The organism is Bradyrhizobium sp. LB11.1 (assembly GCF_040549385.1).
Lineage (GTDB): Bacteria > Pseudomonadota > Alphaproteobacteria > Rhizobiales > Xanthobacteraceae > Bradyrhizobium.
Map to the genome: position 1 here is coordinate 1 of NZ_JBEPTH010000023.1, position 57215 is coordinate 57215.

A 57215-nucleotide genomic window follows, 5' to 3' on the forward strand; every position below is an offset into this window, starting at 1 on the left:
GTCAACCTCGACCCTCGCATGGCCAAGCTCGCCGGCGGCGTCCACCGTCTCGAAGGTCAGCTCATGGTCGTCCTCGACGTCGATCGCGTCCTCGACCTCGCGCCCGAGATGATGGCGGCCTGAACCTTCACGAAAGACATTTTAGCCGGAGAACCAAGATGAAGACCTGTTTGGTGGTTGACGATTCCAGCATCGTTCGCAAGGTCGCCCGTCGCATTGTCGAAGCGCTGGGCTTTCACGTCATTGAAGCCGAAGACGGCGTCGAGGCGCTGGTCCATTGCAAGAAGGCCATGCCGGAAGCCATCCTGCTTGACTGGAACATGCCCGTCATGGACGGCTTCCAGTTCCTGGGTACGCTGCGCCGCATGCCGGGCGGCGAAGAGCCCAAGGTCGTGTTCTGCACCACCGAGAACGGCATCGACCACATCACGAAGGCTATGGGCGGCGGTGCCAACGAGTACATCATGAAGCCGTTCGACAAGGAAATCGTGTTGGCGAAGTTCCAAGAGGTCGGGCTGGTCGCGCGTGAAGAAGAAACAGCGGTCTGAAAACACACCTGCTAGTAGCGTCAAGAGGTATCCTGTGAATCCGCCCGACTACGAGTATCTGCGTAAGTTGCTGAAAGAGCGCTCCGGTCTCGATCTGTCCGCCGACAAGCAATATCTGATCGAAAGCCGCCTGCTGCCGCTGGCGCGCAAGGCCGGGCTCTCCGGTATCACCGAGCTCGTGCAGAAGCTGCAAGGCGGCTCGATCGCGCTCATCACCAGCGTGGTCGAAGCCATGACCACGAACGAGACCTTCTTCTTCCGCGACAAGGTTCCGTTCGATCATTTCCGCGACACCATCATGCCGGAAATCCTCAAGGCCCGTGCCAGCCGCCGCAGCGTGCGGATCTGGTGCGCCGCAGGCTCGACCGGGCAGGAGCCCTATTCGCTTGCGATGACTCTGAAGGAGATGGGCGCGGCCCTGACTGGCTGGCGCGTCGAGATCATCGCGACCGACCTTTCGCAGGAAGTGCTGGAGAAGGCCAAGGCCGGCATCTACAGCCAGTTCGAGGTGCAGCGCGGTCTGCCGATCCAGATGTTGATGAAATATTTCAAGCAGACCGGCGAGACCTGGCAAGTCAATCCCGATCTGCGGGCGATGATCCAGCATCGGCAGCTCAATCTGCTGCAGGATTTCTCCAGCCTCGGCACGTTCGACGTCATCTTCTGCCGCAACGTGCTGATCTATTTCGATCAGGAAACCAAGATCAACATCTTCAATCGCCTTGCCCGCCAGATCGAGCCCGACGGCTTCCTGGTGCTCGGCGCGGCGGAGACCGTGGTCGGACTGACTGATACGTTCAGGCCGATTGCGGATCGCCGCGGCCTCTACAAGCCGAACGATCCGCGTGTCGCGGCCGCCAAGCCGGCGGCCGTCGGCGGTGCCGCGCCGCCGCGCATGGCGGCGGTAGCAGGACGATAAGCATGGCCGAGGATGCCAAGGGCGCAGAGCGCGTCACGTTCAGTCGGGGCTATGATGTCTGCATCATGGCCATCGACGGGACGTGGCGGCGCGACTGTACCCTCAATGCGATTTCCGACACCGACGCCATCCTCACGGTGGAGGGCTCGATCCAGGGGTTGAACCTGAAGGAGTTCTTCCTGCTGCTGTCGTCCACAGGCCTTGCCTATCGCCGCTGCGAGCTGGTGCGCGTCAACGGGGCCGAGATGGACATCCAGTTCCTGCGCGGCAAGAACCGCAAGAAGCGCGGCGCAGCCAGCGGCCATGATGCGGTGGCGTGACCGTCACGCGCACTATGCCGCCGTTTCCTGACGCGTTGCTTCACATTTTCTGGAAACATCCGAACGAATTCGCAGAGCCGGCTTTACGTGGCCTAAGCGTACGCCGTGTATCACCGACCGGTCGCAATTTTCAGGGTCCGACCATGCCAAGAAGCTCTCTCTCCCCCATCCCGTCAAACCTGCCCGACGTCGCCGAGCGGCGTGCGCTTCAGCTGCTCGTGGTCGATGACGACGCCACGCAGCGCAGCCTGATCACGGTTGCCGCCAAGCAGGCCGGTCACGAAGTCGCCGTTGCACCGTCGGTTGCGGAAGCCATCGAAAAGCTGCGCGCCGCGCGCTTCGACTGCGTGACGCTCGATCTCGTGCTGGAGGATGGCGACGGCATTGATGTGCTGCGCGAGATGGCAGCGGCGAAATTCTCAGGCTCGGTCATCGTGATCAGCGGCATGGACGGCAAGCGTCGCAGCGGCGCCCGCAGCTTCGCCCGTTCCGTCGGGATCGAGCTTCAGAGCCTGCCAAAGCCGTTGGATCTCGCGGCGCTGCGCATCAGCCTCGCCAATCTCGGCAAGACGGCGATGGGGCTGCCGACGATCCATACCTGGGGCGGCGTCGCCACCGATGCGATCGTGGAACGGCACCGCGCCTGAGGGCGCGGAACTGCCATGCAATCGGCTGCGGCAAATCGGCCGCGCTGATTGCGGCTTACGCTGGATTTCCAGATTCCGACAGCTTCTGAAGGGCCTGGCCGAGCTCCGCCCGGCAGGCGTTGAGGGCGGCGCTCACTGTGGCATAGCGGGGCGAGACGTCGTCGAGCACCACAATCTCGGTGGAACCCAAGATAGCGCTATCGTCGTCAGGCTCCATCGCCGCGTCGATCAGACGCATACTGATGTCGATGCGCGCGACCAGGGAGCGAAGTTCGGCTGCGATCAGCTGACGGCTGTCGGTTTCAGCCATCGCGGCGAGCGGGGGAGTGTCGGCGTAATTTAACATGGATATTCTCCGTCCCCCGCAATAAGGCACCTTACCGCTACTTGTGCGTTAAGTTCATGTCCCGTACAAATGCGGGTGGGCCGAATCTGCGCCGAAAGCCATAACCTTAGGGCGCGGACGCGAGTCCTTGAATGCCGAATGGTCTTGACGATCGACTTGGCGATCGGTGTGGCGAATGGACATGGCACATGGTCGAACAAACCTCCCGTGGTGAGATCTTCGTGGTCGATGACGACCCTGCCGTTCGCGACACCCTGTCGATGGTGTTGAAGGCGGCGGGCTATGAGGTGATCTGTTTTGCCGACGGCGCAGCACTGCTCTCGGTCGCGCGAAGCCGGACACCGGCTGCGGTCCTGCTCGACGTGCACATTCCCGGAAAGTCTGGCCTCGATATTCTCAACGAGCTGCACGGCGAGGACTATCCGGCCCCGATCTTCATGATTTCCGGGCAGGGCGACATCGCGATGGCGGTGGGCGCCATCAAGAGCGGCGCGCTCGATTTCATCGAAAAGCCATTCCGCGGCAGCGAGATCGTCGGCCGGCTGGACGAGGCGATCGGCGCCTATGCACGCAGGCAGTCGGAGAGCGCATCGCCGAAATTCGGCTCGCTGCATTTCCCCGGACGCGAGCCGCTGACCCGGCGGGAGCGCGAGGTGCTCGAGCAGTTCGCTGCCGGCGCCTCGAACAAGGAAGCCGGCCGTACCCTCGGCATCAGCCCGCGCACCATCGAGGATCACCGCGCCAACATCATGAAGAAGCTCGGCGCGCGCAACGCCGCCGATCTGATCCGCATCGTGATGACCGCCGCGCAGCGCGCGTCGTAGCGCTATACGCGAGATGCCGTAGGGTGGGCAAAGCGAAGCGTGCCCACGAATTTCACGGGATGTAGTGAGAGATCGTGGGCACGGCGCAACTGCGCCTTTGCCCACCCTACGCAAGCTCGCTACGCCGCTAAATCAGGGCTGGTGCAGACCCCAACACTGATCCCGGATTGCGCTACGCTCCATCTGGGCTACGGCGCGTCACACGCTCAGCGCCTTGCGAATGATCCGCGCCAGATCGGATTTGCGATAGGGCTTTGCCAGCAGCAGCACGCCCGAATCCAGCCGGCCGTGGTGGATGATCGCGTTCTCGGTATAGCCTGAGGTGTAGACCACCCTGAGATCCGGGCGCTTCTTCAGCACCTCGTCGGCGAGTTGCCGTCCGTTCATCTTGCCGGGCATGATCACGTCGGTGAACAGCAGGTCGAACGGCTTGCCGCTGGCGACGATCGCGAGCGCCTCCGCGGCATTGGCGGCCTGCAGGGTGACGTAGCCGAGCGAATGCAGCTGGGCCAGCACGTAGTCGCGCACGAGGCGGTCGTCCTCGACCACGAGGATGGTTTCGTGTCCGCCCTCGATCGAGGCCGGCAACACGCCATCGGCGACGGGCGTGGGGTTCTTGCCCGGAGGCAGGTACATCTTGATCGTGGTGCCGTGGCTTTCCTCGCTGTAGATCTTGATGTGTCCCGCGGACTGCTTGATGAAGCCGTAGACCATGGAGAGCCCGAGCCCGGTGCCCTTGCCCGGGCCCTTCGAGGTGAAGAAGGGGTCGAATACGCGCGGCAGCATGCCGGCAGGAATGCCGGTGCCCGTATCGCTTACCGCGATCAGCACGTAATGCCCGGGCCGGACGTCGTTGCCGCTTGCATAGACCTCGTCGAGATAGGCGGCGCCCGTCTCCACGATCAGCTTGCCGCCGCCGGGCATCGCGTCGCGCGCGTTGAGCGCGAGATTGAGGATGGCCGTCGTGAGCTGGTTCGGATCGACCACCGCGACGCAGATCTCGTCCTCGAACACGGACTCGATCTGGATCTGCTCGCCCAATGTCGGCCGCAACAGCTTCGCGGTGTCGATGATCAGCGAATTGATGTCGATCTCGCGCGGCTGGAGCGGTTGCTTGCGCGCGAAGGCGAGCAGATGCTGGGTCAGCTCGGCGCCGCGTCCGGCAGCCTCGTCGATCATCTTCGTGATCGCGGCAAGCCCCGGATCCTGGGCCACCGCATCGGCCAGGATCTCGATGGTTCCAGTGATGACGGTGAGGATGTTGTTGAAATCGTGCGCCACGCCGCCGGTGAGCTGGCCCACAGCCTCCATTTTCTCGGCGTGACGGACGCGCTCCTCGGACGCGACCTTATCAGTGAGGTCGCGGTAGAACACGTTGAACAGGATGCCTTCGCGGCGGCGCAGCGCCGTGACGCTCAGTTCGGCCTTGAACTCCTTGCCGTCGCGGCGGCGGACCATGAGCTCGCGGCGGCGGTTGAGGGCCTGTCCCTCCGCGGATTCGAGGAAACGGGCGAGGCCGTCCTTGACCCTGTCACGCTCGCTCTCCGCGACGATCATGTCGACCGCGTTCTTGCCGAGCGCCTCGTCGCGCTGCCAGCCGAACAGCTCCTCGGCCCGCGAGCTCCAGTTCAGGATGGTGCTGCGATCGTCGGTCTGGACGAAGGCGTCGAGCGCGGTCTCGACGATGTTGCGCGCAAGCTGCTCGCTGTCACGCAAGGACTCGGCGGCGTGCCTCGCCTCGGTCATGTCGCGCCCGACGAAGAAGAAGCGCCTGGCCTGATCCGACCAGTTGCCGAGCCAGGACAGCCAGACTTCGCGGCCGTCCTTGTGGAAGCAGCGGGTGTCGGCGAGTTTGGGATGGCCGCCGCTCCGGAGCGCGCGCATCTCCTCGCGCGATTGATCGAGGTGATCGGGGTGAATGAAATCGACGCCGCTCCTCCCGATCATCTCCTCGGGCTTGTAGCCGAGCACGGCTTCGCTGCTCGGGCTGATCTGAACGATATGGCCGCGCGAGTTCATGATCATGATAAGATCTTCGGAGGCGTCAAATAGCTGCCGCCTTTCTTCGAGCGTCTGCTGGAGCGCCCGCTCGATCCGTCGCGCATCGGTCAAGAGGCGCGCCGTGCCGGACGCACCGATGATCTCGCCCGCGGCGCCCCGGATCGGTGACAGGCTGACCGTAATATCGACCGGACTGCCGTCCCTCCGCACGCGCACGGTTTCGAAGTGATCGATCCGCTCGCCCCGGGCAATCCGCGCGAGATAATCGTTGCGCTCATCGTTACGATCGGGTGGAAGGATGATCGATGTCGATTGCCCGACGGCTTCCTCGGCCGAATAGCCGTAGAGGCGTTCGGCCGCCGCGTTCCAGCCGATGATGGTGCCGTCGAGCGTTTGCATCACGATCGAATCGTCGGAAGATTCGACCGCGGCGCTGAACAGGCGCTCGCGCACGGCGAGCTGGTCGCGGGCCGCTTCAGTGCGCCGCCGCTCCTCGACTTCGTGCTCCAGCGCTGATGTCTTGGCCTTGGTCTCCTCAACCATGAGGGCAAAGGCCCGCGCCAGCATGCCGGTCTCGCCTCCGGCCTCGACCGGAATCGCAGCGGACTTGCCGCGCCCGATCGCCTCGACTGCTTTGGTGAGCCGCCCGATCGGCCAGGTCAACGATCGCGCCAGCAGCAAGGCAAGCGCGGCCGCGACCAGCACCGCGATCGTGCCGATCGTCAGGCTCGTGCGCTCGATGATGACGGCGGGCGCCATGAACACGGCGTAGGGCACGACGCGGATGATGCCGACCCATTGTCCCTCGGCCAGGATCGCAGGCGCGATCGCGGTCCCGCTCGGCTTGCCGTCCTTGCCCGGCACGACTTGCGTCGCGCCTTGGGTCGATCCGGTGACATTGGCAAAGTAGGGGAAGTCGTCCTGCCAGCGTGTCGGTGTCCCCAGTTGCGAACCGAACTCGCGGGTGCGATCCGGGTGCACGATGTAGTCGCCGTTGCGACCGACGACATAGACGAACTCGCCGCGCCGGCTCGCGATCCTGATACGGTCGAACACCTGGCGCATGTCGACATTGACGACGACGATGCCGAACAGTCGGTGATCGGATCCGTATAGCGGCCCCGCGACGCGCAATGTCGGCACGTAAGGCATCTGAATCGTGCCGTTGTCGACGTTCAAATCGACCGGGGAGACATAGATCTTGCCTTCGGCGAGCTTGATCGCTTCCTGGAAGAAGAAGCGATCGTCCTTGGCTTGCAGGGTTTCGTCGGGAACGATGCGGACCGATCCGTTCGGTCCGGAGCGGTCGACGCGCAGATATTCGGTGCCATCGGCGCTGATGACGCGAAATTTCGCATAAGTCGGGTTGGCTTCGACATCGGCAACGAGACGCGTCAGCAGCCGCTCGCGCCAGGTCTTTTCGGCCAAACGATCGACCGGATCGATGCCGTTGTTGAAATGAGCGTCGATCACGCCGCGCACGGAGGCAAGGGAGCGGAATGTCGCGATGTCGGCACGCGCACCGCTGGTCTGGGCTTCGAGCTGGGAGGCGAGTAGTCCCGACTGGGTCTCGATGCGCGCGATCACGCGCGGCAGGAAGGCTCGTTCCAGACTGTAATGGCTCAGCCACCCGACCGCGGAGACCGCAATCGCGACCAGCAGAATCATCGCGATGGCCAGCCGGGTTGCGAGCGTCATGTCGCCCTTCGCGGCGCGTCGAGAATGGACCCGAATGTTTGATGCGACATCGATGGCCCCGTCATCGGCTGCCGGTGCCGGCATCGCGTTGCGGCGGGGATGATGATGGCGCCGATGTCAGGCAACGGTCGACCGCAGCCAGCAGCGCGTCGGCCCGAAACGGCTTCTGCAGGCTGGCGACGGCGCCGAGCTTGGTTGCCATCTTCAGGAAGTCCGGCTCGGAATAAGCGTCCGGCGTGATCGAGCGGCCGTCGCCGGCGACCGTTACGTGGTGACCGGTTCGCTCCAGGAGCAGCCGGATCGTCAACTGTACGGCCGGATCGTCATCCACAATCAGGATGTTGGCCACGTCAAAAACCTCCGGGCCGGGCACGGGTGTTCCCGGCTGCCCCCAAATCAAAGCATCAAATGCAAAATTGTTGCGCGGATTGCGCCCAGCCTGCAAGTACTTCGCGGTCGATGAGAGGCGTGGTCGCCAGGCCATTCGTCGGGTTGCGAGTTATGTGCACGTCTGCGTGCAGATGACTGCGAGGCTGGGCCGCGCGCCTAGTCGGTGAGGTATTCGGGGTAGTGATCCCGGATCTTGCTCAGCTCGCTCAGCGTACCCGATAGATGCTTGCGCAGATGCTGCTGCGCAGCATCTGCATCTTTCGCTTCGATCGCACGCGTAATCAGCTTGTGGTGGCGCACGATGTTCTGGGCCTTACCGGGGGAGGGCAGGTGCAAGCGGCGCAGCCGGTCGATATGTCCGCTGCGGCTCCGCACCAGCATCCAGAGGTCCTGCTTTCCGGCGGCTGTATAGAGCTGGGCATGGAAATCATTGTCGGCAGCCATGAAGGCCTCGAACACGCCGGCCTTCGTGAACTGCTGTTGCAGTGCGATGGCATGATCAAGACGAAGGATCAACGCTGGATCGGGATTCTCGGCAAGAAGCCGGACGATCTCCAGCTCCAGCGCCTGGCGCAGGAAATGCGCCTGTTGCGCGCGATCGACGTCGATCTGGCTGACCACGGTCGCGTGCTGCGGAAATACGTCGACCAGCCCCTCTTCCTCGAGCCGCATCAGCGCGTCGCGCACCGGCGTCGAGCTGACGCCGAATTGCTCGGCCAGCTCGGCCCGCGACAGCGGCGCGCCGGGCGGCAATTCCAGCGCGATGATCGCATTGCGCAGCCGTTCGAACACCTGCGGCGCGGCCTGCCGGGCTCGGTCGAGCCGGGCGACCGCGCGCGGCGCGGGATGGGCTGGTTCCATGGTGGGCTGCTCCGGCGGACTTGCCTTTGATGCACTAATGCATTAGTGCATCAGCCTCGTCGCGCGTCAATGCCGGCCGGAGGAAACGAACAACAATGATCAAGCAATTCCAGCGTGGCTGTGCGGCCCTCGCCCTGATCGCCGCGGCAGTCCTGTCGACTTCGTCCGCGCAGGCGCAGCAGAAATCCGAGATCTCCCTGTCGCGGCAGCCCGGCATTTTCTACATGCCGAGCCACATCATGGAGAAGCAGAAGCTGATCGAGAAGCACGCGGCCGCGCTCGGCGTGCCCGGTGTCACCACCAAATGGGTCACCTTCTCCGGCGGCGGCGCGCAGACCGATGCACTGCTCGCGGGCGGCGTCGATATTCTCAACACCGGCACGGGCAATCTGCTGTTGCTGTGGGATCGCACCCGCGGCGGCGTGAAGGGTATCGTCGCGACCTCGGCGCAGCCGATGACGCTGATCAGCCGCGACGCCAATATCAAGTCGATCAAGGATTTTGGCCCAACCGACAAAATTGCGGTACCGACCGTGAAAGTCTCGACGCAGGCGATCGTGCTTCAGATCGCCGCGGCGGAAGCCTTCGGCGCCGACCAATGGTCGAAGCTCGATGCCAACACCGTGCAGCTTGGTCATCCCGACGCCTATGTGGCGATGTCCAATCCCAAGCACGAGGTGCACACCCACTTCTCAATTCCGCCGTTCACTTTCCTTGAATTGAAGAACGTGCCGGGCGCGCATGTCGTGCTGAACTCGCCCGACGTGATGGGCGGCCCGTTGAGCCAGGCACAGTTCTTCACCACGACGAAATTCGCCGATGCCAATCCGAAAATTATCCAGGCCGTGCGCGATGCGACCAAGGAAGCGCAGGATCTGATCCGCAGCGATACGAAGCAGGCGGTCGAGATCTACAAGGAGATCACCGGCGACAAGACCTCGGCGGAAGAGCTGCTCGATCTTCTCAAGCAGCCCGGCATGATGGAGTGGAACCTCGAGCCGCAGGGGACGATGAAGTTCGCTGCCCATCTCTACAAGACCGGCACGCTGAAGACCCAGCCCAAGGCCTGGACGGATTATTATCTCCCGGTCGCGCACGATTTGAAGGGCAACTGATGGCGCTGCTCGACGTCAGTGGGGTGACGCTGCGCTACAAGACCACCAGCGCCGTCGTCACCGCCACCGAGAGGGTGAGCTTTACCGTCGACAAGTCCGACCGCTTCGTGCTGCTCGGACCGTCCGGCTGCGGCAAGTCGACCCTGCTCAAGGCCGTCGGCGGATACATGGCGCCGAGTGAAGGTCGCATGACAATCGCTGACCGCGAGATCCGCGGCCCCGGCGCCGACCGCATGATGATCTTCCAGGAGTTCGATCAACTGCTGCCCTGGAAGAGCGTGCTCGCCAACGTGATGTTCCCGCTGTTAACCGCGCGAAAGCTGTCGCGCAAGGACGCGGAAGCGCGGGCGCGGTCCTATATCGAGAAGGTCGGCCTTACTCGCGTGGTCGACGCCTATCCGCACACGCTGTCCGGCGGCATGAAGCAGCGTGTCGCGATCGCGCGTGGCATGGCGATGGAGCCTGATATCCTGCTGATGGACGAGCCGTTCGCCGCGCTCGATGCGCTGACGCGGCGGACCTGCCAGGACGAGTTGCTCCAGCTCTGGAGCGAGACCAAATTCACCGTGTTGTTCGTGACCCATTCGATTGCGGAGGCGATCCGCATCGGTAACCGCATCCTGTTGCTGTCGCCGCATCCTGGCCGCGTCAAGGCCGAGGTGGTCGACGTCGACAAAGTCAGCAATGACGACGGCAGCGCCGGCAGGCTGGAGAAGGAGATCCATGATCTCCTGTTCGCCGGCGAAGCCACGGCGCATTAGGGGAGCCGCTCATGGGCGAAGCAAGAATTTTGCTGCGCGACGCGCCGGTCGCTGCTGTCAGTGGTGCGGGTGAGGTCGAGCGCAAGCTGAGCGTGGTCGAGCTGCTGTGGAATGATGGCCTTGTTCGCAAGAGCGTCATCATCCTGTTCCTGGCGGCTATCTGGGAAGCCTACGGCCTCTATCTCGATAGTCCCCTGCTGTTCCCGACGCTGCACGACACGCTCCTCACGCTGTACGATCGCGTCAAGGACGGCACGATCCCGATGCGAGCCTGGACCTCGCTGAAGGTGCTGTTCATGGGCTATTCGGCCGGCATCGTGCTGGCCGCGATCTTCACGGTTCTCGCCATCTCCACCCGCATCGGCACCGACTTCCTCGAAACGGTGACGGCGATGTTCAATCCGCTGCCGGCGATCGCGCTGTTGCCGCTCGCGCTGATCTGGTTCGGCCTCGGCAATGGCAGTCTTGTTTTCGTGCTGATTCATTCGGTGCTGTGGCCGGTCGCGCTCAACACCCATTCCGGATTCAAGAGCGTGTCGAACACGCTGCGCATGGTCGGTCGCAATTACGGGCTGCGCGGATTGCCTTATGTGGCGAGGATCCTCATCCCCGCGGCCTTCGGCTCGATCCTCACCGGCCTCAAGATCGGCTGGGCCTTTGCGTGGCGCACACTGATCGCGGCCGAGCTGGTGTTCGGCGTATCCTCGGGGCAGGGCGGCCTCGGCTGGTTCATCTTCGAGAACCGTAACCTGCTCGACATACCCGCAGTGTTCGCGGGCCTCTTGACGGTGATTATCATCGGGCTCTTTGTCGAGAACCTGATCTTCCGCGCCATCGAGCGGAACACCGTGCAGAAATGGGGCACCCAGTCATGACCAAGAAGAAAACACCCGACCAGCTCCGCAGCGCGCGCTGGTTCGCACCCGACGATCTCCGCTCGTTCGGCCACCGCTCCCGCGCCATGCAGATGGGTTATGCCCCTGAGGAGTGGAAGGACCGTCCGATCATCGCGATCCTCAATACCTGGTCGGACGCGCAGCCCTGCCACATGCACTTCAAGTCGCGCGTCGACGACGTCAAGCGCGGTATCCTGATGGCCGGCGGCCTGCCGGTGGAATTGCCCGCGCTCTCGCTCTCGGAATCGCTGCTGAAGCCGACCACCATGCTCTATCGCAATCTGCTTGCGATGGAAGCCGAGGAGCTGCTGCGCAGCCATCCCGTCGATGGCGTGGTGTTGATGGGCGGCTGCGACAAGACCACGCCGGCGCTGCTCCTGGGTGCGACCTCGATGAATATTCCGGCGATCTATCTGCCGGCCGGCCCGATGCTGCGCGGCAACTGGAAGGGCAAGACGCTCGGCTCCGGCTCGGACGGCTGGAAATATTGGGACGAGCGGCGCGCCGGCAAGATATCCGACAAGGACTGGCTCGACATCGAAGCCGGCATCGCGCGCAGCTACGGCACTTGCATGACCATGGGCACAGCTTCGACCATGATCGCGATCGCGGAAGCGATCGGCATGACGCTGCCGGGCGCTTCCTCGATTCCGGCCGCGGATGCCAACCACATCCGCATGGCCTCTGAATGCGGCCGCCGCATCGTCGAGATGGTGTGGGAAGATTTGACGCCGAAGACGATCCAGACCCGCAAGGCTTTCGAGAACGCGATCGCGGTGGCGATGGCGATGGGCTGCTCGACCAATGCGATCATTCATCTGATCGCGCAGGCCCGCCGCGCCGGTCAGGACATCGGCCTCGACGATTTCGAGATCGCCAGCCGCAAGGTGCCCGTGATCGCCAATGTCCGTCCGAGCGGCGATGCCTACCTGATGGAGGACTTCTTCTATGCCGGCGGCCTGCCGGCGCTGATGGGCCAGATCAAGCCGCATCTGCATCTCGACTGCATCACGGTGACCGGGAAAACCCTCGGCGAGAACATCGACGGCGCCGAGGTGCACAATGCCGATGTCATCCGCGGCGTGGACAATCCCATCTACAAGGAAGGCGCGCTTGCCGTGCTCAAGGGCAATCTCGCGCCCGACGGCTGCGTCATCAAGCCCTCCGCCTGCGCGCCGCGCTTTCTCAAGCACACCGGGCCAGCGCTGGTGTTCGACGACTATCCGTCGATGAAGAAAGCGGTTGACGATCCCAATCTTGACGTCACCGAGGATCACATTCTCATCCTGCGCAATGCAGGCCCGCAGGGCGGACCGGGCATGCCGGAATGGGGCATGCTGCCGATCCCGACCAAGCTCGTGAAGCAGGGCGTGCGCGACATGGTGCGTATCTCGGATGCGCGCATGAGCGGCACCAGCTACGGCGCCTGCATCCTGCACGTTTCACCCGAGTCCTATATCGGCGGCCCGCTGGCGCTGGTGCAGAATGGTGACCGCATCACGCTCGACGTCGCCGCGCGCACCATCAATCTCGAGGTATCGGAGGCCGAGCTCGACAAGCGCCGCGCAGCCTGGAAACAGCCCGAGCGCCGCTTCGGACGCGGCTATGGCTGGATGTTCACCAAGCACATCAAGCAGGCCAATGACGGCTGCGACTTCGACTTCCTCGAGGCCGATTTCGGCGCGCCGATCGGCGAGCCGTCGATTTACTAACAGTGTCGTTCCGGGGCGATGCGCAGCATCGAACCCGGAACCCATTTCACCACAGCGCTTGCGGCCCAATGGATTCCGGGTTCGCGCTACGCGCGCCCCGGAATGACGAGAGAGAACACAATGTCAAAACTGTCCGAAGCCACCCGCACCAAGCTCAAATCCGTCTCCACCGCGACCGTCGCCACCGCACTGTTCAAGCGCGGCCTGCGCATCCAGATGATCCAGGATGTGCATCGGCTCGGCGCTGAGCAGCCGACCATGGTCGGCGAGGCCTTCACGCTGCGCTACATGCCCGCGCGTGAGGATCTCAACACCATCGACGTGTTCAAGGACCGTTCCCATCCGCAGCGCAGGGCGGTCGAGGATTGTCCGGCAGGCAGCGTGCTGGTGATGGACAGCCGCAAGGACGCGCGCGCGGCCTCGGCCGGCGCGATCCTGGTGACGCGGCTGATGAAGCGCGGCGTCGCAGGTGTCGTCACCGACGGCGGCTTTCGCGACTCCGCGGAGATCGCGAAGCTCGGCATCCCCGCCTATCACCATCGCCCGAGCGCGCCGACCAACCTGACGCTGCACCAGGCGATCGAGATCAATGTTCCCATCGGCTGCGGCGATGCGCCGGTGTTTCCCGGCGACGTCATTCTGGGTGATGCCGACGGCGTCATCGTGATCCCCGCGCATATCGCGGATGAGATCGCCAATGAAACTTTTGAGATGACGGCTTTCGAGGATTTCGTCACCGAGGAGGTAGGCCGAGGCCGCGGTATCTTCGGTCTCTATCCAGCGACCGATCCGCAGACGCTCACCGACTTCGCGGAATGGCGAAAGAGGAATGGCCGGTAAGGCCACGCATCACAACCACTTCAAGAAACAGGCCGGCGACATGAAGTGCCGGCCCTTTATAAGGCAGGGAGGACTTCAATGACTTTCACGCGACGCAATCTCATGTCCGGCGCTGGCGCAGCGGCGGCTTCCATGCTTCTCGCCCGCGCGGCCGGCGCCCAGTCGTTTCCGTTCACGCCCGCCCAGCGCTATCCGGACCCCGCCGTCCAGATCCTCGATCCGAGCTTTGCAAAATACCGGCTCTATTCCTCGACGCTCGAGCAGGTCGCGACCGGCCTGCGCTGGGCGGAAGGTCCGGTCTATTTCCCGGAAGGCGGCTATCTCCTGTTTTCCGACATTCCCAACAACCGGATCATGAAGTTCGACGAGAAGACCGGGCAGACCAGCTTGTTCCGCGCCAACGCCAATTACGCCAACGGCAATGCGCGCGACCGTCAGGGCCGTCTCGTCACCTGCGAGCACTCGGTCACGCGCCGCATCACCCGCACCGAGAAGGACGGCAAGATCACCGTGCTCGCCGACAAGTTCGAGGGCAAGCGGCTGAACGCGCCGAATGACATCGTGGTGAAGTCCGACGACAGCATCTGGTTCACAGATCCTACCTTCGGCATCGGCGGCGAGTGGGAGGGCAAGAAGGAGAAGCCCGAGCAGGCCACCACCAACGTCTACCGCATCGCCAAGGACGGCAAGCTCACCGCTGTTCTCACCGATCTCGTCAATCCGAACGGCATCGCCTTCTCGCCGGACGAGAAGAAGCTCTACATCGTCGAATGGAAGGGCACGCCCAATCGCAGCATCTGGAGCTACGATGTCGACAACGATGGTGCCTTAAGCGGCAAGACCAAGCTGATCGACGCCGCCGACCAGGGTTCGCTCGACGGCTTTCGCGTCGACCGCGACGGCAATCTCTGGTGCGGCTGGGGCTCGAACGGTGCGTTGCAGTCCGAGCCCAGCGATGTCGGCGGCCGCAAGGTCTACCAGCTCAAGGGCAAGCCGGAGGATCTCGACGGCGTCATGGTGTTCAGCCCCGAAGGCAAGCCGCTCGCCTTCATCAAGCTGCCCGAACGCTGCGAAAATCTCTGCTTCGGCGGACCGAAGAACAACCGCCTCTATATGGCGAGCTGTCACTCGATCTACGCGCTCTATGTCGAGGCGCACGGTGCGGTGTGAGACAGAAGTGACGGGCAAAGGTGCCGTAGGGTGGGCAAAGCGGCTTGTCGGCCGTAGCTTGAAGAGCGAAGGCGGAAGCGTGCCCACCTCGTCATAATGATTGAGAGATGGTGGGCACGGCGCGACGCGCCTTTGCCCACCCTACAGAGCTGTCGACGCTAAGCCTCCGCCATCCCCGCCGCCCACAGCGCGAACGCATAGACGATCGCGACCTCATCAAGCCGGTCAAACCGTCCCGAGGCGCCGCCGTGGCCGGCGCCCATGTTGGTGCGCAACAAGACAGGACCGCCGCCCGTCATGGTCGCGCGCAGGCGGGCGATCCATTTGGCGGGCTCCCAATAGGTGACGCGCGGATCGGTCAAGCCGCCCATCGCCAGGATCGCCGGATAGTCCTTTGCTGCGACATTGTCGTAGGGCGAGTAGGACAGGATAGTGCGAAAATCCTTTTCGCTCTCGATCGGGTTGCCCCATTCCGGCCATTCCGGCGGCGTCAGCGGCAGCGTGTCGTCGAGCATGGTGTTGAGCACATCGACGAACGGCACTTCGGCGACGATACCCGCGAACAATTCGCCGGCGCGGTTCGCCACCGCGCCCATCAACATGCCGCCGGCCGAGCCGCCATGGCCGATGATGCGCTTTGCGCCGGTGTATTTCGCATCGATCAGCGCGCGGGCGCTGGCGGAAAAATCGTCGAACGAATTCGTCTTCTTCTCGCGCTTGCCGTCGAGATACCAGCCCCAGCCCTTGTCGGCGCCGCCGCGGATATGGGCGATGGCATAAACAAAGCCGCGATCGACCAGCGACAGCCGGTTGGCGCTGAACGAGGCCGGCATCGCCATGCCGTAGGAGCCGTAGCCATAGAGCAGCAGGGGCGCCGCGCCGTCGAGTTTGAGCCCGCGGCGATAAAGGATCGAAACCGGCACCTCGGCACCGTCCTTCGCCTTCGCCATGATGCGCGTTGTGACATAGTCGGCGGCGTTGTGCCCGGACGGGATCTCCTGGCGCTTGCGCAAGGTACGCGTGCGCTTGACCATGTCGTAATCGTAGACTTCCGACGGCGTCGTCATCGACGAATAGGCAAAGCGCAAATTCGTCGTCTGGAATTCGTAGGAGCCCATCGTGTCCAGCGAATAGGCGGCCTCGTCGAAGGCGATGGCGTGCTCCTCTCCGCCAGCGAGCTCGCGGATCACGATCGCCGGCAGCGCGTTGGCGCGCTCCAGCCGCACCAGATGGCCGGCATAGAGATCGAGGTCGATGATGTAGATGCCGGGACGATAGGGGATCAGATCGCGCCAGTTCTTGCGCTCGGGTGAAGACAGTGGTGCGGTGACGATCTTGAAGTCGATGGCGTCGTCGGCATTGGTGAGGATGAAGAGCTCGTCGCCGCGGTCGGCGAGCGAATATTGCACGCCTTCTTCGCGCGCCGCGACAAGCCGGGGCGGCGCTTCGGGATGGGCGAGATCGATCAGCCGCTGCTCGCTGGTCTCGTGGTCGCCGCCGGCGATCACGCAGAAGCGGCCGCTGGTGCTCTCGTGCAGATGGGTGAACCAGCCGGAATCCTGCTCTTCGTAAACGAGCGTGTCGTCGGCCTGTCTGGTGCCGAGCTTGTGTCGCCACACCTGCATCGGCCGGTGATTGTCGTCGAGCTTCACATAGAAGAAGGACTTCGCGTCCTTGCTCCAGACCACGCTGCCGTCGGTCTCCTCGACGACGTCGTCGAGGTCGTTGCCATCAGCCCAGTCGCGGACACGGATCGTGAAATATTCCGAGCCCTTGGTGTCGGCGCTCCAGGCCTGCAGTCTGTGATCGTCGGAATGGCGGCTGCCCCCGAACTTGAAATATTTGTGGTCCTTGGCGAGTGCGTCGCCATCGAGCACGATATGGCCCTCGCCGCCGTCGCGCGGCATGCGGCCGAACAATTCATGCTGGCCGCCCTCGCGGAACTTGCGGAAATAAGCGAAGGCACCATCCGGCGACGGCACGCTGGAATCGTCCTCCTTGATGCGCCCGCGCATCTCGCGCACCAGGGTCTTCTGCAGGCCTGCGGTGTGGCCAAGCAGGCTCTCGGTGTAGCCGTTCTCTTCATCGAGATATTTCCGGATGTCGGGGTCGAGCACCGCAGGTTCGCGCAGCACGTCCTGCCATTTCGGGTCCTTCAGCCAGGCATAGTCGTCGGTCACGGTGATGCCGTGATGGGTAAAGGAATGCGGCCGGCGCGGGGCGACGGGGGGCTTGGAAGGTGTTTTGACCTGGGTCACTCGATCCTCGTTCTTTGTCTCAGTCGCGCCGGGCTCCCTTTTAACCTCGCCCCGCTTGCGGGGAGAGGTCGGAATTTGCGCGAGCAAATTCCGGGTGAGGGGGGGCCGGTCTCTCTACGATCTCATCCGTGGAGAGAAGCCCCTCACCCCAACCCTCTCCCCGTAAAAACGGGGAGAGGGAGAGGGCGCACCGTCTTATATCGTCCTGATTCCGCGAATTGCCAGCGCCGCCGCATCGGGGACTGCTTCAAGTCGCCGGGTTGTTGATCGGCCGCTTGTATGCTTTGAGGGGCGATAGTCCCGCCGCCGGTCCAGCCTGATGCTGTTCAATTCCTACCCGTTCATCCTGTTGTTCATGCCGGTCGTGCTGGCTGGCTATTATTGGCTGGGGCGGCGCAGCAACCTGACGCCGGTGATCTGGCTGGCGCTGGCCTCGCTCGCCTTCTACGCCATCGGCAACTGGCAGTTCGTGGCCCTGTTGTTGCTATCGATCGCCTTCAATTACGGTATCGGTCACCTCCTCATCATGGCGAAGCTCGGCCCATCGCAACGAAAGGCCGCGCTCGCCCTTGGCGTCGCCGGCGATCTCCTCGTGCTCGGCATCTTCAAATATGCCGGGTTCGTCACCGAGAACATCAATGCGCTGGCCGGCACGCATGTCGCGGTCCACATCCTGCTGCCGGTCGGCATCTCCTTCTACACGTTCACCCAGATCGCCTTCCTGGTCGATGCGTATCGCGGCCAGGTCGCGGCCTATGCGCTGCCGCATTACGCGCTGTTCGTGACTTACTTCCCGCATCTGATCGCAGGACCGATCCTCCACCACAAGGACATGATCCCGCAATTCGCGCGAAAGGAAACCAAGCATCCCGACGCGCATCTGATCCTGTGCGGCGTGATCATTTTCGCCATCGGCCTGTTCAAGAAGACCTGTCTTGCCGACGGCATCCAGCCGCTGGTCGCGCTCGCTTTCGAGGCGCGCTCGCCGAGCTTCGACCAGGCCTGGCTCGGCGCCCTCGCCTACACGTTCCAGCTCTATTTCGACTTCTCCGGTTATTCCGACATGGCGATCGGGATATCGCTGATGTTCGGCATCTTCCTGCCTGTGAACTTCAACTCGCCCTACAAGGCTGCCAGCATCGTCGAGTTCTGGCGCCGCTGGCACATGACGCTGTCGCAATTCCTGCGCGACTATCTCTACATCCCGCTCGGCGGCAATCGCCGCGGCCGCGTGCTGCGCTATATCAATCTGCTGATCACGATGCTGCTTGGCGGGCTCTGGCACGGCGCGGCCTGGACGTTCGTGGTATGGGGTGCGCTGCACGGCGCCTATCTCTGCGTCAATCACGGCTTCAATGCGCTGGTGCCAAACATCCCGTCAGCCCTTGCCAGACCTGTCCGCATCGCCGGGGCCGTGCTGACCTTCCTCGCCGTTGTCGTCGCCTGGGTGTTCTTCCGCGCCGAGAGCGTCGCATGGGCGCTGCGGGTTCTCTACGCCATGGCCGATCCCTCGAACATCGTGTTTGGTCACGAGGAGATCGCGGCTTTGGTGCTGGTCTCAATTTATGCAGCGCTGGTGTGGCTGGCGCCGAACACGCAGGCGATCATGGGATATGATCATGGCAATCGCCGGGTCGGCGAGGCCTTGCTGGCGGGCCGCATGCGGCCGCTCGTCCTCTATGGTGCGTCGCTGGTGCTCGCGTTTGGCGTTCTGGGCATCCAGAGCCACAGCGAATTCATCTATTTTCGGTTCTGATGCGCGACACCTTCACACATCTGAGGCGTCTTCTGCTCGCGAGCCTTGCGTGCGTGCTGGGCGCGGCAGCGCTCACCTATGTCATCGATCCCCTGCAACTGTTTCGCGCTTCGCGCCTTGCCGCCTTCTATTCCGACGACACGCGTGTGCAGAACGCCGGGCTGATCCGTAGCCAGTCATTCGACACCGCCTTCATGGGCACCTCGCTCGCGATCCACTTCCGGCAGAGCGATATCGACCGTGCGCTCGGCGTCCATTCGCTCAAGCTGGCGATGACCGGATCCAATTCGCGCCAGCAGAGCTTCGTGCTCGAGCAGGCAATCGACCACGGCGCCCGGCGCGTCATCTGGGAAATGGACGATTTTATCTTTGTCGATGCGGCCGACATCGAGGCCGATCCCTATCTGTCCGTCGATCTCTATCGCAGGACAATCAAGGGCATTGCATCCTATCTGTTCAGCGCGGCGATGGCGAAGGAATCCTTGTTCGCGCTGCTGCGGTCGGTTCCGCCGCTGAGGCAGCCGCTGACGCGAGCGGCGCCGTATTTGCCCGTCAAGTTCGCGCTATCAGATATCGACGACATCTATGCGTTGCCGCGGGACTTCGATGTTGCGCGTGGCTACAACGCGGAGAAGACGCTTGCCTCCTTCGTCTATATCACCAGTCCCGTGCGCAGCCGTTTCCTCGGCGAAGGCTACGGCTACGACGCCATGGTCCGGCATTTCGAGCAGGATGCCCTCGGGCTGATCGCGCGCCATCCGGACGTGACCTTCGACATCTACTTCCCGCCTTATTCGATCCTGCAATTCGTCGCGATGCGCGATGCCTCGCCGGAGACGCTGAAGATTGTCACCGATCTCACTGCAGTCATTGCGCGGCGCCTGACGCAGCTTCCCAATGCCCGCCTTCACGATTTTCGCGCGATCAAGGCGGTGACGCACGATCTCGGCAATTACGGCGATGTCATCCACCATTCGCCGCTGGTGGATGCGAAGGTGTTGCATTGGCTGGCGACCGGAGAGTATCGGGTTGACCCGAAGAACCCGGTCGCGTCGTTGAACGAGCTGAAGGCGCAGGTCGAAGCGTATCGCTCCGCGCTTTCCACTCTTGGACGAATGCGCTGAGGCAACCCCTCATCCGGCGCTTCGCGCCACCTTCTCCCACAAGGGGAGAAGGAAGTAAGTCGCCTACACCGCCACCTGCTCGCCGAGATACGCCACCGCCGCCTCGAGCCCGCCCTTGCCGTGCGGGATCTTCAGCGCGTTGAGGCCGACCTCGATGACGCCGAGGGTGCCGAGCAGCATCGGTGCATTGACATGGCCCATATGGGCGATGCGGAAGGCCTGGCCGGAGAGATCGCCGATGCCAGTGCCGAGCACCACGCCGCACTTCTCCTTGCAATAGCGCTGCAGCACTGCGGGATCATGGCCGGTGGCCATGGTCACCGTGGTCACGGTGTTTGAGCGCTCATGGGCTTCTGCGACGTTGAAGCCGAGAACCTGGCCCTCGGTCCATGCGCCGACCGCGCGTCGCGTGGCTTCGGCGAGCAGGCTGTGACGACGGAACGCATTCTCCAGGCCTTCCTCGTGAATAAGGTCGATCGCCTGGCGCAGCGCGAACAGCAGATGCACCGGCGCGGTGCCGGCATATTTGCGATAGTTCTCGGTGCCCTCGCGTTCGCTCCAGCTCCAATAGGGCGTCGTCATGTTGGCGCGTCTGTGCGCTTCCTGCGCGCGTGCGCTGGCAGACACGAAGCCAAGACCGGGCGGCGTCATCAGGCCCTTCTGCGAGCCGGACATGGCGATGTCGACGCCCCATTTGTCCATCTCGAACGGCATGCAGCCGAGCGAGGCCACGGTGTCGACCATGTACAGCGCGGGATGGCCGGCCGCCTTGATCGCCTTGCCGATCGCCTCGATGTCGTTCTGCACGCCCGAGGCCGTATCGATCTGGACGACGACCACGGCCTTGATCTTGTGCTCGGTGTCGCGGCGCAATCGCTCCTCGACCTCGTGCGGCCGCACCGCACGGCGCCAGTCGCCCTTGAGCACCTCGACCTCGGCGCCCATCAGCGACGCCGCGTTGCCCCAGCCGATCGCGAACCGTCCGCTTTCCAGCACCAGCACCTTGTCGCCGCGCGACAGCACGTTGCTCAGCGCGGCTTCCCAGGCGCCGTGACCGTTGGCGATGTAGATGTAGGACTTGCCCTTGGTCGCGAACAGACCAGAGATGTCGCGGAGCAGGCTCTCAGTCAGGTCGAGCATCTCCTTGGAGTAGATGTCGATCGCCGGACGATGCATCGCCTGCAGCACCGCGTCGGGCATATTGGTGGGCCCGGGGATGGCCAGAAATTCCCGGCCCGCGCGAACGGTCATTGCTATCTTCCTTGTGTCGTAAAGACTGTCTGGTGGGTCGCTGATTCATGCTTTTACGCGGCGGGACGGCCTGAGAAAAGCACGTAAAATGCAGGTCTGGGGCTGCTTTTTTGTTTTGAGCATGATCTTGCCGGAGAACCGCTTCTCACTTTTCCGGACCATGCCCTATCGCTTGGTCTCGCGGCAGCCGGCGGCTTCCGCCTCCTCGACCGAGCAGAACCAGCGGGTGCCCTTGCTGATCTTCATCTTGATCTGCTTGTACCAGCGGCTGGTCGGGGTGTGGTAGATGCACTCGCCGGCGGTGTTGACGTTGCCCTTGATGGTGCAGTCCGGCGAGGGCGCGACCGGCCCGGAGGCCGAGGCGAGCAGCACCGAATGGGCCCCTTCGGGCGGCTTGGTGGCGCCCAGGATCGTCGTCTTCTTGTTGCGCACGCGCCAGTCCCAGGGCGCGATGAAGGCGCCCTGCCACATGCCGGCCTTGGCATCACGCGCGGCAGCCTCGTCCGCATCATAGTCGTGGGACATGCGGGTGTACGCCAGCGCCCAGCCGCTGCGCACCAGCCATTTCTGGATGTCCTCGCCGCCGACCTCGCAGCGCGCCACCGTGCGGCCGCGCCGGTCGATCGAGCGGGCATGGCAGACCCAGCTCTTGCCCTCTACGTGTTTGGCGAGTTCGTCGCGCGCGGCGATGCCGCAGGTCCAGCGCTCGCTCTTGGTGTTGAGGCAGAGCTGGTCGACCGAGGGCGCGTCGATGCCGCCGAGCCGGACCCGTGTGCTGCCGATCAGCACGGAATCGCCATCACGGACCTTTGCGGTGCCGGTGACGTCAGCCGCCTGCGCCAGCGAGGGCAAGCTGAGCAAAGACAGCGCAATCAGGAATTTTCGCAACATGCCGGTCCGCGTCTGAAGAAATCTCGATAGAGCCCGCAATTGTGGTCGGCTTTGGGCCTCCCGGCCAGCATATGCCTAACGGAGAGGCCTTCAACTTCCCGTCATTGCATGACACAGATCTCGTAGGGTGGGCAAAGGCGCGCGCTTCGCGCCGTGCCCACCATCTCTCTCGATCGCGAAAAATGCGTGGGCACGCTCCGCTTTGCCCACCCTACGAGACCTGCGCTCGGGGTACGACCTCACCCCCGCGCCATCGCCCGCTTCGCCACCGCCAGCCCCATCAGCACGAACGCCGACGTCACCTCCGGGCCGCCGACCAGAATCCGCGTCGGGGTCTTCATCTTGTTCCATTCATAGGCACGGAACGGGCCGCGGCGACCACCTTCGCCGAGGGCGTCGACGATCACGTTCAGCGCAGGTGCAAAGGCGCGCGGGTCGGCGCCGAGGTGACCGAGCGCGATCAGCGCCAGCGCCGCGTCGAACACGTTCATCTCGGCGGCCATCAGCTCGCCCTTGACGTAGGAGAGCACGCGATGGCGGATGAAATCGAAATCACCGTCGGGATCGATCGCGGCCTGCGCTGCCAGCGGCAGCGCCAGGAAGGCCGCATAGCAGCGGCCGAAATAGGCGCTGTAGAGCTCCGGCAGATAATAGATGTGGGAGCGCGGATTGGCGAAGGCGCCGCTCGCCGCCAACCGCTTCTGGAAGCCGATGATGCGATGTACGGTCGCGAGCCTCGCCGGCGTCTCCAGAACCTTCCAGCGCGCCAGATTGCGAAAGCTCACCTCGAGAATGTCGAGATTGAGCGTCGGATCGAGATCGTTGCCATAGGGTCGCTCACCCCTGAGATTGTCGATCCAGGTCGCGACACCGCCCTCGTAATCGATATTGTCGTTGAGCGGCACCGTCACGCGCGGCTCGTTGACGCCGGCATGCACTTGATAGCTCGCGTAGAAATCGAGCAGCGGCTGGTCGATGATCTCGTCGGTACAGCCGGCCTGCGTCGCCGCGGAGATCGAGCAGGCCGTGGTGTCGCAGTCCGGCACATAGACACCGAAGCCGAGGTCCTGCTTGATCTGGGCGAAATAGCGCGAAAAGCGCGGATGCGGCGGAGGCGCCAGCGCGGTGATGACGTTGAAGCGCTGGCCGCCGATGCCCTCGACCTCTTCGCGACTGATGTTGACGCAGAAATCGACCATATCGGCGATGGCGCGCTCGGCGGCGATCTTGTCCGCCGGCGCAGCGAGCCCGGTCTCGACATAGCTCAGCAATGCCTCGATGAAGAATGCATCGTAATAGGCCGAGCGGTGGCGGATCTGCACCGGCTCCCACATCGGCTCGGCAATCCCGCGCCAGGGCGGATTGACCACGGCGCGCGCCGGCGCGTGCGCGATGAAGACGCGGGCGAGATTGAACAGCAGCGATGAATTCTTGTAGCCGCGCGCATTCAGCCCGGTGAGCGCCATGATCAGCTCGCGCCCGCGAAAATCGGGATCGCCGATCAGGTTGAACGCGGCATAGGTCGGCAGGAAGCCGTTCTTGCGGTACGAGCCGAGCAGATGCTGCGCGCAGTCGCGGATCGCGCCGTCGATCTGCGCTGGCGCCGGCATCGCGCCGACGAACTCGGCTCGCGGCGGTTTTGGATGGTCGAGCGTGATGGTGTCGACGAGATCGGCGACGGGTTGACCGACCGCAGCCCAGTTGGGCTCGACATCGTCGCGGGCGCGGACCAAAGCCTCGCGCAGCCGGCTCAGCTTCGCATTGTCACGCAGCTCGGGCAGGCCGGCTCGGCGCAGCAGCACCCGCAATGCGGGATTGCCGAGCGCGGTCTTGTAGAATTTGGCCAGATGCGGATCGCCGCTGGCTTGGCCCGACAATACGGGATCGCAGACGTCATAAAGGGAAGGGCCGTCTTTCCGCGCCGTCAGCGCCCGGCACGCGGCACCTGCGAAATAATGAAAGTTCATGAATTACCTGGTCGCGGGGGACTTTCGCGGGAGCCAGGCCGGTGACCAGTCCCCCGCAAGTCGTTGAAAAAGCTACCCGGATTCGCAGGAAATACAAATGTGATGGAGGTCACGGAAAAAGCCGGCACGAAGGCTGCATGATCGACCCCCGGAAGGCTACGGGGAGGCCTGGAAACGGAAATCTGGTGCGTTGAATTAACTAATATGTTCAGTGAGTTAGTTCAAATTTTGGGCGATCTATTGCCGCGGGGGCGATATCCGGTTAAGGGTTTGTTTGTTGCGGCGCCGCAAATTGCGCGCAATTCCGGGGCACATCCCCGGCCAATCCTCAAACCCAAAGACGCTCTCGCGCTACTCAACCTGTGTGCGCGCGCTTGGCCGATCTTTGGCAATGACAGGAATGCAGCGAGATGAATTTAAGGCAGCTCGACATTTCCCGACGCTCGATTGCGCTCGCCGCAGCCCTCATCGGCTCGGTGTCGCTGGCGATCGGTGCGCATGCTGCCCTCAACATGCGCGTGCTCGACGCCGCCAAGGCCGTCTCGACCGACCAGGTCACGGGCTCGGTGGGCCAGACCTCCAAGCTCGCGCTCGTTATCGGCAATGGTCATTATCCCGACGCCAGCGCGCCGCTGATGCAGTCGATCAACGACGCGCGCGCGCTGTCCTCGTCGCTGCGCAAGAACGGCTTTGACGTCGACATGGTGGAAGACGCGAGCAAGGACGACATGGTCCGCGCCGTCAACCGCCTGAAGTCCCGCATCAAGCGCGATACCGTCGTCATGTTGTTCTTCGGCGGCTACGGCGTGCAGGCCGGCCGCGAGAGCTACATGCTGCCGGTCGATGCCGTGATCTGGAAGGAAAGCGACGTCCGCCGCCAGGGCGTTTCGATCGAGGGCGTGCTCAACATGATGAAGGAGCAGGGCGCCAAGGCCAAGCTGGTCGTGGTCGATGCCTCCCGCCGCAATCCCTATGAGCGCCGCTTCCGTTCCTATTCGCACGGTCTCGCGCCGATCGGCACGCCCGACAACGCGCTGATCCTGTCCTCGGCCTCGCCCGGCAAGGTCGTCGACGACGGCATGGGCGAGCACAGCACGCTGGTCAGCGAACTCCTCACCAATCTCAATGCGCAAGGCAGCGCCGAAAGCGTCTTCAACAAGACCCGCGTCGCCATCTCCCGCGCCTCCGAAGGCGATCAGGTCCCGACGGTCTCGTCCTCGCTGCTCGAGGACGTGCATTTCGATCAGGCCGGCGGCTAGTTTTTAGCGGCGAACGTTGCTTCGTAGCGAGCTCTCGTAGGGTGGGCAAAGGCGCAACGCGCCGTGCCCACCATCTCTCCGATATTTTCGATAGAAGACGTGGGCACGCTTTCGCTTTGCCCACCCTACGGCATGCGTGTTTGGAGCACATCTGCCTCATACTCGTCATTGCGAGCGCAGCGAAGCAATCCAGAATCGTTCCGCGGAAAGACTCTGGATTGCTTCGTCGCTTCGCTGCTCGCAATGACGGGTGTGGCGCGACTTACTTCGCTGCCTCCGCGGCCATCACCGGGCGCACGGGGTCGCCTTCGCGCAACAGCGCGCCTGCGCGGGCGACGACGATATCGCCTTCGTTGAGGCCGTCGCGGACCTCGATATTGCCGCCCGACATCAATCCGGTCTCGACGCGCTTGGTCTCGACGCGATTGCGGCGGATCACCTGCACCACGGTGCCGGCGGATGAATATTGCACGGCGGTCAGCGGCACCGCGACGTTGCAGCTCTGGCCGGTCTTGATCAGCGCGCGACCGCTCGCGTTCAGCAGCAACCGCCTCTGCGACGAGATACCGATATAGACCATACCCTGCTGGATGTTCGGCTCGACGGTCGGACCGATGCGGCGCACCTTGCCCTCCATGTCGCCGGTGCCGGCAATGCGCACGGTCGCCGGCTGATTGATCGCGAGCTTCCTGATGTCGTTGGTCGCCACCAGGCCGACCAGGTCGTATTCGCTGCGTGCCACGATCGTGAACAGCGCCTCGCCCTTGGCCGAGGCGAGCGCGCCGATCTGCGCGGTCGACGTGGCGATGACGCCGGCCACGGGAGCGGTGACCTGGAGCGTGCCGCCTTCGGGCAGCGCCAGCCGCGCCATCACCTGGCCGGCCGTCGTGGTCTCGCCGGCTTCGGCCAGCACTTCCGTCACCTTCAGCCCCGGACGTTCGGGCCGCACGGAGGTCTCCTCGCGCGCGATGATCGAGCCGGTGGCCTCGACGATGTCGGAGAAGCAGGATTTTGCCGCCTTCAGCACCGTGACCGCCGGTCCCTTGGGCGCATCGTCATCGGCCGCGCGCACGGGCTGGGCGGAGACCAGCACCAGGCCGGCAAGGGCAACGAAGGTCTGGGACAGGGAACGCGCAGGCAATGGACGCATCGGTGATTCCGGTTAGCCGCAAGGCTTCGATGAGGTTTCAATCGATAGCAGAAGCGATGGCGGCGGGCCATGGGCTGACCGGATGAGAAATGCCGCAGCGCAGGCGGCGTGATGCCGCCTGTTGATTTAGTCGCTGCGCCAGCGAAGAGGTTCGCTGTTCCCTACCCTCCCCTGGAGAGTGAGCGCGCCCTCACGGCAGCTTCAAAAACTCCACCCAGTTCGGCTTCTTGCCGGTGGCGTAGGACTTCAGCTTGCTGAGCGCGCCGCTGGTCTGGTCGATGGCGTAGACCGTCATGCCGTCGGACAGTTCGCCGACCGCGGCGAGGTAGCGGCCGGTCGGGTCGATGTTGAAGCCGCGCGGCTGTTTCTCGGTCGGCACGCTGCCGATCGTGGTCAGCTTGCCGCTGGTGGGATCGACCTTGTAGGCGGTGAGCGTGTTGGTGGTGCGCTCGGAGGCGTAGAGGAAGCGGCCGTCCGGGGTGATGTGGATGTCGGCGGCCCAAGGCTTCTTATCAGACTCTTTCCCGTTGAAGCCTTCGGGCAGCGCAGTGGTGCGCTGGATCTCGCCCCAGGCCCCGCTCTTGGCTTCATAGCTGTACGCTGCAACGTCGCCGTTCAGCTCGTGGATGAGATAGACGAACTTGCCGTTGGGGTGGAACACGAAGTGCCGCGGCCCGGATTTCTCCGGCGTCTTGAACAAGGGCGGATCGCTCGGCGTCAGCGTGCCGGCAGCGGCGTCGAACGCAAAGCTCAGCACCTGATCGGAGCCGAGATTGGTCGCGAACACAAAACGGTTGTCGGGCGAGGGCAGGAAAGCGTGCGCGTTCAGCCCGGTCGGGATCACCTGCTTCGGCTCGCCGACGACACCGTTCGCCTGAAGCGGATTCAGCGCGACCTTGTTGCCGCCATAGGAGGCGCTGAACAGCACCTTGCCGCCGCGGTCGGTCGCGATGTTGGCCATGCTGTCGGCGAGCGGCCCGTTGCCGATATGGCTGAGCTGGCCGGTCTTGGGATCGATCGCAAAGCTCACCGCAAGGAACGGCTGCGAGCGGACTCCGGCGATCAGCACGCGATGGTCGGGTGTGATCGCAAGCGGCGTCGAGGCGCCGGGCTTTTCGACGCCGGTGAAGGCGGCCGTCTGCACCGGCGTCATCTCGCCGTTCTCGGCGATCTTGAACACGCTGATGTTGTTGGAGTCGGCATTGCCGACATAGGCGAAGGTTTCGGCCATGCCGGCACGGACTCCCAAGACGAGTGCAAGACAAGCGACAAGACAAGTGAAGAGGATGGTGGCGATCGCCGCGCGGGGTGCGGGGCGTGTCGGTCTGATCATGGGCGTCCTCCTGCCGGTGTGACGTTGTTGTTTTGCGGCGAAGGATAGCGGCAGATGTTCCGTTGCACCAAATTCCAATTGGGATTGATTGATGCCGAAATTGCATCGGTTGCAGCTACTCAGCGCACCGACGCCGTCAGGTCGCGCGAGGGCAAATGCGGACCGGCCAGATGATCGGGCGGTCCGAGCACGGTCCACACGGCAACCGCCAGCAACGCCGAGGTCAGGATGGTCCAGGCGACCAGTTGTTTGCGCATCAGGCCAAATCCGTCCGTCGAAGTTCGATGCGCCGAAAGCGCGTGAGCTATCGTGCACTGCAAAATGCGACGACCCTATGAACTCGTTCACAGCCGACCAACACCGGAAAGCGCTAGGCTTCGCTTGCTCTTTTTCAAGCCGCAGTCTACGGCCACGGATCGTTCAGGAACGGCAGCCTTCTTCCGCCGTTACCACGGTCTCACGGCAGGACGCCAAAACGGAGGCTGGCACGTGTTTTGGATTTATTGGGACACCGCCTGGTCGCTCATCATCAGCGGCATCATGTTCACCACCATCGTCGCGCATCCGGACGCCGAGTTCGTCGAGATTCAGGCGGCAAGACGGGCGAAATAGGCCGCGGCCGCCGTCGAGGTGCTGGATTCGACCAAGATGCTCTCGCCTGTCGGACGATCTCAAGCGCGACGTCGATAGCTTCGTCGGCGATCTCCGGACGGCCGAAGCGTGACGAGGTCACTGCATCATCGCGGCCGCGATCTTCTCGGCCGCCATCAACACCGGAAAATTGGTGTTGGCGCATGGCACCACCGGAAAGATCGAGGCGTCGACGACGCGCAGGCCTTGGATGCCCTTGACCCTGCCCTGGGCATCGACCACGGCCATCGGATCATCGCCCCGGCCCATGCGGCATGAGCACGAGGCGTGCCAGACGCCGATGGTGGCCTCGCGCACGAAGGCTTCCAGCGCCGCGTCGTCGTTGATCACGTCATCGAAAGTAAAACCTTCGACCACGAAATTGTCGATCAGATAGTGGCGCAGCGCCGCCGGTCCATCCATCAGGGTCGCGGCGATCTTGGTCAAGATCCTGTTCCTGGTGTTGACCACGCCGATCTTGCGCACCTTGTCGGTATAGGCGGCGGGGAACGGCTTGTCGGTCACGGCCCGGACGGCGTCGCTCATTTGAATGGCCGCCATCTTGCGGAAGCCGCTCATCAGGCGATCGAGGTCGCGCCGGTCGGACAGCAGATTGAACTCGACGATCGGCTCGGCGGAGGGATCGCGCGAGGACAGCTTGACCTGTCCGGTCTCGGAATAGGTCTTGTTGACGAAGGTCAGCGCCGAGCCGATCTGCTCGCCGACCGCGTGCCAGGCTGATTTGCTGAGCAGGACGACGAACATGTCGCCCTTCGGCACGCCTGCGAGCCCGGACGAATAGCGCAGGCCGAGCTGCATGTGCCGCCTGGTATGCTCGTTCATGCGCGCGCCGCGGCGGACGAACGATGACAGCGAGATCGAGGGATGATCCATCAGGCGCTGGCCGACGCCTGCGAGCCCCGTCAGGACCGGTATGCCCATGTCCTTGAGGTGGCCGACCGGGCCGATGCCGGCGCGCAACAGATGCGCCGGCGAATGGATCGCGCCAGAGGAGAGGATGATCTCGCGTCCCCGGAATTCCTGCTCGCGTCCGTCGACAAGCGCCTTCACGCCGACGCATTGCGTGCCTTCGAACAGCAGCTCTCTCACCTGCGTGTTGGTGGAGATCGTCAGATTTGCGCGCTTGCGGGTTTCGCGGTCGAGATAGCCCATCGCGGCCGAGACGCGCTGCTCGGCCTGGTTGGAATGCGTCACCGGGAAATAGCCGTCGGCGAACTCGCCGTTCTGGTCCGGCAGATATTGATGGCCGGCCTGCTGGAAGGCGTCGGCGAACGCTTGGGAATGCCGGGTCCAATGCTCGCGCGGAATGCGGCGTACGGGAATACGGCCGTCCTTGCCGTGATACGGGCCGTCGAAATCGAGGTCGCGCTCCACCTTCTTGAAGAACGGCAGCACGTCGTTCCACGTCCAGCCCTCGGCGCCCCGCGCATCCCATTCGTCGTAGTCGGTCGGTGCGCCGCGATTGGCCATCTGGCCGTTGATCGAGGAGCCGCCGCCGAGCACGCGCGCCTGCTCGTATTTGCGCAGCGGCGGCCGCGCTTCGTTCGGATTGTTGTGGCTGACGACCTGGGTCGTGACCTTCAATTCGGTCCAGTGGAAGCGCGGATCGAAATAGGCGGTGCCGGGATAGCTGTCTCGGATCTCGGCCGGCTCGTTGCCGGGTGGTGTGTCCTGCCCGGCTTCGCACAGCAGGACCTTGTTGGCGCTCCTGGCGGAGAGCCGGTGGGCCAGCACGGACCCCGCCGAGCCGCCGCCCACGATAATGAAGTCGTACACGATTGGCGTTTCCTCTTGTTCTTGTTCCAAGAGGTTAGCGTGGTTTTACTGCGGGGTCACGCCCGGCCCATACAGGCGGTGGGTGACATCAAGACCTATTGCAGAACCTTATTGCAGGACCTTGGGCATCACGACGACGACGTCGACCTGCTTGTCGAGCACCCGCGAGGCAACGGCAGCGATGAGAGGCGAGTAGCTGTCCTCGATGTCGGACGCGACATCCTCGTTCCTGGCGAAGGCGTAGAGCATCGTGCCCTCGATTTCATCGAACCGAATGCCGGCGAAGACGTGATCGAACGTCTCGGCGCCGACGATGCCAGCCATGAGTGCCTGAATGGCGTGGTCCTGAACGCGTGTGAGCTTCATCATGCCGCTGAGATATGGAAACGCGGCGCGAATACAAGTGCGGAGGTGCAATGCGGGCGTAACGGCGCTCGATCGCAACGAGCGTCCCGGCAAGCCTGCGCTTGTGCCGACTAACAGGGCTCCTGACTGCCGTCGCCGGTGGGCTTGTGTCCATCCGGCCCGCGATCGAACAGCCCGTAATGGCTGGAGCGGCCGCCGTCAGCCTGCACGGGCGTGGCGCCGAGTCCCAGCTTAAGCAATTCCCGAATTTACTCATTGCGCCAAAGTTTCCCACGATACCTGAAAGAGGGATCATGAGTACAATATTCTTTTGAAAACAATGGGTTTCTGGAGATTGAAGGCAAGATATAGTTCACGCGGGCAGGGAGTTCGGGAAGCTCCCTGTGTAATGACGACCTGAAGAGTTCAGGCGGCGTCCTCGACAAGGGCTGAAATGGCATTTCGCGTCTTGATCATCGGCGGCACGGGACAAGTCGGCGACGCCGTGGTGCGTGCGCTCGTGGCGGAGCCGTCATGCGCTGAAATCGTGATGCTCAATCGCAGGCCCGTATCTGCGAACGCGAATTCCCGCGTACGTCAGGTGCTCCTGGATACGGCCGATGACCGGTTTGCAGACGAGGTGACCAAGGTTGCGCGGGGCATGGTCGCGCAAGGTGATCCTGTCTACGGGGCCTCCTGTGTCGGCGTCGGCAAGGGCAGCATGACGTGGAGCGAAGACGAATTGAAGGCCCTCGAAATTGGCGTCGTCGGCGGTTTTGCCCGCGGTTGTCATGCCGGTGGCATCACTCGCTTTGCTCTGCTTTCGGCGGTGGGGAGCACCGCGAAAAGCAGGTTTCGTTACGTGCGGATCATGGGCCTGAAGGAAGAGGCTGTCCAAAACACAGGCTTCCAGCGCCTCGCGATTTTTCGTCCGGGAATTATCGCGGGCAATGTTCACACCCCAGCTTATGTTGCCTGGTTAGGGCGTCTCATTCCGGGGCCTTTCGGCGCAATCGAGCAGGACGATATCGGACGCGCCTTTGCGGCAGAATTCGTCGACGGCTCGGCGCCGAACGGGATCGTTCATCTCGAAAACGCGGCGATGAGGCGGATGTCTCGCGCTTTCAATGGTCCGCCAACTTAATAACCTAAGCCGCCGCAACCGCCTGCTTCGACAGCAACTGCTTCAGCTTCGCCGCCGGCACCGCCGGGCTGAACAGCCATCCCTGCATCTGGCTGCATCCGAGCTTCCGCAGCACCTCGCGCTGCGCCTCGGTCTCGACGCCTTCCGCCGTCGTCGCCATGTGGCGGGCGGCGGCCATGTGCACCACGGCCTGGACGATCGGCGAGGAATCCTCGGGCTCGCCGATGTCGCTGATGAAGCTGCGGTCGATCTTGATCTTGTCGAAGGGAAAGCGATGCAGATAGCTCAGCGACGAATAGCCGGTGCCGAAATCGTCGAGCGCGATGCGCACACCGAGTTCGCGCAGCTGTTGCAGGATGGTCAGTGCTTCCTCGTCGTCGCGGATCAGCACGGTTTCGGTGATCTCGAGCTCGAGCCGTCCCGGCGCGAGACCTGACTCGGCCAGCGCGGCCGCAACCTTCAGTGCCAGCGTCTTGGATCGGAACTGCACCGGCGAGACGTTGACCGCGATGTGGATGTCGCCGGGCCAGCTTGCCGCCTCGGTGCAGGCCTGCCTCAAGACCCATTCGCCGATGTCGCCGATCAGGCCGGTGTCTTCCGCGACCGGAATGAAGTCCGCGGGCGAGACCATCCCGCGCTCCGGATGATGCCATCGCAGCAACGCCTCGCAACCGGTGACGACATTGGCGGACAGATCGACCAGCGGCTGATAGTGTACCTCGAACTCGCCGCGGCCGAGTGCCTGGCGCAGGTCGAGCTCGAGCTGGCGGCGCAGCCCGGCCTTGGCGTCGTATTCGGGCACGAAGATGCGGAAGGTGCCGCGTCCCTCCGATTTCGCCGCGTACATCGCCAGATCGGCGCGCTTGAGCAGGTCGTCGAGATTGTCGCCGTGGTCGGGCGCGATCGCGATGCCGATGCTGGCATCGGTCGTGATCTCCTGCCCCTTGCAGTCCACCGGCCTGCGCAGCGAATTCAGGATCTGTTCGGCGAGCGCCGTCAGCTCCGCCTGGTCGTTCGTGCCGGCCTTGATGATGGCGAATTCGTCGCCGCCGAGCCGCGCCACCAGATCGTTGCCGCTGACGCAGCCGCGCAGGCGGTTGGCGACCTGGCGCAGCAATTCGTCGCCGACCTCGTGGCCGAGCGAATCGTTGACGCCCTTGAACTCGTCGACGTCGATATAGAGGATCGCAAACGGCTTGCCTTGGGCAAGCTCCGCCACGCGCCGTTCCAGATGTCCGCGCATCAGGACTCGGTTGGGCAGATCGGTCAGCGCGTCATAATGCGCCATATGCGCGATGCGCTCGTCGGCGCGGATGCGCTCGGTGACGTCGTCATGGGTGGCGAGCCAGCCGCCGGCGGCGCCGGGCTGGTTCTTGATCTCGATCAGGCGGCCGTCGGAGGTCTCGACGATGTTGCTCTGGATCTGTCCAACGCTGCTCAGAATGTCGTCGCAATAGGAATCGACGTCGCCCTCGAACGAGCCGGTGTCGGCGCGATGCTGGATCACGTCGCGGAAATAGGCGCCGGGTTTCACCACGGCGGTCGAGAGCCGGTACATCTCGATGTAGCGGCGGTTGCAGACGATGAGCCGCTCGTCCTCGTCGAACATCAGCAGGCCCTGCGTCATCGTGTTCATCGCGGTGTCGAGCCGCTGCTTCTCCAGCGAGACGCGCCTCGTGACCTGGCGGAAGATCAGGAACAGCGTGAGCACGAGCAGGCCGATCGACAGCACGGCGACGGCGACGAAGAATTTGGTTTGCGTGCGCCAGGTGGCGAGCGTCGCGTCCAGCGATTTGGTGGCGACCACGACCAGCGGCTCGCCGGTCAGCATGCGCGAGGCGACGATCCGGTCCTTGCCGTCGATCGGGCTGGTGAGCTCAGTCGTGACGAAGGAGCGCTCGAACACGGCGATCTGGTCGGGCGAGCCGGTGCGGTAGTTCTGCCCGATCATGTCATCGACATGCGGAACGCGTGCGAGCAGCTGGCCGTTCTGGTGGTGCATCGCGATCGAGGATTCCTCACCGAGCCCGGTCGAGGCGAAGAAGGATTCGAGCTGCTCCGGCGTGATCGCCCGCGACACCAGCCCGAGGAACTCGCCATGCGGGCCCGACACGCGCCGCGCGATCACGATCGCAGGACCCTTGCCGAACCGGCCGGGCACGACCTCGATCTCTTCCTGCGAGGCCGGATCGTTCTTGAGCCGGTTGAAATAGCCGCGATCGGCGACCGAGATATCGGCGACGGGCCAGCGCTTCGACGAGTTGATCAGCACGCCCCTGGAATCGAACACATTGGCGCCGGCGACGTCGGACCAGCCGCTGGCCTTGGTGCGCAGCACCTCGTGCACGGCGAGCGTCGCCATCTCGCTGCGGAACACGTCGGGGGAATCGATGCCATGGCCTTCGAGTTCAGCAATGATGCTCTTCTGGAGCACCGCGAAATCCTCGAACTCGCGATCGAAATGGCGGGCGAGCAGACGGACGGAGCTTTCCAGGCTGTCGCGGCCGCTCTCGATCGCGTTCTGGCGGAAGCGGTCGACGGTGAGCCCGGTGCCGATGGCCATCGCCGCCATCAGCACGAAGCCGCCCACGATCAGCCACGTCAGCGGCGCGCCCCGCCATTGGCGAAGCAACGCGCGCAGTCGCGCGGTCCATCGAATTGATGCGCCCATCCAGCCCTCCCGTGGGATGCAAGATGCAGCAAAACCGACAAGACCCCGTTACCAGTCAGGGTTAGGGAAATGTGAATCGGAACGGAATCAGGGGGTTCCGTGGATTACGTGAGGTCTCGTGGGCAAAGGCGCGCTCTTCGCGCGCCGTGCCCACCTTTTGTCTCGGTGGATAGAGGTGGCGGGCACGCTTCCGCCGTCGCTCTTCGAGCTATGACGGACAAGTCGCCTTGCCCACCCCTCCGAGACCTGCACTTACCTCTTGATCTCCCAGGTCAGCGCTTCCGCGTTGCCCTTGGCGAACATCGCCGGCACGTCGAACTTGCCGGTCTTGAGGTCATAACGGCATTTCCAGTCGGCCAGTCCCTTCACGGCGACGTTCTTCGGATGCTTGTCCATCTCGCCCGACAGCGAGATCAAGAGGTAGCGGTTGTTGGGCCAGTCGACGCCGAGCCAGCGATAAGCATCCTCGGTGCCTTTCATGAGATTGGCCGAGATGTGGTAGTCGAGCTTCATGTTCCGGGTGTCGGACCGGCTGTGAAAATAGTCCCAGGCGAGATCGCTCAGCGATGTCTTCGCCGCGCTGACGAAGGCGCCGTTCTCGACATGGTAGAGAAACAGATCCTGCTCGCCCGAGCCGGTCTTCTGCATCCGCACCAGCCATTGCGAGTCTTCGGTGAAGCGGAAGCCGGCGCCATAGCCCTGCTCAGGCTTCAGCTCGGTCATCTGCTCGCCGTGCCGCGCCCAGACCTGCCATTTGACGTCCCAGTCGCCGCCGTCCTTCATGTACTGCTCGAGCCTGGTGGCGCCGTCGGGCGAGGTGAAGGCGAGCTCGGCATTGTCGGTGAGGACGAAGCCCGCCGGCGGCCCGGAGGCGGCGAGCGCGGGGGCGGCGGCGAGCGTCAGGGCAAGCGCCAGAATTGGCGCGGCGCGGCAAAATGCGGTCACGATGAAATCCTCTGGAAAATTGCCGCAGTGCGGCCTCGCTCATTTGACGCCATTGGGACTACCTCGGTTCATCCCATCGACCGTCTTGCTGCCGCGGCCAAAACAGCGCAATTTGCTGCCCTCGGCTGATTTGCGACCCAGGATTTGCTGACTGATGATCACCGCATCCAAGGCCTTCATTGCATTCTGTCTGCTCGCTGTCGTCGGCACGGTGCTGGTCATCGGGCCGACCGAGCTGCGCCGTCTGCTGCCGGGCGGGACCAACGCCGAGGTCGCAGCGGTCGCGAAGCCGGACGTGAAGCAGGCTGAAGCCAAGGCCGAACCCAAGGTCGAGGCAAAAGCCGAAGCCAAGCCTGAAGCCAAGCCTGAATCCAAGCCGGACGAGCCGAAGCTTGCCGCCAGCGCGCCGCCCGCGCCATCGGCGTCCGCTGCTGCTGCCGCAACCCCTGCGCCGAAGGCGGATGCGCTCGCCGAGACCCAGAAGCAGGTCGCCGCGCTGGTCGATATCGCGCCGGCCAAGCCGCAGCCGGCCGTTGCGGACACCGGTCCCCGTTTCGACGTCGCGCGCGTCGACGATCATGGCGAGGCCGCGGTGATCGCGGGCCGGGCCGCGCCGGGTGCGACGGTCGAGCTGATGCGCGACGGCCAGCCGCTCGACAGTGTGGTGGCCGATGCGTCGGGCCAGTTCGTGATGACCCCGCCGAAGCTTCCCGCCGGCAGCTATGAACTGGCGCTGCGCGCCAAGGCGCCCGACGGCACTGTCGTGCAATCCAGCCGCACCATGCCGGTGATGATCGCCGAAGCCGCACCGCCGCCTGCGCGCGTCACACCGGTTGCGAAGCAGGACACCAAGTCGGTTGAAAAGCCGGACGACAAATCGGACGTCGTCGCGTCCCTGCCGGCGCCGCGCCTGGCCGCGACGTCGGACCGGTCCGCGGCTCGGCCGCGCATGATGGGCGGGCCCAAGCCCAAGGCCACGGCGAGGGTGCCGGCGGCGGGTGCCACTGTCGCATCGGCCTCGCCCGCGGAGGTCTTCAACGCGACGCCGGCAGAGGCCGGCGGCAGCCGGGTGATTTCCCGCGGCGACAGCCTCTGGGCATTGAGCCGTCTCGCGTACGGCGACGGCAACCGCTACGCGCTGATCGTCAACGCCAACCGCGACAAGATCCACAATCCCAACCTGATCTATCCCGGCCAGACGTTCGTGATGCCGCAAAGGGCGCGGTGAACGCGGCGGTTCTCGCTGTTGCGGATTGCATCTCCTGACGCTTCGACGCCGGTCTCTCTTCTCCCTCGCCCCGTTCTTACGGGGAGAGGGTGGGGTGAGGGGCTCTCTCCGCGAGAGTTGTCTCTCGATAGACCTGTACCCCCTCACCCGGATCGCGCGGGACGATGCTTCGCATCGCCCGGGGCGATCCGACCTCTCCCCGCAAGCGGCAGGGGGATCGCATATGGATTTCACCGGGATCGCGGGCTTGCTCCGCCTCTCCCGCTTGCGGGAGAGGCCGACGCGCTCGCAGAGCGCGGCGGGTGAGGGCTCTCGCCACTAGGGGAGTTTCTCCGCAATTCTCGACAACCCCATTGCCGAGACAGCCCCCACCCCAACCCTCCCCCGCAAGCGCAGGGCAATCGCATATGATGTTTCGGATAGGCCTGAGCAAGCGCCTCGTCCTTCGAGACGACCGCTTCGCGGTCTCCTCAGGATGAGGCTAAGTGGCATTGGTGCTGGTCGAAACGACGGCCGCACACTCGGTCCTCATCCTGAGGGCCCGCCAACGGCGGGCGTCTCGAAGGATGGCTACGGGGGGAATCGCTCCCATATGCGATTGCCCTGCCGCAAGCGGGGCGAGGTAAGACGCAGCCGTTCCGCGACGCTTTGACCGTCTCGCCGCGGAACATTTGGTTCCGCCGCGCGTCAATGTCATGCGGCGCGATGCGCACTTGGCGCTGGAGGAGGGCCAGGAAGTGGTCATCTCGGTGGTCAACTCAGTGGTCGGCTCTGTCATGTCGAGATCCCGCACGAAACTGGCGCTGGTCGGCGTTGTCTTAGCGATTCTCGCAGTGCTGCTACCGAATACGGCCGAAGCCCAGTTCGGATTGCGCGGCGGGCCGCTCGGTGTTGCGCGCTTCGCCGTCGGTCACGTCATCGGCCTGTCGCGGCTGCGCCACGCCCGCATGGCGGTGCGAGGCAGTCGCTATCGCTCCGCTGCGCTGAGATCGCAGGATCCGCGCGGCGGTGAGCGCGGTCAGCCTGCCAATCCTACTATCGTGCGCGCGGCGCTCACGGCGCAGGCTGCGCTGTCGGGCTGGCACGGCGGTCGCCGTCCGCAGGGCTGGTGGCGTCATCCCGACGGCAGCTATGGCTGGATCGGTCCCGTGTTCTGGCCGTTCGCGCATGACGATCTCACCACGGCCATCATCTTCGGCGATACGACCAGCCTCTCGCTCTATGGCTATGGTGATATCTACGCGGCGATCTTCGCGCCCTATGCGGCCCCGGAGCTCGCCGCCTATACCGCGCCGCAGGGACGTCGCGCGCGACGAGTCCCATCGGTGGAGGCGGTCTGTGATGGCAGCGACACCGGCGGCTTGCCCGTCGATCGCATTGCAGCCGCCGTGCAGCCCAACGAGATGCAGCGCACCGCGCTCGACGATCTCGGCGCCGCCTGGGCCTCGGCGCGCGATACCATCCGCGCCTCGTGCCCGGCGCAGGCGCCAATGACGGCGGCGGAGCGCCTCGGCGTAATGCAGACCCGCTTGGATGCGATGATCAAGGCCACGGACGCCCTCGCGGCGCCGCTCGCCAAATTCGTCGACCTTCTCGATGACGGCCAGAAGGCAAAGCTGGATTCGCTCGCCAACGAACGCCGCGCGGCGCTTGCATCGGCTCAGCACAAGGATGCGCAGGCGGCCTCCGCCTGCGATCCGAACTACGATCCCCGCTACGATGTGCAGGCCCAGCGCCAATACGAGCAGCTCGTGCAGCAGCAATGGCCGGCTGACGACATTGCCAACACGCTGAAGCTCGACGACACCGGACGCGCCCGGCTCGACGTGCTCCAGGGCACCACGCTGCGCACCATGGAGACGCTCAGTCCTTGCCCGACGAAGGCAGAAGCGACACCGCAGGCCCGCCTCGCCGCCGTGAAGGCGCGGCTGCAGAGGATGCAGCAGGCGGTCAACAGCGTCGGCGATGCGCTCGATGATTTCGAGGCGGATCTGAGTGATGAGCAGAAGGTAGGGTTCGAGGCGATGGGGCCGAAGCGGGGGACGTAGAATCCTCCCAAGGAATCCGCGCCCGAGCCAGCTCGAAACGCAATGATATCCCCCTTATGATATACATCTATAATGTAGATCATGGAGGTCGGTTGCCATGCAGGTCTCCAAATCGGGCAACAGTCTTGCGGTGCGCCTGCCCAAGGCGCTGGTCGAAGCCTTGAAGCTCTCGCCTGGCGACGAGCTCAACGTGGTCGAAGCCTCGAAGGGCCAGATCGCGGTGGAGAAGGTCGACAAGCAGGCCGAGTTTCTGAGGCAAGTGAAGCAATTCCAGTTTCCGCTGCCCGACGGCTACAAATTCGACCGCGACGAAGCCAACGAGCGGTGAGCCCGTTCTTCGACAGCAATATTCTGATCTACGCTTTTTCGACCGACATCCGGCGCGGGCCGGCGCTATCAGCGATTGCCGGCGGCGGCGTCATCAGCGCGCAGGTGCTGAACGAGTTCACCAGCGTGCTGCGCAAGAAACAAAAGCAGGACTGGTCCGTCATTGAGGCGGCGGTGCAGACGATCCGCTTTCGCTTTCCGGACATCGTGCCGCTGACATCAGACACCCACGCTGCAGCGCTGGTGATCGCTCGGGATCACTCTGTCGCATTCTACGATGCCCTCATCGTCGCATCCGCGATCGGGGCCGGCTGCGACACGCTCTACAGCGAAGACCTCCAGCACGGCCGCAGCATCAGCGGACGACGTGCGACGGCGTGTAGAACTGGCCGCCGCTCTTGCCCTCGGCGCTCGCAAAGCGGGAGGGAAAGTATTCGTAGACGCGGCCGAGTGTATCCTTTGAGCGATCGGCGGGAGCGCCAAGCGCGACGTCGCTGACCAGATTGATGATCTGGCCGAGCCGCTGCTTGTCGAGACCGGGCCTGGCGAAATCCTTCGGCAGCACGCTCTTGAGCGAGGTGTTGTCCCGCTCGATCGCGGTCATGGCGTTGTCGACGAGCTCGCCGATGGTCGGCTGCGGCGCCATCGACTTGAGATAGCTCCACCGTGCTTCCGGCGGCACCCAGAAGATGTTCTGGGCGCGATACTCGTCCGGGTCCTCCGGATCGGCGCCCTGCGTGCGTGCGCGTCGAGTTCCCCGTGCTTGGCCTCGAAGGCATCGGAGATGTATTTCAGGAAGATCAGCCCCAGCACGACGTGCTTGTATTCGGCCGCATCCATGTTGTTGCGCAGCGCGTCCGCGGCCGCCCACAGCTTGGCCTCGAACGCGCCGTTGCCGTTGCTCTCAGTGCCGCGATCGACCTTCGCCCCTCGGCTCTTCCCCGAACCTCGTGCCATTCTTTCCGTCTTTTCCCGTCAAACGTGCGCCCAGTAATACGACACGGGGCGACTCTTGCGCATTAGCTTTTTTGCTTGGATCCCAACAGGATGCCAGCCACCGGATCGACTGATCCGAAGGACAAAACACATCAGGGTGTGGGGGTACGGCGCAAACGCCCGATGATGCCATCATGCCGGTGTTTTGCCCGACGTGTCAAACGGCCTTGTCGCGCTCGGGCCTGAGCACTCCCGTAAGTCGTTGATCCCACCGCCCGGCCTACTGTGCATGGGGTTGTTTTCGACATTCTAGTTCGCGGCGGTCCTCTTCCAGGCATCCATCACGTTCTCCTCGTCCTCACGCCAGCTCAGAATCTCCATCGCCAGCACGGGATGATTAAATCCCTTGAGCTGGAGATCGTCGAGGGCGCGGGCTTCGACAGAGGGCTCGACGATGCCGTAGACGCGGCGGCTCACCACGATCTGGTTGGGCCGAGCCTCGCCGCAGAGGCGGGAGGCGAGGTTGGTGACGCTGCCGATCGCGGCGTATTCCAGCCGCTGCTCGAAGCCGACCTGGCCGAGCGTGGCGTAGCCGAGCGCAATGCCGATGCCGAAGCCGAGGCTGTGCCCGCGGTTGCGCCAGCGCTCGGTCAGCGGGCCGATGGTGTCGCGCATCTCCACCGCCATCTTCACGGCGCGCTCGGTGTGGTCCTCGAACTGGATCGGCGCGTTGAACAAAATCATCACGCCGTCGCCGGCATATTTGTCGAGCGTGCCCTCGTACTTGAAGATCAGCTTGCCGAGTGCGGCGTGATATTCGCGCAGCACGTTCATCGCCTCTTCCGGCTCGGTCGCTTCCGTGAACGCGGTGAAGCCGCGCAGGTCGCAGAACACCACGGTCACTTCGCGGCGCTGGCTGGTGAGCAGCCCTTCGGGACTGTCGGAGGAGGCGATCAGCTGCGCCACCTGCGGCGCCAGGAAACGCTCGAGCTTGCGGATGCGCTCGATCTCACTGAGCTGGGTCTCGACGCGCTCCTCCAGCGACTTGTTCCAGTCCTTGAGCTGCTCGGTCTGCTCGCGCAGCTTGTCGGCCTGGGCGCGCACGGTCTCGTGCGCGGTCTCCAGCGCGTGGCTCTTGTGGTCGACCTCCGTGAACAGGCGCGCATTGCGCATCGCCAGCACCGCCTGGTTGGCGAAGGTGCGCATCAAGCCGGTGAGGCTTCCCTCGAACGCGCCGCTTAAGCGGCGCAGCACCACCAGCGAGCCCAGCGTGCCCTGCTGGTCGACCAGCGGCACCACCAGCACCGCGTGGAAGCCGGCATCGACCGCGACATCGCGCAGCGGCTGCCCGGCGGCGTGATCGAGATCGGGAAGCGCGATCGGTTCGCCGTGATTGGCGGCCTCGCTCAAGATGTTCTCGCCTTCGTCGATCGTGACATGGTCGCCCGCGACCGACGTGTCGACGCCGTTGGCCTCGACCAGATTGAAGCGCCGTCGCTCGGCATCATAGCCGTAGATCAGCACCGCATCGGCGTGGCTGATCTCCAGCGCACGCGCGGCGATCGTCGGCAGCACGGCGTTGAGGTCGAGCGAGGAGGCGACCGCGCGGCCGACCTCTTCCAGCACCTTCAGCTCGTTGATCGACTGCGCGAGGTCGCGGGTGCGCGCCTCGACTTTTGTTTCGAGGTCCGAATAGGTCTCCTGGAGCTGGCCGGCCATGCGGTTGAACTGGCCGGCGAGCTCCTCCAGCTCGTCGGAGGTGTGCACGTCGATGCGGTGGCTGAAGTCGCCCTCGCCGAGCTTGTGCGCGCCGTCGCGCAGCGCCGTGATCGGGATGATCATGCGGCGCGCCAGCAGCGTGCCGGCGAGGATCGCGACCAGCAGGCCCATGCCGATCAACAGCGCGATGCGCACGAGCTGGTCGCGGATCGGCGTCAGCGCCTGCGCGGTCGGCTGCTCGAACAATACGCTCCAGCCGAGTTTTGGTACGGTGCTCGCAGCAGTCAAAACAGAATGGCCGTTGGAGTCGGTGCCTGACGTCTCGGACTCACGGCCGGGCGCGATCGCGGCCGCGACCTGCGGCAGCTTCGACAAATCTTTGCCGACATCGGGCCCCTTCGACGAGGCCGCCAGCACGCGGCCGCGTGCGTCGACCACATAGGCGAAGGCGGCCTTGCCGACCTGGGCGTCCGACAGGAAGTCGGAGAGGAAGCTGAGATCGATCTCGGCCACCGTGACGCCGGCATTGAAGCCGGAATGCGCCACCGAGATCGACATCACCGGCTTCTGATCGACGAAGCTCGCCGCCGAATAGCTGACCCCGCGCGCCACCGCTTCAGTGAAGCGCATGTCGCGGGCGAGGTCCGCATTGCCGCCCGTCGTGGTCGACTGGCGCGACACGCGCAACACCTCGCGGCCGGCGCCGTTGAGCTGAAACAGCTGGGAGACGACCGAGACCTGCTGCAAGAGCTGGGCGTAGTCGGCGCGACGTTTTTCGAGCGTGTCCCGGCTTGCCGTCGTCACCCAGCTGATCTGGCGCTCCAGTTCGGAGACGGACTGCTCCATGCGCCGGGCCGCGGCCTGGGCCTTGTCGTCGAGCCCGTCGGTCAGCGAGGTCTTGGTGGCGCGGTAGGAGATCCAGGTTTCCATCGCGCCGTTGACGGCGAGGACGAACACGACGAGGCCGACGAGGGAGACGACATATTTGGCGAACAGACCCTCGCGCAGAAACCAGGTCTTGTCTTTCGCTCCCGCCATCCGGATCCTCTCGCACCGCGACCGACGCCGGCGCTACGGGCCGCACCGGCCCCACGGCTCTTCTACCATAATTTGGGCCTTTGGACCGGCGAGGGGCCAGTCAAGGGCGGGTGTGGTTACCCCCGCCGGGGAACGCCGGACTGGTTGGCAGGGCGGTGAATTGTCGCAGCGGCCGTCTCCTCCGTTCGGAGGAAGAACTGTGTGACGAGGCGGTGTAAGGCTGCACGCGGAGTTCGACGCTTTGGTCCGCCAATCACCGATTGAACAGCTGCCGCATCACGTCGTTCATCGGCTGGCTGTCCTGCTGCGCCTCGGGCGGGTCTTGGGCCGGAGGAGTCGGCGAAGCCTGGGGTGCCGGTGTGGCCGATGCGCCTGGCAGGCTGCGGCTTCGGCCGGCACCGTTTCCGGTGCCGCTCGAGAGCCCCTGCTGGATCAGATTGCCGATCGCCTCGCCGAGCTGGCCGCCGAGCGGATTGTTCTGCCCCTGTCCCTGCCCTTGCTGCTGCATCTGCGGATTGGCATTGCCGGCGGCGTTGTTACCGCCCGGTGCGGCGGCGCCGCCGAGGCCAAAGCTGTTCAGGATGTTGCCGAGCCCGGCTCCGTCAGGCCCGAACAGGCCCTTGCCCATCTCGCGCAGCCTGGCATAGGCCGCGTCAGGATTGTCGAGCATGCCGGCCATGTCAGGATAAATCCGCGGCTGCGACCACGCGCCCGTAATCATCACGGGGATGCCGAAGCCGACGGGATCGGAGGCGCGGCCCTGGCCTTCGGTCGTCATCACCAGTTTCGGCTCGACGCGAAATCCCATCATCTTGGTGTCGAGCGCAATGGTGCCGGCGCCGGTGACACGCACCAGCGGCCCGATCAGATTGAGATCGGTCGTCACCGCCTGGCCCTTGTCGATGCGGAAGGACGCAGAGAGCTGCGACAGATCCGTGCTCTGCTCCTGGCTGCTGTTCTGGCTGTCCTGCCAGCCCGACAGCGTGCCCGACGTGAGCGAGCGGATCATCTGCGCGACATTGATGCCGCGGATGGCGCCGTCCTGGAAATTGACGAAGGCCGTGCCCTGCATGTTCGCCATCAGCGCGCGCTGGCTGGTGCCGGCGCTGCGCAGAGCGAGCTTGGCTTGCAGCTTGCCGTCGATCCGGTCGAATTCGGCAAGACCCTTCAGCAGCGGCAGCGCGCGTACGCCGACGAGGTCGGAATGCATCGCAAAGCTTGGCGCGCCGCTGGTCGCGTCGAGGATCACCTCGCCCGAGACCTGGCCGCCATAGGCGCCGAGATTGGCGGTGCCTGCCTTCAAGATGCCGCCGGCGAGCTTTGCATCGAGCGCCAGCGGTGCAAGACGCGCGTCGCCGATGACGGCTTCGTTGGCCGAGACCCTGATTTGCGCATCGACATAGTTGAGCCCGGACACGTCGATCGGCGCGTCGCTCCAGGGCTGCCCGGCCGCGCCATCAGGCGATTTCGCCAGCGGGATTGCCAGCCGTTGGAAGTCGAGATCGACTTTCACCAGCGGCTTGCTCGCGATGTCGACCGAGGCCCAGCCGTTGAAAGCGCCATCGCCGAGCGTGCCGTTGACGCTGTTGATCATCACGACCGCGCCGCTGAGCCGCAGCTCGGCATGACCGGCGAGCCGAGACTTCAGCACGTCGGGCATATCGATGGCGAAATCCACCGGGATGGTCTGCCGCTCGACCGGCGGCGTCGGTGTGGTCGCCTTGATATCGAATTTGGTCGGGTGCTCGCCTATGCGCGCGGTGCCGGCGATAGTGACCTTGCGGTCGCGGCCTATGACGGTATCGGCATTGATGGCGCTGATACGGCCGTCGACGCGATCGCGCGCGCGCGAAAATACGACTTCACCGTTGGTGATCTTGGCGCGGTCGATCGTCGCGCCGTCGATCTCGAGCGCGGGCGATCGCGGCGATGCATCGGCGTTCGGCAGGCGCTCGCGCAGCAGCGGCTGGTACAGCACCGGATGGGTGACGACGATCTCGCTGATGTTCGGGTGGCCCGACCACACGCTTGCGAGCGACATGTCGGCCTGCACGCTGTCGATCGTCAGGCGCGTAATGCCGCTGCGGTCCTTGGGGTCGGCAAGCGTCAGATCGTTCAGTGTGACGTTCAGCGTCGGCCACAGGCTGATCTTGGTGGTGCCGTCGATCGACAGGCGATAGCCGCTCGCCTGCTCGACGCGCGAGGCAATCGTCGCGGTCAGGAAGCCCGAGGGAATCCCGATCACCAGCAGGAGTACGATCACGATGATGATCGCGGCCACCGCCGCGCCGGCGAATTTCACTGCTCTCATGTCGACTTTCCAACGACGGACGAGCGGCGTCGAATCCGGCCGGTCAACCCGTCCTTTACGCCTGAGTTTATCCCGGGACGGGAAGCCGCTCCAAGCGGGTAAAAATAGTCGGGAGGTGCTGCAAAGTTATGTGACTTATGGCACACTTCTCCGGCGCGGTTTTACGCGATTCTGACGTTGATGCTTCCAAGCGATTTGCCAAAGAAATTCAGAAGGACGTTGAAATGAGCAAGCAGGCCGAATTTGCGGTCATTCTGAAAATGAATGCCATGTTCGCCGATCTCGGTGCGGACGAACTCCAGCGGCTGTCCAACCTCTGTCACACCCAGCATCTCTCAAACGGCGAGGTGCTGTTCCAGAAGGGCGATGCGGGCGATGCGCTGTTCGGCGTGCGCCGTGGCCAGGTCCGCATCGAGACCGGAGCCTCCGACGGTAGCCGGCTGACGCTGAATTTCATGGGCCCGGGCGATCTGTTCGGCGAAGTTGCGGTGCTGGACGGCCAGAGCCGCACCGCGGATGCGACCGCCGGCGAGGTCAGCGAATTGTTCGTACTGCGGCGCGAAGACTTCCTCGCCTTCCTCGAGCGCGAGCCGAAGGTCGGAATCAAGATCATCTCGCTGTTGTGCCAGCGCATCCGCTGGCAGAGCGAGCGCATGGAAGAATCCATGTTGCAGCCGCTGCCGGTGCGGCTGGCGCGGCGGCTCTGCGCGCTCGCCGCCGATTTCGGCTCCGAGGTGCACATCTCGCAGGAGCAGCTCGGCGTCTTCGTCGGCGCCGCGCGCGAGAGCGTCAATCGCCAGCTTCAGGCCTGGCGCAAAGAGGCTATCCTCGATCTCCAGCGCGGCCGTATCCTGCTGAGGAATATGACCAAGCTGACCGCGATCGCGCGGAATGAGTAGGATCAAGCGATCGTGGCGAGGAATTTCCTTCGCTGCGACGCTTCAGTGCAGCTCCCGCTTGATCTGAATCCCCGAGAAGCTACTCCGCCGCAGGATGCACGATGTTCTTCGGCGCTGGTGCCGCGTCCGCAGTTTCGTGATGACTGTCCGTCTCTGCGTCCTCGCTGTGCACGATCAGCCGCTTGCCGAAGCGCCAGATCAGGGCGCCGAGGTCGTCCATCACCATGAACATCGCAGGTACGAACACCAGCGACAGGATGGTCGAGAAGATCAGGCCGCCGATCACCGCGAGCGCCATCGGCGAGCGGAACTCGCCGCCGGCGCCGACCGCGAGCGCGCTCGGCATCATGCCGGCCGCCATCGCGATCGTGGTCATCACGATCGGGCGGGCGCGTTTCATGCCGGCGTCGATCATCGCCACGTCGCGCGGCTTGCCGGCGTGAATTGCCTCGATCGCGAATTCCACCAGCATGATCGCGTTCTTGGTGACGATGCCCATCAGCATCAGGATGCCGATCCACACCGGCGTCGTGAGCTGCTTGCCGGTGACGAGCAAAGCGGCGATCGCGCCGCCGATCGAGAGCGGCAGCGAGAACAGGATGGTGATCGGCTGCAGGAAGGTGCCGAACAGCAGCACCAGCACCGCATAGACCATCATCAAGCCGGCCGTGATCGCGGTGGCAAAGCCGTCGGACAGCTCGTTGAGGCTTTCGGCGTCGCCCGACGGTGAGACCCTCACGCCCTTCGGCAGGCTCTTCATGACAGGCAGCTCGTAGATCTTCTTGGTGGCATCACCGAGCGCCGCGGAGCCGACGAGGTCGGCGGCGACGGTTGCCTGCCGCTCGCGGTCGTAGCGGTTGATGCTGGTCGGGCCCTGGTCGAGCTTGACGTCGGCAATGACCGAGAGCGGCACGCCGCCCTTCTCGCCGTGCTCGCCGAGCGGCACGCGCAGCTGCTCCAGTGTCTTGAGATTGCCGCGCGCGGCATCCTCGAGCTGCACGCGAATCGGGACCAGGCGATCTCCGACGTCGAACTTGGCGAGCGCCGGACCGACGTCGCCGATCGTCGCGACACGGATCGTCTGCGACAGGCTTTCGGTCGAGACGCCCAGCCGCGCGGCGAGGTCGGCGCGCGGTTCGATGCGCAGTTCGGGACGTTCCAGCGAGGTCTCCGAGATCACGTCGGAGATGGTCGGAATCCGCTTCATCTGCGTCGCAAGCTCGCTCGCGACATTGTTGACGATATTGGGGTCGACGCCGGTTACCACCAGCGAGATCGCGCGCAGGCCGTTCTCGTCCAGGAACCAGAAGCGGATATCGGGAACGTTCTCCAGCTCCTGGCTGATCGAGAATTCAAGCTCGCGCTGGGTGATGTTGCGGTCGTTCTTGGGCGTGTAATTGATGATCAGGGCGGCTCGCCTGACTTCCTGGGTGCCCGGTGGAACGCGCCCGCCGTCCACGAAGATGCTCTTCACCTCGGGCCGCTTGCGCAGGCGCGCGACGATGTCCTCGGTGACCTTCTCGGTGTAGGCGAGCTGCGTGCCCGGCGGCAGTTCGAGCGCGAGCAGCGAGCGGGCACTGTCCTGCGCCGGCAGGAAGCCCTGCGGCAGCAGCGTGATGCTCCAGATCGAAGCCGCGAAGATGCCGAGGCCGATCAGCACGGTGATGAAATAGTGTTTCACCGACCACGATACGATTCTGTGGTAGCCCCGCAGGATGCGGCCCGGCGGCGGCTCTTCGTGAGAGCCATGCTTGAGGAAGTAGGCAGCCAGCATCGGCGTCACGAAGCGTGCCGCGAGCAGCGAGAAGAACACCTGCACCGAGACCGTGATGCCGAACTGCTTGAAGAACTGTCCGGCGATCCCCGACATGAAGCTCGCGGGCGCGAAGATCGCGATGATGGTGAGCGAGATCGCGATCACGGCAAGGCCGATTTCGTCTGCGGCTTCGAGCGCGGCACGGTAGGGCGATTTGCCCATATTCATGTGCCGTACGATGTTCTCGATCTCGACGATGGCGTCGTCGACCAGAATACCTGTCGACAGCGTGATGGCGAGGAAGCTGACGAGGTTGAGCGAGAAGCCGAGGATGTCCATCGCCCAGAACGCCGGGAAGATCGACAGTGGCAGCGAGACCGCGGCAATGATGGTGGCGCGCAGGTCGCGCAGGAACAACAGCACGATGACGACGGCGAGGATCGCGCCTTCGAACAGGGTCGAGATCGCAGCTTCGTAATTGCCATTAGTGTATTCGACGGAGGTGTCGATCAGCTTGAGGTCGACATCGGGATAAGCGGCCTTGAGCGCGTTGATGCGCTTCTGCACGGCTTCGGCGACCTTCACGTCGCTGGCGCCCTTGGAGCGCTTGATGCCGAGCGCGACCACCGGCTCGCCGTTGAAGCGGGCGAAGGTGCGGCGATCGGCGATGGTGTCGGTGACGGTGCCGAGATCGTCGAGACGGACCTCGCCGCCGCCGAATAGCGGGATCATGGTGCCGGCGAGGTCGCTCAGCGTCTTGGCGCCGGCCAGTGTCCGGATCGCCTGGTCGTTCTTGCCGATCTCGGCACGACCTCCGGCGACGTCGACATTGGTGCCGCGCAGGCTCTGGCTGACATTGACGGCGGTCAGCCCCATCGCCTGCAGGCGGTCGGGGTCGAGCGACACCAAAATTTCGCGCTCGACGCCGCCGATGCGCTCGACCTGGGCGACGCCGCGCACGCCTTGCAATGCGCGCTTGACCACGTCGTCGACGAAGTACGAGAGCTGTTCCGGCGTCTTGCCGGGCGAGATCGCGGCATAGGTGACGATCGGCAGGCCAATCACGTCGACGCGTTGAATCAGGGGCTCGGTGACGTTCTGCGGCAGGTTGGAGCGCACGCGCGTCACCGCGTCCTTGACGTCGTTGAGCGCGCGGTCGGTGTTGGTCTCCAGCGCGAACTGGATGGTAGTCACGGACACGCCGTCGGTGACCGAGGAGGTGATGTGCCGAACGCCCTCGACGCCGGAGACGGCGTCTTCAACAGTCTTTGTGACCTGGGATTCGAGTTCCGCGGGGGCGGCGCCGAACTGGGAGACCGCGACCGAGATCACGGGAATGTCGGCTGAAGGCAGCCGCGTGATCGCGAGCTTGCTGAAGGAGGTCCAACCGAGGATCAAAAGGATGATCGAAAACACCACCGACGGCAGCGGATTACGGATCGACCATGCCGAGATATTCAGAGCCATCAGCGTACCCGCGTGCGATCGAGTTCATCGGCGAACATGGTCTTGATCTGGTCGCCGTCATGCAGTGAGGAGCCCGCATCGGCGACGACGATTTCGCCGACGTCGACCCCTTCAAGGATTTCCGTTTGGCTGTCGGATGTCAGTCCGACGCGCACCCGGCGCGTCTCGACGACGTTGCCTTTGACCACCTGCACGGTGAGATGGTCGATCGCCGTCTTGGGAACCGCGACGCCGCAGCTTCGCTTGGCGTCGATGGAGGCACGGGCAAACATGCCGACCTTCAGCGACGGATTGTTGGTGACGCTGATGCGAACGCGGCCAAGCTGCGTGGCGCGATCGATCTCGGGCGCGACCAGTCGGACCCGGCCGATCAGATCGGCGGCGTCGTCGCGGCTGATCCGCACCGTCGCGCCGGGGCTGAGCTTCGGCATATGCACGGCGGGAACCTGCGCGTCGAGCTCGATCTCGCCGCTGACGGCAATGCGGAACATCGGTCCGGCCTGCGGCGAGGCGGGCGCGCCGACGATGGTGCGGACTTCCGTGACGAGGCCCGGCGCGGGCGCCTTCAGCGAGATCGGACCTTGCGGGCCCGGCCGTTGCGGCTGGCCCGGAATCTGCGGCGGCGCCGTCAGGCGGGCCAGCTCCTGATTGTCTGTCACGGTAGCGCCTTCGGTGACGAAGACGTCGGTGACCTTCGACCCTTCCTGGTCAGCCACGACCACAGCCTCGCGCCGCGGCACGAAGAAGCCGGTCACCCGCACCAGGTCGGAGAAGCACGCGTTGGTCGACTTCGTCACGATGACGAGCGCCTCGCCCGGCGTCTCCTTCGGCTCGGAGCGATGCCGATGCTCGAACCAGTAATAGCCGACGCCGAGCGCAACGATGAACGCCACGGTTCCCGCAGGCTTGAGATATTCGGAGATGTTCATCGCCGGATCATCCTGGCCTGGCTCGCGGTTATTGGGAGCGTTTCCCTGAAACGAAGCGGCGTCCCGCAGGGCTGCGGGACGCGCGCTGGGAGCAAGACTTTACACCACATCAGGACTTGTCACTTCAACGGATTGCGACGTGGTCACTTCGATGCGGTGGTCTTGTTTTCCATATTGACGACCTGGACGCGGCGGTTCGCCTCCGACATTGGCTGGTTCGGGTCCTTCAGCTTGCTCTTGCCGTAGCCGACGGTGACGAGGTCGGTCGCGGCGATGCTGTACTTCTCGACGAGGTAGCGCTTGATCGAATCCGCGCGGCGTTCCGACAGCTCCTGATTGTAGCTCTCGCCGCCGGCGGCATCGGTGTGGCCGGCGACCACGAAGGTCGAGCCCTTCAAGTCGGGGCTGGTCAGCGCGCGCCCCAGCGCCTGCACCGAAGGCAGCGACTTGGTGCTGATATCGGCCGAATTGTAGTCGAAGGTGATTTCGAGATCGATATTCGGCTTGTCCTTGGCGGCCGACGCGATCTCGTCGCGTTCGGTCGACGAGAGCGAGCGCGTGGTACGGCCGCGGACGGACTGGATGAGCTTGGTTTCCACCGCGTTCGGCACCGGATCGGCCTGCGGGCCGATCGAGAGGCCGCGGGTCAGGGGTTTTTTCGGCGCCGGCGCCAGGGCCCGGACGATCTCGTCCTCGGTGACATTCTTGCTGTTGCCGTCGTCGCCGGCGAAGGCAGGGGTGAGCGTCAGTGCGGCACTGATGGTGATGATGGACAGGAGCGCGGTCAGTCCCTTTGCAGCCAATCTCATTGCCAGTCCCTCCTGCGCGAGCGCGCGCGGTTCCAAAATTCCTGCAATAGGCCAACGGCAAGGCCGCCTGCGGCATCCGTTCGGTTAGTCTTGACCGGGTGGCCAGGGGTTCGAGGCGTTCCCCGCATCAAATCAAAAAATATCAACGCACTCCGTAACTTGCGAACTCCCCAGCGATGTTCGGATCCATCGCCTTGGCATTGGCGATATCGAGCGCGCCCTCCTGGGCCGAGCCGTTGCGCTGCTTGGCGATACCCCGCCCAAACAGCGAGGAGGTCAGGCGCGGATTGATCTTCAGCGCCGCGTCGAAATCGGCGATGGCGTTCTTCGCCGCTCCGGATTTGAGGTTCACGAGCCCGCGGCTATCCAGCGCATCGACGAAATTCGGCCGCAGCCGCAGCGCCTCGTTGCAATCCTTCAGCGCGCCCTGGAGGTCGCCGACCACGGTGCGGGTCCAGCAGCGGTTGTTCAGCGCCTCGACATCCTTCGAATTGATCCGGAGCGTGTCATCAAAATCCTTGATGGCGAGGCCGTAAGCTCCCTTGCTGGCATAGACCTGGCCACGCCGGTACAGCGCATTCACGTCGTCCGGATTTGCGGCGATCTTGGCCGTCAGGCTCTTGATGGTCGGGTCTTCAGCCAAGGCGGACGCGCTCGGACCGCTGTCGATGCTCGGGGCGGGCTCGGCGGGCTTCACCGGCGGTGGCGGTGGCGGCAAAGCGGCCTCGACCTGCGGTTTCGGCGCCGGCGGCGGTGATGGCGGTGCGGGTGGCGCTGGCGGATTGTTCGAAGCCACGGGTGGGGCGGGCGGAGCCGGAGGCGGGTTGGTCGCGACCGCAGGAGGAGGTGGCGGTGCGGGAGGCGCCGGTGGCGGTGTCGTCGCCGTCGGGCGGGCTCCAGCGGCACCCGGAATGAACGAGAAATCTTCGGCGAGCGAGGACGATATCCATGGCACCTGCTCGCCGCGCGAGGCGCGGGTGACACCCATCTTGGTGCGGTTCAGCGTTTCCTCCGCCATCAGGTCGGGGACGCGGATTTCCTTGAGCAGCTCCTGGACGAACAGGCTGTGGTCGCCGCCGGCATCGGACACCACCGATGCCAGCGCGGCCGAATACATCACCAGCGTGCCGTTCGGCGCGATGACCGGGGTCAGACCCGCCGAGAAACTGCGGAACCGCCGTTCGAACGGGTTGCGCCTGCTGGCATCAATCAGCGCGATCTTGACGCCGGCGCCACGGGTGTTGAGCTCGCCCAGGATGGCTTCGATGCTGAAACCGTCGCGGCGGACGTCGGACTCGGTCCAGATCTGCGCGTCGACCGGGATCATGTAGCTCTGGCGCGCCGACTGGATGCCGAACCCGCTGTAGAATATCAGTGCCACGGAGCCTGGCTTGATCTTGCCGTAAAGCTTGTCGAAGGCACGGCGCATGCCGTCGCCGGTCAGGTTCTCGCCGACCTCGACCGAAAAGCCGTCGCGTTTGAGCTCGTCGGCGACATCGCGCGAATCGTTGATCGGCTCCTTCAGCGGGCTGTCCGCGTCTGGATATTTGGCGTTGCCGATCACCAGCGCAAAACGATCGCCGGCCGCATGCGACGGCGCGCTCGGGACGAGCGAGACGAGCAATGGCAGAAGAAAAAGCAAGCAAATTTTCATAATCAGCGCGGTCCAGCCAAAAAGGCGCCGTTCCCAGCTTGCGCCGCGGCGACCTTAACTTACGCAATGTGCATTATCAAACCGGGGAACGGGTGCGTCAACCGCTTGGAGATTCGGTACTATCGCGACAATTGACCGCGATGCACTGGCCAGATGCGCGGGGAATAATTCAGCTACTCGACACATTCTTGCTTCGGGTTCCGGCGGCCATGTCAGGCCGGCGCCCGCGACGAAAATGTGATTGGTCTCACATTGGGGGGGCCGCCTCCGCGGCAACCTCATGCGTTTGACCTTTGCGCCGGACGATGGCTTGGTGCGTGGGAGGTCCACTCAGAAAAAGCAAAAAGCCGGGATCAAAGCCCATGGGAAACGCCTACGAAATCTACGCCCTGCGCTATGCAACGATGTCGCCGCGCACCCCCGCCATGAATTTCCTTGCGCCTGACCCACATGACAGCGCGGCGCAGGACCTCGACTACTTCGTTTGGCTGATCCGTGGCGGCGGCCGCGATATCCTGGTCGATACCGGCTTCAATGCCGAGGAAGCTACCTCCCGCGCGCGCAAGCTGACGCTCAATCCGGTCGATGCGCTGGAGCGCTTTGGTGTCGCCGCGTCGAGCATTCGAGACATCATCGTGACGCATCTGCATTACGATCATGCCGGTAATCTCGACCGCTTCCCGAATGCGCGCTTCCATCTCCAGGAACGCGAGATGGCTTACGCCACGGGCCGCTGCATGTGTAACGGACTGCTGCGACATCCATTCTCGGTCGAGCACGTCACCCAGATGGTGCGCCACGTCTATGGCGAGCGCGTCAATTTCTATTCCGGCGACGGCGAGGTCGCGCCTGGTGTCACCGTGCATCGCGTTGGCGGTCATTCCGACGGCTTGCAGGTGGTCAAGGTCGAGACTGCGCGCGGGCCGGTGGTGCTGGCGTCCGACGCCGCGCATTATTACGCCAATCTGCAGCGCAAGAGCCCGTTTCCGATCGTCTACAATGTCGGCGACATGGCCGTCGGCTGGGAGACGATCGAACGCCTCGCCGGCCATCCCGACCGTTTCATTCCCGGGCACGATCCGATCGTGACGGAGATCTATCCGCGCGCCAGCGACAAGGTCGACGCCTGGGCGCTGCATTTGCCGCCGACGCGGTCGTTTGCGAAGTGATCAATACGCCTGCTTGGCGTCGGCTTCTTCGCTGGTCTGGATCAGATCGAGGCTCTCCTCGATCTTGCCGAGCAGCGCGGAGAGTTGCTTACGCTCTTGCGCCGAGAGGCAGGCGAGGATCTCGTCTTCCCGCCGCAGCAACTGCGGGAACAGCTCCTCGTAAAGCGCGCGGCCCTTCTTCGTCAGTCGCAGGCGAAATTCGCGGCGGTCGGTTTCGTTCTCGACCCGCTCAATCAAGCCGTCATGAAGCAGGGCCGTGACCGCGCGGCTGATGGTCGATTTGTGAGTGCGGGTGCATTGCGAGATGTACTGCGCGCTGCAGGCATCGTTGCGGAAGCCGAGCGTGGCAATCACACGCCAGGCCGGAATGTCGAGGCCGTGGCGTTCCTGATATTCGACCGCGAGCGCGGAACTGACCTCCGCCGCGAGGCGGTTGAGGCGGAACGGTACGAACTTGAACAGATCGAGCCGCGATTTGGGCCCCGGTGAAGCCTCATCGGCTTCGCGTGTCTTCAGCGCGATGTCGCTGGATGTCCTCGCCAAGGAGAGCACTCCGAATTCCAGTTGACGGCCGGCCGGCTCCGGTCCAAAATAGTTGCACGTGAAACTATTTAGCAGATCAGTCCTCTCCTGACCAGAGCCGAGGTTAGTGTATGGCGCCGGCCAATACGCATCAGGCCAAAACCCAGTTCGGCTATCGCCGCCACTCCGACCAGGGCCGCCCCGGCCAAAGTCCGGCCGAGCATCCGGTGGTGGTCGTCGGCGCGGGGCCCGTGGGGTTGTCGCTGGCGATCGATCTCGCCCAGCGCGGCCAGCGCGTCGTCCTTCTGGACGATGCCGACCGCATTGGCGAGGGCTCGCGCGCGATCTGCTTCTCGAAACGTTCGCTGGAATATTGGGACCGGCTCGGGGTCGCCGACCGCATGGTCGACAAGGGCGTGGTGTGGAGCGTCGGTCGCATCTTTCATGGCGAGTCGCAGCTCTACCAGTTCAATCTGCTCCCCGAGGACGGCCACAAGCGGCCGGCCTTCATCAACCTCCAGCAATATTACGCCGAGTCCTATCTGGTCGATCGCATCAGCGATCTGCCCGCAATCGACCTGCGCTGGCGCAACAAGGTGAGTGCCATTGAGCAGCGCAACGATTCCGTTGCGGTGACGATCGAGACGCCCGAAGGCGCCTATCGCCTGCACGCGCAATATGTCGTCGCCTGCGACGGCGCACGTTCTTCGCTGCGGCAGATGGTCGGCGCCGAATTTGCCGGGCAGGTGTTCGAGGACCAGTTCTTGATCGCGGACGTGAAGATGACCGCGGAATTCCCGACCGAGCGCTGGTTCTGGTTCGATCCGCCGTTTCATGCCGGGCGGTCGGCGCTGCTGCACAAGCAGCCCGACAACGTCTGGCGCATCGATCTCCAGCTTAGCCGCGATGCGGATCCCGCAGTCGAGAAGAAGCCGGAGAACGTGCGGCCGCGGCTTGCACGCATGCTCGGTCACGACGAGTTCGAGTTCGAATGGATATCGCTCTACAAATTCCAATGCCGCCGGATGGATCGCTTCATCCATGGCCGTGTGATTTTTGCGGGCGACTCCGCGCATCAGGTCTCGCCCTTTGGTGCGCGCGGCGCGAACTCGGGACTCGAGGACGCCGAAAATCTCTCATGGAAGCTTGACCGCGTGCTGCGCGGCGCCTCGCCCGCGAGTCTGCTCGAGAGCTACCATGTCGAGCGCAGCGGGGCTGCCGACGAGAACATCCGCGAATCCACCCGCTCGACCGATTTCATGGCGCCGAATTCGCATCAGGAAGCGCGGCTGCGCCAGGCGGTGCTGTCGCTCGCCAAGGAAACCGAGTTCGGCAAGCGCATGGTCAATGGCGGCCGGCTGTCGGTGCCATGCAGCTATGACTCGCCGCTGTCATCGCGCGATGCCGATCTGTGGGACGCTGGCCCGCGGCCTGGCTGTTCCATGCTCGATGCCCCTGTGGCGGGCCATGCCTATCTGACCGATGCGTTCCGCAAGGGTGGAACGGATTTCACTTTGCTGTCGTTCAGCAATGGTGCGGCGATCGACGCGCCCGAAGGCGTGAAGGATATCCGCATCGGCGGTGACGGTGGACTTGCCGATCCCTCGGGCCTGGCCGCAAAGCGCTATGATGCCCAGCCGGGCGCAGCCTATCTCCTCAGGCCGGATGGCTACGTCGCAGCACGCTTCCGGCATCCGACGCGCGAGGCGATTGCCGCCGCGCTGTCGCGGGCCCAGGGCTTGAATGGAAGGGCTTGAATTGGAAGACTTGAACTGAGGTTTTGCATGCCGCTTTCCACCAGCTCCAATTTTGCGCGACCCGATGATGCCTTTCGCGCCATCGTCGAAGCGCATCGCGGTCTCAGCGACGAGCAGAGCGCCGACTTCGACGCGGCGCTGGTGCTGATCCTCGCCAACCATATCGGCGACATCGACGTGCTGCGGGAAGCGCTCGTGTTGGCGCAACGCCGCATGAACGACGGCCAGCAGCAACAACAGCAACAACAATAACCCAAAAGCTTGAAGCAAATAACTTAAGGATGAACTGATGGCGAAGAACTTCGCATCCACCGGCGATCTCTCCGAGAAGAAGATCACCTTCTCCGAGATCGGCACCGATCTCTACGCCTTCACCGCGGAGGGTGATCCGAACACCGCGATTATCGTCGGTGACGACGGCTGTCTCGTGTTCGACGCGCAGTCGACGCCGGCGATGGCCAACAAGGTGATCGAGCGCGTGCGCACCGTCACCGACAAGCCGATCAAATATGTCGTGCTGTCGCATTATCACGCCGTGCGCGTGCTCGGCGCCTCCGCCTACAAGGCGCAAGGCATCGTGGCCTCGCAGGAGACTTATCGCCTGATCGAGGAACGCGGCCAGCAGGATTGGGATTCCGAATACGGCCGTTTTCCCCGCCTGTTCCAGGATGCCGAGAGCATTCCCGGCCTGACCTGGCCGACACTGACTTTCGAAGGCGAGATGTCGATCTATCTCGGCAAGCGCGAAGTGCGCCTGATGCAGCTTGGCGCCGGCCATACCTCGGGCGACATCGTCGCGTGGGTGCCGGATGCCGAAGTCATGTTCTCCGGCGACCTCATCGAGTATCACTCGGCCTGCTATTGCGGTGATGCGCATCTGCGCGAATGGCCGCTGACGCTGAACGAGATCCGCAATTTCAATCCCAAGGCGATAGCGCCGGGCCGTGGCGATGCGCTGAAGGGCACAGCCACGGTGCGCGAAGCCATCGCGATGACGCGTGACTTCGTCACCTCGCTCTATGGTGCCGCCGAAGTCTCGGTCGCCAAAGGGCGCACGCTGAAGGAATCGATGGCCGC

48 protein-coding genes and 2 pseudogenes (1 of these 50 running past the window's edge) are annotated in these 57215 nt (G+C 64.1%); 26 read left to right on the plus strand and 24 right to left on the minus strand.

Translation table 11 applies throughout. From position 1 onward, the window contains the following. The 5 genes and pseudogenes from ABIA96_RS33960 to ABIA96_RS33980 all read left to right on the plus strand — a co-directional run. Positions 1–123 (plus strand): annotated as a pseudogene (locus tag ABIA96_RS33960) (chemotaxis protein CheW); the annotation flags it as partial. 35 nt (positions 124–158) lie between these two features. Beyond that, positions 159–548 (plus strand): response regulator, encoded by a 390-nt coding sequence (locus ABIA96_RS33965; RefSeq protein WP_354141276.1) that lies wholly within the window; start codon positions 159–161, stop codon positions 546–548. 34 nt (positions 549–582) lie between these two features. Further along, positions 583–1467 carry a CheR family methyltransferase gene (locus ABIA96_RS33970; protein WP_354141277.1) on the plus strand — a complete coding sequence of 295 codons (885 nt, stop codon included), beginning with the start codon at positions 583–585 and terminating at the stop codon, positions 1465–1467. Between the two features lie 2 nt (positions 1468–1469). Beyond that, positions 1470–1787: a PilZ domain-containing protein gene (locus ABIA96_RS33975; protein ID WP_354141278.1), complete on the plus strand. Its 318-nt coding sequence runs from the start codon at positions 1470–1472 to the stop codon at positions 1785–1787. Between the two features lie 143 nt (positions 1788–1930). Further along, on the plus strand, positions 1931–2434 hold the full coding sequence (locus ABIA96_RS33980; protein ID WP_354141279.1) for a response regulator: 504 nt from the start codon (positions 1931–1933) through the stop codon (positions 2432–2434). A 55-nt stretch (positions 2435–2489) separates the two neighbouring features. Here ABIA96_RS33980 and ABIA96_RS33985 read toward each other — a convergent pair whose 3' ends face one another. Beyond that, entirely contained in the window at positions 2490–2780 is a 291-nt protein-coding gene (locus ABIA96_RS33985) for a hypothetical protein (protein ID WP_354141280.1), read from the minus strand. Positions 2781–2968: 188 nt separating this feature from the next. Between ABIA96_RS33985 and ABIA96_RS33990 the strand changes: the two genes are divergently transcribed. After that, positions 2969–3604, plus strand: a complete 636-nt coding sequence (locus tag ABIA96_RS33990; RefSeq protein WP_354141281.1) for a response regulator transcription factor — start codon at positions 2969–2971, stop codon at positions 3602–3604. Between the two features lie 198 nt (positions 3605–3802). On the opposite strand, the gene ABIA96_RS33995 is transcribed toward ABIA96_RS33990, so the two are convergent. From ABIA96_RS33995 to ABIA96_RS34005, 3 genes are all read right to left on the minus strand, one after another. After that, on the minus strand, positions 3803–7387 hold the full coding sequence (locus ABIA96_RS33995; protein ID WP_502918874.1) for a PAS domain S-box protein: 3585 nt from the start codon (positions 7385–7387) through the stop codon (positions 3803–3805). Next, positions 7365–7652: a hypothetical protein gene (locus ABIA96_RS34000; RefSeq protein ID WP_354141283.1), complete on the minus strand. Its 288-nt coding sequence runs from the start codon at positions 7650–7652 to the stop codon at positions 7365–7367. The genes ABIA96_RS33995 and ABIA96_RS34000 overlap by 23 nt, the downstream gene beginning before the upstream one ends. A 197-nt stretch (positions 7653–7849) precedes the next feature. Continuing rightward, positions 7850–8554 carry a GntR family transcriptional regulator gene (locus ABIA96_RS34005; protein WP_354141284.1) on the minus strand — a complete coding sequence of 235 codons (705 nt, stop codon included), beginning with the start codon at positions 8552–8554 and terminating at the stop codon, positions 7850–7852. A gap of 95 nt (positions 8555–8649) precedes the next feature. Here ABIA96_RS34005 and ABIA96_RS34010 point away from each other — a divergent pair, with 95 nt between their 5' ends. From ABIA96_RS34010 to ABIA96_RS34035, 6 genes are all read left to right on the plus strand, one after another. Further along, positions 8650–9669 carry an ABC transporter substrate-binding protein gene (locus tag ABIA96_RS34010; protein ID WP_354141285.1) on the plus strand — a complete coding sequence of 340 codons (1020 nt, stop codon included), beginning with the start codon at positions 8650–8652 and terminating at the stop codon, positions 9667–9669. Next, positions 9669–10430: an ABC transporter ATP-binding protein gene (locus tag ABIA96_RS34015; protein ID WP_354141286.1), complete on the plus strand. Its 762-nt coding sequence runs from the start codon at positions 9669–9671 to the stop codon at positions 10428–10430. The genes ABIA96_RS34010 and ABIA96_RS34015 overlap by 1 nt, the downstream gene beginning before the upstream one ends. Before the next feature lie 11 nt (positions 10431–10441). Continuing rightward, positions 10442–11305: an ABC transporter permease gene (locus tag ABIA96_RS34020; RefSeq protein ID WP_354141287.1), complete on the plus strand. Its 864-nt coding sequence runs from the start codon at positions 10442–10444 to the stop codon at positions 11303–11305. Then, the gene (gene araD, locus ABIA96_RS34025; RefSeq protein ID WP_354141288.1) at positions 11302–13038 is read left to right on the plus strand and encodes an L-arabinonate dehydratase; all 1737 of its coding nucleotides are present in this window, start codon (positions 11302–11304) and stop codon (positions 13036–13038) included. Before ABIA96_RS34020 ends, araD begins: the two co-directional genes overlap by 4 nt. 120 nt (positions 13039–13158) lie before the next feature. Beyond that, positions 13159–13878, plus strand: a complete 720-nt coding sequence (locus ABIA96_RS34030; RefSeq protein ID WP_354141289.1) for a ribonuclease activity regulator RraA — start codon at positions 13159–13161, stop codon at positions 13876–13878. Between the two features lie 78 nt (positions 13879–13956). Next, a complete protein-coding gene (locus ABIA96_RS34035; protein ID WP_354141290.1) occupies positions 13957–15048 on the plus strand; it encodes an SMP-30/gluconolactonase/LRE family protein in 1092 nt (363 codons plus the stop codon). 158 nt (positions 15049–15206) lie between these two features. On the opposite strand, the gene ABIA96_RS34040 is transcribed toward ABIA96_RS34035, so the two are convergent. Then, the gene (locus tag ABIA96_RS34040; protein ID WP_354141291.1) at positions 15207–17306 is read right to left on the minus strand and encodes a S9 family peptidase; all 2100 of its coding nucleotides are present in this window, start codon (positions 17304–17306) and stop codon (positions 15207–15209) included. Positions 17307–17625: 319 nt separating this feature from the next. On the opposite strand from ABIA96_RS34040, the gene ABIA96_RS34045 reads away from it, so the two are divergent. Next, complete coding sequence (locus tag ABIA96_RS34045; RefSeq protein ID WP_354141292.1) at positions 17626–19062, plus strand: MBOAT family O-acyltransferase; 1437 nt, start codon at positions 17626–17628, stop codon at positions 19060–19062. Then, the gene (locus ABIA96_RS34050) at positions 19062–20186 is read left to right on the plus strand and encodes a hypothetical protein (RefSeq protein WP_354141293.1); all 1125 of its coding nucleotides are present in this window, start codon (positions 19062–19064) and stop codon (positions 20184–20186) included. The genes ABIA96_RS34045 and ABIA96_RS34050 overlap by 1 nt, the downstream gene beginning before the upstream one ends. A gap of 63 nt (positions 20187–20249) precedes the next feature. On the opposite strand, the gene ABIA96_RS34055 is transcribed toward ABIA96_RS34050, so the two are convergent. The 3 genes from ABIA96_RS34055 to ABIA96_RS34065 all read right to left on the minus strand — a co-directional run bounded on the left by ABIA96_RS34055 (position 20250) and on the right by ABIA96_RS34065 (position 24295). Next, complete coding sequence (locus tag ABIA96_RS34055; protein ID WP_354141294.1) at positions 20250–21437, minus strand: pyridoxal-phosphate-dependent aminotransferase family protein; 1188 nt, start codon at positions 21435–21437, stop codon at positions 20250–20252. A gap of 165 nt (positions 21438–21602) precedes the next feature. Continuing rightward, positions 21603–22328 carry a thermonuclease family protein gene (locus ABIA96_RS34060; protein ID WP_354141295.1) on the minus strand — a complete coding sequence of 242 codons (726 nt, stop codon included), beginning with the start codon at positions 22326–22328 and terminating at the stop codon, positions 21603–21605. Between the two features lie 239 nt (positions 22329–22567). Then, positions 22568–24295: a hypothetical protein gene (locus ABIA96_RS34065; RefSeq protein WP_354141296.1), complete on the minus strand. Its 1728-nt coding sequence runs from the start codon at positions 24293–24295 to the stop codon at positions 22568–22570. 410 nt (positions 24296–24705) lie between these two features. Between ABIA96_RS34065 and ABIA96_RS34070 the strand changes: the two genes are divergently transcribed. Continuing rightward, positions 24706–25554 (plus strand): caspase family protein, encoded by an 849-nt coding sequence (locus tag ABIA96_RS34070; RefSeq protein WP_354141297.1) that lies wholly within the window; start codon positions 24706–24708, stop codon positions 25552–25554. Between the two features lie 262 nt (positions 25555–25816). Here ABIA96_RS34070 and ABIA96_RS34075 read toward each other — a convergent pair whose 3' ends face one another. The 3 genes from ABIA96_RS34075 to ABIA96_RS34085 form a co-directional block, all read right to left on the minus strand. Continuing rightward, positions 25817–26704, minus strand: a complete 888-nt coding sequence (locus ABIA96_RS34075) for an efflux RND transporter periplasmic adaptor subunit (protein ID WP_354141298.1) — start codon at positions 26702–26704, stop codon at positions 25817–25819. A 190-nt stretch (positions 26705–26894) separates the two neighbouring features. After that, positions 26895–28037, minus strand: coding sequence for a lactonase family protein (locus tag ABIA96_RS34080; RefSeq protein WP_354141299.1), 1143 nt, complete (start codon positions 28035–28037; stop codon positions 26895–26897). 119 nt (positions 28038–28156) lie between these two features. Continuing rightward, positions 28157–28294 (minus strand): hypothetical protein, encoded by a 138-nt coding sequence (locus tag ABIA96_RS34085; protein WP_354141300.1) that lies wholly within the window; start codon positions 28292–28294, stop codon positions 28157–28159. Positions 28295–28526: 232 nt separating this feature from the next. On the opposite strand from ABIA96_RS34085, the gene ABIA96_RS34090 reads away from it, so the two are divergent. Beyond that, positions 28527–28649 carry a hypothetical protein gene (locus tag ABIA96_RS34090; protein ID WP_256440042.1) on the plus strand — a complete coding sequence of 41 codons (123 nt, stop codon included), beginning with the start codon at positions 28527–28529 and terminating at the stop codon, positions 28647–28649. 117 nt (positions 28650–28766) lie between these two features. Here the strand turns inward: ABIA96_RS34090 and ABIA96_RS34095 are convergent, their stop codons facing one another. After that, the gene (locus ABIA96_RS34095) at positions 28767–30464 is read right to left on the minus strand and encodes a GMC family oxidoreductase (protein ID WP_354141301.1); all 1698 of its coding nucleotides are present in this window, start codon (positions 30462–30464) and stop codon (positions 28767–28769) included. Positions 30465–30572: 108 nt separating this feature from the next. Next, positions 30573–30830, minus strand: a complete 258-nt coding sequence (locus ABIA96_RS34100; protein ID WP_354141302.1) for a hypothetical protein — start codon at positions 30828–30830, stop codon at positions 30573–30575. 433 nt (positions 30831–31263) lie between these two features. Between ABIA96_RS34100 and ABIA96_RS34105 the strand changes: the two genes are divergently transcribed. Beyond that, positions 31264–31953, plus strand: a complete 690-nt coding sequence (locus tag ABIA96_RS34105) for an NAD-dependent epimerase/dehydratase family protein (RefSeq protein WP_354141303.1) — start codon at positions 31264–31266, stop codon at positions 31951–31953. Positions 31954–31957: 4 nt separating this feature from the next. Here the strand turns inward: ABIA96_RS34105 and ABIA96_RS34110 are convergent, their stop codons facing one another. Together ABIA96_RS34110 and ABIA96_RS34115 are read right to left on the minus strand one after the other, a co-directional pair. After that, a complete protein-coding gene (locus tag ABIA96_RS34110) occupies positions 31958–34624 on the minus strand; it encodes a bifunctional diguanylate cyclase/phosphodiesterase (RefSeq protein ID WP_354141304.1) in 2667 nt (888 codons plus the stop codon). 252 nt (positions 34625–34876) lie between these two features. Continuing rightward, positions 34877–35569, minus strand: a complete 693-nt coding sequence (locus tag ABIA96_RS34115) for a hypothetical protein (protein ID WP_354141305.1) — start codon at positions 35567–35569, stop codon at positions 34877–34879. Positions 35570–35723: 154 nt separating this feature from the next. Between ABIA96_RS34115 and ABIA96_RS34120 the strand changes: the two genes are divergently transcribed. The 4 genes and pseudogenes from ABIA96_RS34120 to ABIA96_RS34135 form a co-directional block, all read left to right on the plus strand. Continuing rightward, entirely contained in the window at positions 35724–36797 is a 1074-nt protein-coding gene (locus ABIA96_RS34120) for a LysM peptidoglycan-binding domain-containing protein (RefSeq protein ID WP_354141306.1), read from the plus strand. A gap of 776 nt (positions 36798–37573) precedes the next feature. Continuing rightward, positions 37574–38845 (plus strand): Spy/CpxP family protein refolding chaperone, encoded by a 1272-nt coding sequence (locus ABIA96_RS34125; RefSeq protein ID WP_354141332.1) that lies wholly within the window; start codon positions 37574–37576, stop codon positions 38843–38845. 97 nt (positions 38846–38942) lie between these two features. Next, positions 38943–39173 carry an AbrB/MazE/SpoVT family DNA-binding domain-containing protein gene (locus ABIA96_RS34130; RefSeq protein WP_354141307.1) on the plus strand — a complete coding sequence of 77 codons (231 nt, stop codon included), beginning with the start codon at positions 38943–38945 and terminating at the stop codon, positions 39171–39173. Then, a pseudogene (locus ABIA96_RS34135) lies at positions 39170–39499 on the plus strand (PIN domain-containing protein); the annotation flags it as partial. The gene ABIA96_RS34130 and the pseudogene ABIA96_RS34135, both read left to right, overlap by 4 nt. A gap of 28 nt (positions 39500–39527) precedes the next feature. Here ABIA96_RS34135 and ABIA96_RS34140 read toward each other — a convergent pair. From ABIA96_RS34140 to ABIA96_RS34155, 4 genes are all read right to left on the minus strand, one after another. Beyond that, positions 39528–39854, minus strand: a complete 327-nt coding sequence (locus ABIA96_RS34140) for an N-6 DNA methylase (protein WP_354141308.1) — start codon at positions 39852–39854, stop codon at positions 39528–39530. Next, on the minus strand, positions 39773–40129 hold the full coding sequence (locus ABIA96_RS34145) for a type I restriction-modification system subunit M N-terminal domain-containing protein (RefSeq protein WP_354141309.1): 357 nt from the start codon (positions 40127–40129) through the stop codon (positions 39773–39775). Before ABIA96_RS34145 ends, ABIA96_RS34140 begins: the two co-directional genes overlap by 82 nt. Positions 40130–40417: 288 nt before the next feature. Continuing rightward, positions 40418–42865, minus strand: coding sequence for an adenylate/guanylate cyclase domain-containing protein (locus ABIA96_RS34150; RefSeq protein ID WP_354141310.1), 2448 nt, complete (start codon positions 42863–42865; stop codon positions 40418–40420). 253 nt (positions 42866–43118) lie between these two features. Then, positions 43119–45176 carry an AsmA family protein gene (locus ABIA96_RS34155; RefSeq protein ID WP_354141311.1) on the minus strand — a complete coding sequence of 686 codons (2058 nt, stop codon included), beginning with the start codon at positions 45174–45176 and terminating at the stop codon, positions 43119–43121. Positions 45177–45400: 224 nt separating this feature from the next. Between ABIA96_RS34155 and ABIA96_RS34160 the strand changes: the two genes are divergently transcribed. After that, positions 45401–46075: a Crp/Fnr family transcriptional regulator gene (locus ABIA96_RS34160; protein WP_354141312.1), complete on the plus strand. Its 675-nt coding sequence runs from the start codon at positions 45401–45403 to the stop codon at positions 46073–46075. Positions 46076–46154: 79 nt separating this feature from the next. Here ABIA96_RS34160 and ABIA96_RS34165 read toward each other — a convergent pair whose 3' ends face one another. The 4 genes from ABIA96_RS34165 to ABIA96_RS34180 all read right to left on the minus strand — a co-directional run bounded on the left by ABIA96_RS34165 (position 46155) and on the right by ABIA96_RS34180 (position 52690). Next, a complete protein-coding gene (locus tag ABIA96_RS34165; RefSeq protein WP_354141313.1) occupies positions 46155–49298 on the minus strand; it encodes an efflux RND transporter permease subunit in 3144 nt (1047 codons plus the stop codon). After that, entirely contained in the window at positions 49298–50227 is a 930-nt protein-coding gene (locus ABIA96_RS34170; RefSeq protein ID WP_354141314.1) for an efflux RND transporter periplasmic adaptor subunit, read from the minus strand. Before ABIA96_RS34170 ends, ABIA96_RS34165 begins: the two co-directional genes overlap by 1 nt. Positions 50228–50370: 143 nt before the next feature. Continuing rightward, positions 50371–51036, minus strand: coding sequence for an OmpA family protein (locus tag ABIA96_RS34175; protein ID WP_354141315.1), 666 nt, complete (start codon positions 51034–51036; stop codon positions 50371–50373). Positions 51037–51178: 142 nt separating this feature from the next. Continuing rightward, the gene (locus ABIA96_RS34180) at positions 51179–52690 is read right to left on the minus strand and encodes a caspase family protein (protein ID WP_354141316.1); all 1512 of its coding nucleotides are present in this window, start codon (positions 52688–52690) and stop codon (positions 51179–51181) included. A 362-nt stretch (positions 52691–53052) separates the two neighbouring features. Between ABIA96_RS34180 and ABIA96_RS34185 the strand changes: the two genes are divergently transcribed. Further along, the gene (locus ABIA96_RS34185; protein WP_354141317.1) at positions 53053–53859 is read left to right on the plus strand and encodes an N-acyl homoserine lactonase family protein; all 807 of its coding nucleotides are present in this window, start codon (positions 53053–53055) and stop codon (positions 53857–53859) included. Here the strand turns inward: ABIA96_RS34185 and ABIA96_RS34190 are convergent, their stop codons facing one another. Then, positions 53860–54402: a MarR family winged helix-turn-helix transcriptional regulator gene (locus tag ABIA96_RS34190; RefSeq protein WP_354141318.1), complete on the minus strand. Its 543-nt coding sequence runs from the start codon at positions 54400–54402 to the stop codon at positions 53860–53862. Between the two features lie 110 nt (positions 54403–54512). On the opposite strand from ABIA96_RS34190, the gene ABIA96_RS34195 reads away from it, so the two are divergent. The 3 genes in view from ABIA96_RS34195 to ABIA96_RS34205 are tightly spaced (at most 37 nt apart) and all read left to right on the plus strand, a layout consistent with a single transcriptional unit that may run on beyond the window. Then, positions 54513–56138 (plus strand): FAD-dependent oxidoreductase, encoded by a 1626-nt coding sequence (locus ABIA96_RS34195; RefSeq protein WP_354141319.1) that lies wholly within the window; start codon positions 54513–54515, stop codon positions 56136–56138. 27 nt (positions 56139–56165) lie between these two features. Next, a complete protein-coding gene (locus tag ABIA96_RS34200; RefSeq protein ID WP_354141320.1) occupies positions 56166–56390 on the plus strand; it encodes a DUF2783 domain-containing protein in 225 nt (74 codons plus the stop codon). A 37-nt stretch (positions 56391–56427) separates the two neighbouring features. Beyond that, on the plus strand, positions 56428–57215 hold the 5' portion of the coding sequence (locus ABIA96_RS34205) for an MBL fold metallo-hydrolase (RefSeq protein ID WP_354141321.1). It continues 169 nt past the right edge of the window; only the first 788 of its 957 coding nucleotides appear in the window; the start codon lies at positions 56428–56430; its stop codon lies beyond the right edge, outside the window.

Bases quoted from the DNA above. Each gene is read 5' to 3' on its own strand.
- ABIA96_RS34180 (WP_354141316.1), bottom strand. From the start codon at position 52,690: ATGAAAATTTGCTTGCTTTTTCTTCTGCCATTGCTCGTCTCGCTCGTC.
- ABIA96_RS34125 (WP_354141332.1), top strand. From the start codon at position 37,574: ATGTCGAGATCCCGCACGAAACTGGCGCTGGTCGGCGTTGTCTTAGCG.
- araD (WP_354141288.1), top strand. From the start codon at position 11,302: ATGACCAAGAAGAAAACACCCGACCAGCTCCGCAGCGCGCGCTGGTTC.
- ABIA96_RS34160 (WP_354141312.1), top strand. From the start codon at position 45,401: ATGAGCAAGCAGGCCGAATTTGCGGTCATTCTGAAAATGAATGCCATG.
- ABIA96_RS34050 (WP_354141293.1), top strand. From the start codon at position 19,062: ATGCGCGACACCTTCACACATCTGAGGCGTCTTCTGCTCGCGAGCCTT.
- ABIA96_RS34120 (WP_354141306.1), top strand. From the start codon at position 35,724: ATGATCACCGCATCCAAGGCCTTCATTGCATTCTGTCTGCTCGCTGTC.
- ABIA96_RS33990 (WP_354141281.1), top strand. From the start codon at position 2,969: ATGGTCGAACAAACCTCCCGTGGTGAGATCTTCGTGGTCGATGACGAC.
- ABIA96_RS34175 (WP_354141315.1), bottom strand. From the start codon at position 51,036: ATGAGATTGGCTGCAAAGGGACTGACCGCGCTCCTGTCCATCATCACC.
- ABIA96_RS34085 (WP_354141300.1), bottom strand. From the start codon at position 28,294: ATGCGCAAACAACTGGTCGCCTGGACCATCCTGACCTCGGCGTTGCTG.
- ABIA96_RS34060 (WP_354141295.1), bottom strand. From the start codon at position 22,328: ATGTTGCGAAAATTCCTGATTGCGCTGTCTTTGCTCAGCTTGCCCTCG.
- ABIA96_RS34155 (WP_354141311.1), bottom strand. From the start codon at position 45,176: ATGAGAGCAGTGAAATTCGCCGGCGCGGCGGTGGCCGCGATCATCATC.
- ABIA96_RS34075 (WP_354141298.1), bottom strand. From the start codon at position 26,704: ATGCGTCCATTGCCTGCGCGTTCCCTGTCCCAGACCTTCGTTGCCCTT.
- ABIA96_RS34150 (WP_354141310.1), bottom strand. From the start codon at position 42,865: ATGGCGGGAGCGAAAGACAAGACCTGGTTTCTGCGCGAGGGTCTGTTC.
- ABIA96_RS33975 (WP_354141278.1), top strand. From the start codon at position 1,470: ATGGCCGAGGATGCCAAGGGCGCAGAGCGCGTCACGTTCAGTCGGGGC.
- ABIA96_RS34030 (WP_354141289.1), top strand. From the start codon at position 13,159: ATGTCAAAACTGTCCGAAGCCACCCGCACCAAGCTCAAATCCGTCTCC.
- ABIA96_RS34055 (WP_354141294.1), bottom strand. From the start codon at position 21,437: ATGACCGTTCGCGCGGGCCGGGAATTTCTGGCCATCCCCGGGCCCACC.
- ABIA96_RS34045 (WP_354141292.1), top strand. From the start codon at position 17,626: ATGCTGTTCAATTCCTACCCGTTCATCCTGTTGTTCATGCCGGTCGTG.
- ABIA96_RS34010 (WP_354141285.1), top strand. From the start codon at position 8,650: ATGATCAAGCAATTCCAGCGTGGCTGTGCGGCCCTCGCCCTGATCGCC.
- ABIA96_RS34070 (WP_354141297.1), top strand. From the start codon at position 24,706: ATGAATTTAAGGCAGCTCGACATTTCCCGACGCTCGATTGCGCTCGCC.
- ABIA96_RS34020 (WP_354141287.1), top strand. From the start codon at position 10,442: ATGGGCGAAGCAAGAATTTTGCTGCGCGACGCGCCGGTCGCTGCTGTC.
- ABIA96_RS34170 (WP_354141314.1), bottom strand. From the start codon at position 50,227: ATGAACATCTCCGAATATCTCAAGCCTGCGGGAACCGTGGCGTTCATC.
- ABIA96_RS34015 (WP_354141286.1), top strand. From the start codon at position 9,669: ATGGCGCTGCTCGACGTCAGTGGGGTGACGCTGCGCTACAAGACCACC.
- ABIA96_RS34145 (WP_354141309.1), bottom strand. From the start codon at position 40,129: ATGGCACGAGGTTCGGGGAAGAGCCGAGGGGCGAAGGTCGATCGCGGC.
- ABIA96_RS33985 (WP_354141280.1), bottom strand. From the start codon at position 2,780: ATGTTAAATTACGCCGACACTCCCCCGCTCGCCGCGATGGCTGAAACC.
- ABIA96_RS34110 (WP_354141304.1), bottom strand. From the start codon at position 34,624: ATGGGCGCATCAATTCGATGGACCGCGCGACTGCGCGCGTTGCTTCGC.
- ABIA96_RS33980 (WP_354141279.1), top strand. From the start codon at position 1,931: ATGCCAAGAAGCTCTCTCTCCCCCATCCCGTCAAACCTGCCCGACGTC.
- ABIA96_RS34035 (WP_354141290.1), top strand. From the start codon at position 13,957: ATGACTTTCACGCGACGCAATCTCATGTCCGGCGCTGGCGCAGCGGCG.
- ABIA96_RS34165 (WP_354141313.1), bottom strand. From the start codon at position 49,298: ATGGCTCTGAATATCTCGGCATGGTCGATCCGTAATCCGCTGCCGTCG.
- ABIA96_RS34130 (WP_354141307.1), top strand. From the start codon at position 38,943: ATGCAGGTCTCCAAATCGGGCAACAGTCTTGCGGTGCGCCTGCCCAAG.
- ABIA96_RS34080 (WP_354141299.1), bottom strand. From the start codon at position 28,037: ATGATCAGACCGACACGCCCCGCACCCCGCGCGGCGATCGCCACCATC.
- ABIA96_RS34200 (WP_354141320.1), top strand. From the start codon at position 56,166: ATGCCGCTTTCCACCAGCTCCAATTTTGCGCGACCCGATGATGCCTTT.
- ABIA96_RS33995 (WP_502918874.1), bottom strand. From the start codon at position 7,387: ATGCCGGCACCGGCAGCCGATGACGGGGCCATCGATGTCGCATCAAAC.
- ABIA96_RS34065 (WP_354141296.1), bottom strand. From the start codon at position 24,295: ATGAACTTTCATTATTTCGCAGGTGCCGCGTGCCGGGCGCTGACGGCG.
- ABIA96_RS34100 (WP_354141302.1), bottom strand. From the start codon at position 30,830: ATGAAGCTCACACGCGTTCAGGACCACGCCATTCAGGCACTCATGGCT.
- ABIA96_RS33965 (WP_354141276.1), top strand. From the start codon at position 159: ATGAAGACCTGTTTGGTGGTTGACGATTCCAGCATCGTTCGCAAGGTC.
- ABIA96_RS34105 (WP_354141303.1), top strand. From the start codon at position 31,264: ATGGCATTTCGCGTCTTGATCATCGGCGGCACGGGACAAGTCGGCGAC.
- ABIA96_RS34005 (WP_354141284.1), bottom strand. From the start codon at position 8,554: ATGGAACCAGCCCATCCCGCGCCGCGCGCGGTCGCCCGGCTCGACCGA.
- ABIA96_RS34185 (WP_354141317.1), top strand. From the start codon at position 53,053: ATGGGAAACGCCTACGAAATCTACGCCCTGCGCTATGCAACGATGTCG.
- ABIA96_RS34195 (WP_354141319.1), top strand. From the start codon at position 54,513: ATGGCGCCGGCCAATACGCATCAGGCCAAAACCCAGTTCGGCTATCGC.